Source organism: Deefgea rivuli DSM 18356, from assembly GCF_000620145.1.
Lineage (GTDB): Bacteria > Pseudomonadota > Gammaproteobacteria > Burkholderiales > Chitinibacteraceae > Deefgea > Deefgea rivuli.
In genome coordinates this window covers 1-57,671 of the sequence record NZ_JHVM01000014.1, presented here as the reverse complement: position 1 = coordinate 57,671, position 57,671 = coordinate 1, and the positions used below count along the sequence as shown (strand labels likewise).

Annotated in this window: 47 protein-coding genes, 3 tRNA genes and 2 pseudogenes (1 of these 52 running past the window's edge); 30 read left to right on the top strand and 22 right to left on the bottom strand. The window is 49.7% G+C overall.

What is annotated here, in order from left to right; all coding sequences use genetic code 11:
* Positions 1-977 carry the 5' portion of a sensor domain-containing diguanylate cyclase gene (locus Q320_RS0107410; protein WP_027468477.1) on the bottom strand. 550 nt of this gene lie to the left of the window's left edge, so the window shows 977 of its 1,527 coding nt (coding positions 1-977); the start codon lies at positions 975-977; its stop codon lies beyond the left edge, outside the window.
* A gap of 239 nt (positions 978-1,216) precedes the next feature.
* On the opposite strand from Q320_RS0107410, the gene Q320_RS0107405 reads away from it, so the two are divergent.
* The 4 genes from Q320_RS0107405 (at position 1,217) to Q320_RS18925 (ending at position 6,849) form a co-directional block, all read left to right on the top strand.
* Positions 1,217-1,864, top strand: coding sequence for a YiaD family glycine zipper/OmpA-like lipoprotein (locus Q320_RS0107405; protein ID WP_027468476.1), 648 nt, complete (start codon positions 1,217-1,219; stop codon positions 1,862-1,864).
* A gap of 110 nt (positions 1,865-1,974) precedes the next feature.
* Positions 1,975-3,288 (top strand): EAL and HDOD domain-containing protein, encoded by a 1,314-nt coding sequence (locus Q320_RS20705; protein WP_084282470.1) that lies wholly within the window; start codon positions 1,975-1,977, stop codon positions 3,286-3,288.
* 1 nt (position 3,289) lies between these two features.
* Positions 3,290-4,645 carry a GGDEF domain-containing protein gene (locus tag Q320_RS0107395; protein ID WP_084282468.1) on the top strand — a complete coding sequence of 452 codons (1,356 nt, stop codon included), beginning with the start codon at positions 3,290-3,292 and terminating at the stop codon, positions 4,643-4,645.
* Positions 4,646-4,998: 353 nt separating this feature from the next.
* Positions 4,999-6,849, top strand: coding sequence for a tetratricopeptide repeat protein (locus tag Q320_RS18925; protein WP_051534560.1), 1,851 nt, complete (start codon positions 4,999-5,001; stop codon positions 6,847-6,849).
* Positions 6,850-7,172: 323 nt separating this feature from the next.
* On the opposite strand, the gene Q320_RS0107385 is transcribed toward Q320_RS18925, so the two are convergent.
* Positions 7,173-8,792: a methyl-accepting chemotaxis protein gene (locus Q320_RS0107385; RefSeq protein ID WP_027468474.1), complete on the bottom strand. Its 1,620-nt coding sequence runs from the start codon at positions 8,790-8,792 to the stop codon at positions 7,173-7,175.
* 169 nt (positions 8,793-8,961) lie between these two features.
* Here Q320_RS0107385 and Q320_RS22230 point away from each other — a divergent pair, with 169 nt between their 5' ends.
* Positions 8,962-9,135, top strand: a complete 174-nt coding sequence (locus Q320_RS22230) for a DUF1289 domain-containing protein (protein ID WP_084282464.1) — start codon at positions 8,962-8,964, stop codon at positions 9,133-9,135.
* A 256-nt stretch (positions 9,136-9,391) separates the two neighbouring features.
* Here the strand turns inward: Q320_RS22230 and Q320_RS22225 are convergent.
* Positions 9,392-9,551 (bottom strand): annotated as a pseudogene (locus tag Q320_RS22225) (methyl-accepting chemotaxis protein); the annotation flags it as partial.
* Between the two features lie 93 nt (positions 9,552-9,644).
* A pseudogene (locus Q320_RS18920) lies at positions 9,645-11,090 on the bottom strand (PAS domain S-box protein); the annotation flags it as partial.
* 281 nt (positions 11,091-11,371) lie between these two features.
* Between Q320_RS18920 and blaOXA the strand changes: the two are divergent.
* Entirely contained in the window at positions 11,372-12,169 is a 798-nt protein-coding gene (gene blaOXA / locus Q320_RS0107370; protein ID WP_027468472.1) for a class D beta-lactamase, read from the top strand.
* A gap of 58 nt (positions 12,170-12,227) precedes the next feature.
* Here blaOXA and Q320_RS0107365 read toward each other — a convergent pair whose 3' ends face one another.
* Positions 12,228-13,541, bottom strand: a complete 1,314-nt coding sequence (locus Q320_RS0107365) for an anaerobic C4-dicarboxylate transporter family protein (RefSeq protein ID WP_035853000.1) — start codon at positions 13,539-13,541, stop codon at positions 12,228-12,230.
* A 252-nt stretch (positions 13,542-13,793) separates the two neighbouring features.
* On the opposite strand from Q320_RS0107365, the gene Q320_RS0107360 reads away from it, so the two are divergent.
* A complete protein-coding gene (locus Q320_RS0107360; RefSeq protein ID WP_156939018.1) occupies positions 13,794-14,102 on the top strand; it encodes a hypothetical protein in 309 nt (102 codons plus the stop codon).
* Positions 14,103-14,180: 78 nt separating this feature from the next.
* On the opposite strand, the gene Q320_RS0107355 is transcribed toward Q320_RS0107360, so the two are convergent.
* The gene (locus Q320_RS0107355; protein WP_156939017.1) at positions 14,181-14,534 is read right to left on the bottom strand and encodes a hypothetical protein; all 354 of its coding nucleotides are present in this window, start codon (positions 14,532-14,534) and stop codon (positions 14,181-14,183) included.
* A 95-nt stretch (positions 14,535-14,629) separates the two neighbouring features.
* Complete coding sequence (locus tag Q320_RS0107350) at positions 14,630-15,529, bottom strand: LysR substrate-binding domain-containing protein (RefSeq protein ID WP_035852997.1); 900 nt, start codon at positions 15,527-15,529, stop codon at positions 14,630-14,632.
* A 96-nt stretch (positions 15,530-15,625) separates the two neighbouring features.
* On the opposite strand from Q320_RS0107350, the gene Q320_RS0107345 reads away from it, so the two are divergent.
* From Q320_RS0107345 to Q320_RS0107325, 5 genes are all read left to right on the top strand, one after another.
* Entirely contained in the window at positions 15,626-16,228 is a 603-nt protein-coding gene (locus Q320_RS0107345; RefSeq protein WP_027468467.1) for an FMN-dependent NADH-azoreductase, read from the top strand.
* 97 nt (positions 16,229-16,325) lie between these two features.
* Positions 16,326-17,375: a 3-deoxy-7-phosphoheptulonate synthase gene (locus Q320_RS0107340; RefSeq protein ID WP_027468466.1), complete on the top strand. Its 1,050-nt coding sequence runs from the start codon at positions 16,326-16,328 to the stop codon at positions 17,373-17,375.
* Between the two features lie 172 nt (positions 17,376-17,547).
* Complete coding sequence (locus tag Q320_RS18915; protein WP_051534558.1) at positions 17,548-18,351, top strand: polysaccharide deacetylase family protein; 804 nt, start codon at positions 17,548-17,550, stop codon at positions 18,349-18,351.
* A 179-nt stretch (positions 18,352-18,530) separates the two neighbouring features.
* A complete protein-coding gene (locus Q320_RS0107330) occupies positions 18,531-20,120 on the top strand; it encodes a histidine kinase N-terminal 7TM domain-containing protein (RefSeq protein ID WP_027468465.1) in 1,590 nt (529 codons plus the stop codon).
* A 570-nt stretch (positions 20,121-20,690) separates the two neighbouring features.
* The gene (locus Q320_RS0107325) at positions 20,691-21,500 is read left to right on the top strand and encodes a transporter substrate-binding domain-containing protein (RefSeq protein WP_027468464.1); all 810 of its coding nucleotides are present in this window, start codon (positions 20,691-20,693) and stop codon (positions 21,498-21,500) included.
* Between the two features lie 126 nt (positions 21,501-21,626).
* Here the strand turns inward: Q320_RS0107325 and Q320_RS18910 are convergent, their stop codons facing one another.
* The 6 genes from Q320_RS18910 to metH all read right to left on the bottom strand — a co-directional run bounded on the left by Q320_RS18910 (position 21,627) and on the right by metH (position 30,200).
* Positions 21,627-22,613 (bottom strand): SPM autocatalytic domain-containing protein, encoded by a 987-nt coding sequence (locus tag Q320_RS18910; RefSeq protein WP_156939016.1) that lies wholly within the window; start codon positions 22,611-22,613, stop codon positions 21,627-21,629.
* Positions 22,614-23,037: 424 nt separating this feature from the next.
* Positions 23,038-23,439: a hypothetical protein gene (locus tag Q320_RS0107310; RefSeq protein WP_027468462.1), complete on the bottom strand. Its 402-nt coding sequence runs from the start codon at positions 23,437-23,439 to the stop codon at positions 23,038-23,040.
* A 613-nt stretch (positions 23,440-24,052) separates the two neighbouring features.
* A complete protein-coding gene (locus Q320_RS0107305; protein WP_027468461.1) occupies positions 24,053-24,592 on the bottom strand; it encodes a dCTP deaminase in 540 nt (179 codons plus the stop codon).
* Positions 24,589-25,308: a dCTP deaminase domain-containing protein gene (locus Q320_RS0107300; protein WP_027468460.1), complete on the bottom strand. Its 720-nt coding sequence runs from the start codon at positions 25,306-25,308 to the stop codon at positions 24,589-24,591. The genes Q320_RS0107305 and Q320_RS0107300 overlap by 4 nt, the downstream gene beginning before the upstream one ends.
* Positions 25,308-25,841 (bottom strand): dCTP deaminase, encoded by a 534-nt coding sequence (locus Q320_RS0107295; RefSeq protein ID WP_027468459.1) that lies wholly within the window; start codon positions 25,839-25,841, stop codon positions 25,308-25,310. Before Q320_RS0107295 ends, Q320_RS0107300 begins: the two co-directional genes overlap by 1 nt.
* A 639-nt stretch (positions 25,842-26,480) precedes the next feature.
* The gene (metH, locus tag Q320_RS0107290) at positions 26,481-30,200 is read right to left on the bottom strand and encodes a methionine synthase (RefSeq protein ID WP_027468458.1); all 3,720 of its coding nucleotides are present in this window, start codon (positions 30,198-30,200) and stop codon (positions 26,481-26,483) included.
* A 197-nt stretch (positions 30,201-30,397) separates the two neighbouring features.
* On the opposite strand from metH, the gene Q320_RS0107280 reads away from it, so the two are divergent.
* The 4 genes from Q320_RS0107280 (at position 30,398) to Q320_RS18905 (ending at position 33,688) form a co-directional block, all read left to right on the top strand.
* On the top strand, positions 30,398-30,748 hold the full coding sequence (locus Q320_RS0107280) for a hypothetical protein (RefSeq protein WP_027468457.1): 351 nt from the start codon (positions 30,398-30,400) through the stop codon (positions 30,746-30,748).
* Between the two features lie 87 nt (positions 30,749-30,835).
* Positions 30,836-31,246, top strand: coding sequence for a hypothetical protein (locus Q320_RS0107275; RefSeq protein WP_027468456.1), 411 nt, complete (start codon positions 30,836-30,838; stop codon positions 31,244-31,246).
* A 211-nt stretch (positions 31,247-31,457) separates the two neighbouring features.
* Positions 31,458-32,225: an enoyl-ACP reductase FabI gene (gene fabI, locus Q320_RS0107265; protein ID WP_035852975.1), complete on the top strand. Its 768-nt coding sequence runs from the start codon at positions 31,458-31,460 to the stop codon at positions 32,223-32,225.
* Between the two features lie 236 nt (positions 32,226-32,461).
* Positions 32,462-33,688 (top strand): Bcr/CflA family multidrug efflux MFS transporter, encoded by a 1,227-nt coding sequence (locus Q320_RS18905; RefSeq protein ID WP_051534556.1) that lies wholly within the window; start codon positions 32,462-32,464, stop codon positions 33,686-33,688.
* Here Q320_RS18905 and Q320_RS0107255 read toward each other — a convergent pair.
* A complete protein-coding gene (locus Q320_RS0107255) occupies positions 33,685-34,578 on the bottom strand; it encodes a LysR family transcriptional regulator (RefSeq protein WP_027468453.1) in 894 nt (297 codons plus the stop codon). The genes Q320_RS18905 and Q320_RS0107255 overlap by 4 nt on opposite strands.
* Positions 34,579-34,701: 123 nt before the next feature.
* On the opposite strand from Q320_RS0107255, the gene Q320_RS0107250 reads away from it, so the two are divergent.
* The gene (locus tag Q320_RS0107250; RefSeq protein ID WP_084282455.1) at positions 34,702-36,132 is read left to right on the top strand and encodes an MFS transporter; all 1,431 of its coding nucleotides are present in this window, start codon (positions 34,702-34,704) and stop codon (positions 36,130-36,132) included.
* Here Q320_RS0107250 and Q320_RS18900 read toward each other — a convergent pair whose 3' ends face one another.
* Positions 36,133-36,945, bottom strand: a complete 813-nt coding sequence (locus Q320_RS18900; protein WP_084282453.1) for a substrate-binding periplasmic protein — start codon at positions 36,943-36,945, stop codon at positions 36,133-36,135. It abuts the gene before it with no gap.
* Positions 36,946-37,137: 192 nt separating this feature from the next.
* Positions 37,138-39,192 carry a phosphate acetyltransferase gene (pta, locus tag Q320_RS0107240; RefSeq protein ID WP_027468451.1) on the bottom strand — a complete coding sequence of 685 codons (2,055 nt, stop codon included), beginning with the start codon at positions 39,190-39,192 and terminating at the stop codon, positions 37,138-37,140.
* Between the two features lie 237 nt (positions 39,193-39,429).
* Between pta and Q320_RS0107235 the strand changes: the two genes are divergently transcribed.
* From Q320_RS0107235 to Q320_RS0107225, 3 genes are read left to right on the top strand one after another with little or no spacing between them, the layout of a single operon-like run.
* On the top strand, positions 39,430-40,404 hold the full coding sequence (locus Q320_RS0107235) for a quinone oxidoreductase family protein (RefSeq protein ID WP_027468450.1): 975 nt from the start codon (positions 39,430-39,432) through the stop codon (positions 40,402-40,404).
* Positions 40,401-40,979 carry a YqiA/YcfP family alpha/beta fold hydrolase gene (locus tag Q320_RS0107230; protein WP_027468449.1) on the top strand — a complete coding sequence of 193 codons (579 nt, stop codon included), beginning with the start codon at positions 40,401-40,403 and terminating at the stop codon, positions 40,977-40,979. Before Q320_RS0107235 ends, Q320_RS0107230 begins: the two co-directional genes overlap by 4 nt.
* Before the next feature lie 19 nt (positions 40,980-40,998).
* Positions 40,999-41,925, top strand: coding sequence for a Dyp-type peroxidase (locus Q320_RS0107225; protein WP_027468448.1), 927 nt, complete (start codon positions 40,999-41,001; stop codon positions 41,923-41,925).
* A gap of 123 nt (positions 41,926-42,048) precedes the next feature.
* Here the strand turns inward: Q320_RS0107225 and Q320_RS18895 are convergent, their stop codons facing one another.
* A complete protein-coding gene (locus tag Q320_RS18895) occupies positions 42,049-43,716 on the bottom strand; it encodes an LTA synthase family protein (protein ID WP_156939015.1) in 1,668 nt (555 codons plus the stop codon).
* Positions 43,717-44,124: 408 nt separating this feature from the next.
* Between Q320_RS18895 and Q320_RS20700 the strand changes: the two genes are divergently transcribed.
* Genes Q320_RS20700 through Q320_RS0107200 form a run of 4 tightly spaced genes read left to right on the top strand, consistent with a single transcriptional unit; the run spans position 44,125 to position 47,339 of the window.
* A complete protein-coding gene (locus Q320_RS20700; protein ID WP_051534553.1) occupies positions 44,125-44,691 on the top strand; it encodes a GspH/FimT family pseudopilin in 567 nt (188 codons plus the stop codon).
* Entirely contained in the window at positions 44,682-45,446 is a 765-nt protein-coding gene (locus Q320_RS20695) for a prepilin-type N-terminal cleavage/methylation domain-containing protein (RefSeq protein WP_027468447.1), read from the top strand. Before Q320_RS20700 ends, Q320_RS20695 begins: the two co-directional genes overlap by 10 nt.
* Positions 45,447-45,454: 8 nt before the next feature.
* Positions 45,455-46,909, top strand: a complete 1,455-nt coding sequence (locus tag Q320_RS0107205) for a hypothetical protein (protein ID WP_156939014.1) — start codon at positions 45,455-45,457, stop codon at positions 46,907-46,909.
* On the top strand, positions 46,899-47,339 hold the full coding sequence (locus Q320_RS0107200) for a PilV family protein (RefSeq protein WP_027468445.1): 441 nt from the start codon (positions 46,899-46,901) through the stop codon (positions 47,337-47,339). The genes Q320_RS0107205 and Q320_RS0107200 overlap by 11 nt, the downstream gene beginning before the upstream one ends.
* An 80-nt stretch (positions 47,340-47,419) precedes the next feature.
* Here Q320_RS0107200 and Q320_RS0107195 read toward each other — a convergent pair whose 3' ends face one another.
* On the bottom strand, positions 47,420-48,403 hold the full coding sequence (locus Q320_RS0107195) for a glycosyltransferase family 2 protein (protein WP_027468444.1): 984 nt from the start codon (positions 48,401-48,403) through the stop codon (positions 47,420-47,422).
* Between the two features lie 261 nt (positions 48,404-48,664).
* Between Q320_RS0107195 and Q320_RS20690 the strand changes: the two genes are divergently transcribed.
* Together Q320_RS20690 and Q320_RS0107185 are read left to right on the top strand one after the other, a co-directional pair.
* Entirely contained in the window at positions 48,665-49,111 is a 447-nt protein-coding gene (locus Q320_RS20690; protein ID WP_051534552.1) for a hypothetical protein, read from the top strand.
* 61 nt (positions 49,112-49,172) lie between these two features.
* Positions 49,173-49,988, top strand: coding sequence for a DUF2145 domain-containing protein (locus Q320_RS0107185; protein WP_035852973.1), 816 nt, complete (start codon positions 49,173-49,175; stop codon positions 49,986-49,988).
* Between the two features lie 91 nt (positions 49,989-50,079).
* Here the strand turns inward: Q320_RS0107185 and Q320_RS0107180 are convergent.
* The 3 genes from Q320_RS0107180 to Q320_RS0107170 all read right to left on the bottom strand — a co-directional run bounded on the left by Q320_RS0107180 (position 50,080) and on the right by Q320_RS0107170 (position 50,339).
* Positions 50,080-50,152, bottom strand: a tRNA-Lys gene (locus Q320_RS0107180).
* A gap of 24 nt (positions 50,153-50,176) precedes the next feature.
* A tRNA-Lys gene (locus tag Q320_RS0107175) sits at positions 50,177-50,252 on the bottom strand.
* A gap of 11 nt (positions 50,253-50,263) precedes the next feature.
* Positions 50,264-50,339: transfer RNA gene (locus Q320_RS0107170), tRNA-Lys, on the bottom strand.
* A gap of 156 nt (positions 50,340-50,495) precedes the next feature.
* Between Q320_RS0107170 and gloA the strand changes: the two genes are divergently transcribed.
* The 4 genes from gloA (at position 50,496) to Q320_RS0107140 (ending at position 56,224) form a co-directional block, all read left to right on the top strand.
* Positions 50,496-50,876 carry a lactoylglutathione lyase gene (gene gloA, locus Q320_RS0107165; protein ID WP_027468442.1) on the top strand — a complete coding sequence of 127 codons (381 nt, stop codon included), beginning with the start codon at positions 50,496-50,498 and terminating at the stop codon, positions 50,874-50,876.
* A gap of 79 nt (positions 50,877-50,955) precedes the next feature.
* The gene (locus tag Q320_RS0107160; protein ID WP_027468441.1) at positions 50,956-52,347 is read left to right on the top strand and encodes a sodium:proton antiporter; all 1,392 of its coding nucleotides are present in this window, start codon (positions 50,956-50,958) and stop codon (positions 52,345-52,347) included.
* Positions 52,348-52,827: 480 nt separating this feature from the next.
* Positions 52,828-55,224, top strand: a complete 2,397-nt coding sequence (locus Q320_RS0107145; protein ID WP_027468440.1) for a phosphoketolase family protein — start codon at positions 52,828-52,830, stop codon at positions 55,222-55,224.
* 199 nt (positions 55,225-55,423) lie between these two features.
* Positions 55,424-56,224, top strand: coding sequence for an inositol monophosphatase family protein (locus Q320_RS0107140; RefSeq protein ID WP_281174232.1), 801 nt, complete (start codon positions 55,424-55,426; stop codon positions 56,222-56,224).
* A 75-nt stretch (positions 56,225-56,299) separates the two neighbouring features.
* Here the strand turns inward: Q320_RS0107140 and Q320_RS0107135 are convergent, their stop codons facing one another.
* A complete protein-coding gene (locus Q320_RS0107135) occupies positions 56,300-57,148 on the bottom strand; it encodes a 23S rRNA (adenine(2030)-N(6))-methyltransferase RlmJ (protein WP_027468438.1) in 849 nt (282 codons plus the stop codon).
* Positions 57,149-57,671: the final 523 nt, after the last annotated feature.

Below are 57,671 nucleotides of genomic sequence, written 5' to 3'. Positions count from 1 at the left end.
TGCTGCCAGCGCAGTGCCAATAGCAAAACCAGAATCAAAAAAGCCGCCATCATTAATGGCACCAAACCCAGCCAAGTCCGCCAGCTGAGCTGCTGGCGCGAGTTGAGCGAATAGGGCTGGGAGTCTGATGCAATTGCCGAATTCACTTCGATGATCGGCAAGAGTTGATCCAACCAATTGGGCTCTCCTGCTGATTGGATATCAAATAAGTGGCTTAGCTGCGTGATCGCCGATCCAGTGTAGTGCATGCTGAATTGCCAGCCCGGCGGGAAGTCATGCAAATTAGGCATCAAAGCATTCGCGGTAACGACTAGCCCGGCATACAGCGGCCAACTGCTATCGCTATTTTGCCCGCCCAATTGATAGACCGGAATGGTCATGCCGTAAGCAATATCGCCTTCGATCAATTTAAACGGCCCTGTGCTCCACGCTCTGACTTTGCTGCCGGCATCTTGGAGCTGCGGGCCTAAAAAATGCACGGCATTGATGTCTAGTCCGAGGACCGCTTCGGCTGCACGCGGCATGGGTTCCATAAAGACAATCGGAAAGTGCACTGGGCGAGTGTTTAATGGGATGGATTGACGGCGAAAATCGTAATCAAAATCGTGGACTTGAAATTGATGGTAGCCCGCTGCACGCATGGTGCGTTCGAGTTTTTTAATATCGGCATGCAATGTACGCTGTACGAGTTGTAAGCAATAAATATGTGGATTGCGTTCAAGCAGCAATTGGGCAAATGGGCGAATCGATTGATCGCGTGGAAATGATAGCCGAGATTGAAATGCAGCAAAACTTTCTAAAGTGGTATCGGCTTGGGCTTGTAATTGGGCAATTTGCTGTGCAATTGCATTATGTTTTTGATTATGCAAAATATGCTGGTGCTGCCACCAATACAGCGTATAAAGGCTAAAACTTAGTAGGCACAGAGACACCCATGACAAATAAATAAAACGCTTTGTTTTAAGTGGCTTAGGCATACGTTTCGATTTAAATAATGCAATATGAATCTAGTATATTACCAATAGAAAAAACTAACCGTAAGAAGTTTTAAGCATTTGCAATTTAGCAAATTGCATGCAAATTAAGCGGCTTTTTTAGCACTATCCGGCAACAAAATCTGTTAGATGACTCACTTTGGTTTTGGTATTTTGTGTATAGCGAAATGGCATAAATCATGGTCTGATGTTAGGGATTATTTCACCAATTAGGATGACACATGAAACGCGCACTTTTACCGACTTTATTAGCTTTGAGCTTGGCCATCACAGGCTGCGCCAATATGTCGACCACCGAAAATACATTGCTCGGTGCTTTGGGTGGCGCAGCACTGGGTGCTGGAGTGAGCAAAGCATCAAAAGGTAATCACACGGGCCGTGATGCTGCGATTGGTGCGGCGGCGGGCGCTTTAGGCGCTTATTTGTGGTCTTCAAATATGGAGAAGCAAAAACAAGCCATGGAGCAAGCCACACAAGGCACTGGTATTGAAGTCTCGCAAACGGCAAATAACGAATTAAAAATCGAAATTCCGGCCGATTTCTCGTTTGACATTGGCAAAGCGAATATCAAGCCGAATATGCAGCCCGTGCTGAATCGATTAGCGCAAACGCTGAATCAAAATCCGGTGACGCAAGTACGCATCGTGGGCCATACCGATAACACCGGTAGCGATGCGATTAATAATCCATTGTCGGTGAATCGTGCGGCAGCAACGCGTAATTACTTAACGGGTTTGGGCGTTGCCAGCCAGCGGATGAGTATTGATGGATTGGGTTCAAGCTCGCCTGTCGCTAGCAATGAATCCGTAGCCGGTCGCGCACAAAACCGCCGCGTAGAGATTTTTGTGGCTGAGCCCGCGCAAAAATAAACTTGCAGCTAAACGTCAATCGACCCCAGATCACGATCTGGGGCTGATGGCCAACTCAGAAATCGCGTAGATGAACTAAGCTAAGAATTCGATCAATCGCGATTGAATTTATGATGCTAACTTGGCTTAAAGATTGGTTTCACAAACCTACGCCCACTCTCGCGACTGCACCGCCATTGCGCTCGGCATCCAGCAGCGCGAAACCGACAGCACATCCAGGTTTAATGCGGCGGCAATTGGTACTCGATCACCATTTGCGCGCACATGCGTATGCGCTGTCTTTGCGGCATTTACCGCAAGCAACGCACGCTAACGCGCATTTGCTGCGCAATGACGAAATCTTACTCTGCGAAGTCAGCCTGCTGCTGGCGCAAGACCATGCGCCACAGCGGCCATTGTGGTTAGAGCTGGAATGGGAGAGCTTGGCTTCATCTCGCTTTGCGGGTATTCAAACCGATCACGCGCTCACCCTGTTGGCGCGCGGGCGCTTGCCAAGCGAAACGGGGCCGTTGATTCACGAATTTAAACAGCATTGGGCAACGCATACTTTGGGCTGCACCTATGATGCGCAACTTTTGAGCGTGCCGCATCTGGGTGAGCAAATTCAGCTGATTCATATCCAAATTGCCGATGCCGATATCAGCCAAATCAGCCAGCTTATCCAAAAATGCCATCAGTTCGCACCCAATGCCAAGCTTTGGGCCGATGGCGTCAATAGCCAAGAAACTGCCGAAGCCTGCATCGGGATGGGGATTAATTTCGTTTCGGGCGCGATTTTTAGCCATCCACCCCAACTGGGGGGGCATTTACCCGCATCATTTATGCGCTTGAATCAGGCTTTGCAACAAGCGCAAGCGGGGGCGCCATTTACCGATATTGCCGAAACGATTCGTGTTGATCCTGCTTTATCGACACGCTTATTGCGTTATGTGAACTCTGCCGCCTTGGGGCTCAATCACCCGATTAATTACTTAATTGATGCACTGAATGTGTTGGGGCAGCAGCGGCTGTATCGCTGGTTGGCTTTGCTGCTATTTAATCCGAGCGATGCCAGTCCACTCGATGATACTTTGCTAGAAGCGGCATTAACCCGTGCGCGCTTGATGGAATTGCTCGGCCTAGCACATTTGTCGCCAGCGCAATGTGAACTGCTGTTTTTAACAGGTTTGTTTTCTCTACTTGATTATTTGTTGCGCGTGCCGCGTAGCTTATTGCTCAGCGAATTGAAAATGCCTGAACTCGTTGCGCAAACGCTGGCGGGCAGTCCTACCGTATTAACACCGTATTTGAATTTGGCAATTCAAAGCGAGCAAGGCGAACTGCCCGACGCCACCTTATTGCAACAATGCCACTGCGATGCTTCGCATTTTAATCAATATCAACTGGATGCGACGATGTGGGTATTGACCACATTGTCGAGCTAGCATGAAGCCACATCGACTCATTCGCGCTATCAGTCAGCTCCCTGCTAAACGGCGGCGCATTATGCTGATCGGCGCTTTATCGTTGATCACAACGGCTTTACTACTTTGGCATCACTGGGGAATGAATCGGCATTTAAGAATCGAACCGCCGTATTTTAAAGCGGAGCCGACATCAGAATTAATCTCAGATGGTGCAGGCTTGAGCACTAGCCGTGTTACACCGCAAAGCGACGGCTGGCGCGTCGATTGCGAGCTGGTTTTATCAAAACGCGCGCCGTATTGCGGCTTCGATCTCTTTTTTAAGCCCGCTGGTGAAGGGATTAATTTATCCCAGTTTGATACGGTGCGAATTCGTTATCACTATGTCGAACCATCGCAGCATCTACGCGTTTCTTTATTTAATTTCTCGCCTAAATTTAGTAAGTCCAATGATTATCTGAGTAATAAAATTGAGGATGTGGTTTTGCTGGCGCAGCCAGAATGGCAAGAGCAGACGTTCTCCTTATGGGATTTTAATGTGCCTACATGGTGGATTTTGCAGCGAGGCGCATTACCCAAAGAAGCGGGGGTTGAGTTTGATCGCGTGGTGCAGATGCGGATTGTCACGGGCTACGATGTGCAAGCGGGAAAGCAGCAGTTTACGATTGCGTGGATTGAATTCACGGGAAAATGGATTAGCGCGGCTAACTTACGTTTATTACTGCTGTTTATGTGGTTGTTCGCGGGTTTTATTAGCTTGCTTTGGGAGTGGCGTAGCGATGTCAGTAAACTTCGCAGTAGTCGGCAAAGGCAGCAATGGTTAGAAAATACCAATCTGGTGTTAACGCAAGAAACGCAATTACTGGCTGATCGTGTGCGGGTTGATCCGCTCACGCAAATTTGTAATCGTGAAGGCTTGGCTAATTTCCTGTCACAGCACTGCCAAAGCCAAGATCAGCCGATTAGCCTGATTTTTTTGGATCTAGATCATTTTAAGAAAATTAACGATGCGCATGGACATGCCGTTGGTGATGCCGTTTTACAGCAGTTTGCCAGCTGGGTTTCGCAGCAAATTCGTACGACAGATTGCCTAGTGCGCTGGGGTGGTGAAGAGTTTTTATTAATTAGCATTAAAACCAATCTGGCTGGCGCTGCAGGCTTGGCCGAAAAAATTCGTGCAAGTCTTGCACAAACCCCATGGCCGAATCAGCTGGTAGTGACCTGCAGCGCAGGTGTCGCTGAAATGGCGGAAAATGAAGCCTTTGCCAGTGTGATGGAGCGCGCTGATGCTGCGCTGTATCAAGCCAAAGCAGCTGGACGAAACCGAATTGAAATTGCGGTATTTTCTCCAGAAAAAGCCGAGAAACCGAATACTTGATTGATGGGTATTTCATTGTAGACATGGTTAAATAAGCCCCACATTAATATACCTGTTGCCTTAATGTATTTGAACTGGGCGGCTTCAGTGCCAATGAAGATTGAACTAGCACTGCGAAATTTTGCTTGATGTATCGACCCAATGATTGATCTTGCCACTGATAGCTTGATGCTTGGCTGAGGCTGTTCGGTTAGACTGAGCGACAGGCCGATGTCGGCCAACAACAGACTCTGACACTCAACAATTTTGAGGTAAATGAACGTCGTCAATGACTCCAACTGCAGACGCTCAAACTGTGTCGCGAGCGCCAACTCCTCGTCCAAATCCGACCAAATCAGCCTTGGAGTTCAATTGTGAAAATAAATAAATTCATTTCTATTTCTATTTCTATTTTGTCCTTATCCATATTTTCGGCAAATGCCGCTCAGATGGCTGATGCCATCACTTTATATAACAACAAAAACTATGAACAGGCACTGGTTGAATTTAAGCCGTTCGCGAGCGACAACTCAGTAGCGCAACGTTATCTTGCGTTGATGTATGAAGAGGGCAAAGGAGTATTCGAAAATCCTGTGCTTGCAGCTAGTTGGTATCGAAAAGCGGCAGACAAAGAGGACTCTGAAGCGCAATTTAGGCTTGCTGAACTTTACAGACTCGGCCACGGCGTGCCACAAGATAAGCGCTATGCTGCAATTTGGTACCGTAAGGCTGCCGATAGAGGACATGCGCCAGCACTCACACAGCTACAAAAAATATCCTATGTTTTGGAAGGTAATTCGCAAGACAAAAAGCAAGTTGTAACATGGTATCGCCAACTTGCCGAGTTAGGCAGTATCCCCGCGCAATTAGAAATGGGTGAGTTATACATACTAGGTGATGGGCCCCGCCGGGCTGAAGGCATCCGAAGTGACGACGGGCTAGCTCTAGCTTGGTATCAGAAAGCGGCTGAGCAAGGTAATGCCACAGCACAAGTGAAACTAGGCCTGATTTATGAGAAAAACTCAGAGGTACCTAGTAATCAGGTTAAAGCCATGTTTTGGTATCGAAAGGCTGCTGAACAAGGAGATGCAGAGGGGCAATTTAAACTAGGTAGTAGCTACCACTCTAAGTGGGTAAACGCCATGTTATCCCCAGAAAAATCGAAGGAGCCAGACGATTTAGTGCAAGCCGTTAATTGGTATAAAAAAGCGGCCACGCAAAATTATATTGAAGCGCAGAATCAGCTAGGCATTATGTATACAAGAGGAGATTTGCCCGTTGATAATACGCAAGCAGAATATTGGTTTCGTAAGGCAGCAGAACAAGGTGATGATGAGGCTCAAGCAAAGATTGGAGCCATGTATACGCTTGGTCGCGGAGTGCCGAAAAATGATGCTCTAGCCGTATTTTGGCTTAAAAAATCAGCGATTCAAAATAACGAAGATGCTCAACGTATGCTTGCCGACAAATATATGAAGGGTAAAGGCATACCTAAAGACGAAGTTCAAGCGGCATACTGGTATCGGCAATTGGCTAACTCACACGGGATGAGTGCGAGCTCAGCCCAATTAACTTTGGCTGATATGTATATGAATGGGCGGGGAGTAGAAAAAAACCTTGAACAAGCTATTGCTTGGTACCGTAAAGCTGCTGGCACAAGTTGCGTTGCTGCTAGTTGTCTTGAAGCTCAATCTAAACTGGGTGACTTGTATAAAGAAGGGCACGGGGTGCCGCAGAATTTTACTCAAGCTAAGAGCTTGCATAGCAAAGCGGTTACTCAAGGAGGTAGTGAGGCTTCGCTCAAACTCAAAGAAACAGCGAACTCCGTAGCCAGCATATCATCCAAGCAGGAACTGGCATACATCAAAGAGGTTGAGCAAGGCAATCCAGTTGCACAATTCAATCTGGCTACTTTATATGATGCAGGCGAAGTGCTTGCTCAGAATGATGCTAAGGCAATGATATGGTATCGAAAAGCAGCTGAACAAGGTCATGCAAAAGCGCAATTTAAGCTTGCTACTATGTATATGAAAGGGCGTGGCGTATCAAAAAATGATACCAACGCTGCTAATTGGTTTATCAAATCAGCAGAGCAAGGTGACGTTGAAGCTCAAGTCATGCTCAGTATGCTCTATGTAATTGGGCTGGGCGTATCCATAGATAAAGAGCGAGCAGAGTTTTGGCATCGAAAAGCAAGCAATCATGATTCGACGGAAATAAAATAATCCATAAGTGGTTGCAAAAGTCACTGGTCAGCCTAAAAAATTTATGCGCATTCCGATGTGCTATCGCACACCTAAACCAACCTTGTTGGCTGCTACGTATCTACACAAACGATGGTTTTTGCAATAAGCAATAGTCCGCTTCTGATGGCGAACGACAGCTTGCCCATGTTACCTGCCACTCATTGCGCCTACGACAGAGTGTCTGTAGTGGGTCGAGAGCTGCCAGCATGGTAGTTTGAGCAGAATGTATAAAGCCCAACGTTTACCTGTTGGGCTAGTTCAGCGCTACTTAGAATCAAGCCAGCTTCGGCTCGTCAACAGCCCTAAGTGCCTTGGTATTTGAAGTGATTAATTTCTTCAAGTAGCTGATGCGTCAGGTGGCCTAAGTTTGCTGCCGATTGGCTCATGCTGCCGACGGCGGCGGTGTTTTGATCGGTCATTTGTGCGACGCGCTCAACTTGCTGCGCAATCAGTAGCGTGCTGGATTTTTGCTCGCCCAGCGAGTCAGCAATATTGCTAATCGCCACATCCGCTTTGCCCACATCATGATTAATGCCTTCGATACTTTCCCCTGCATCGCCTGCCATTTGCGCGCAGCCGTGCGCTAGATGCACGGTGCGGTTAATACTGGTGACTGCATCTTGGCTGGTTTGGCCGATTAGGCTGACCATTTTTTGAATGTCGACGGTGGCAGCGGCGGTGCGCTCAGCGAGTTTACGTACTTCATCGGCGACGACGGCAAAGCCGCGGCCTTGTTCACCCGCGCGTGCGGCTTCAATTGCGGCATTGAGGGCGAGCAAATTGGTTTGCTCGGCCACATCTTTAATTACACTCACCACCGAGCTGATTTTTTCCGCGTCATTACCCAGCATCGCTACTTTTTCTGCGGCCACCGCAACAGCTTGATCGATGCCTTGAATTTCGCGCACCGTATCTTGAATCGCACGGCTACTTTTTTCTGCGGCATGGCGTGTTTGCGTACCCAGTGTTTTTGCATCGTGTGCGCTATCGGCTACATGGGAAATGGCGACGGTGACTTCTTCGACTGCTGCCGCCATTGAGCTGGTCGCTTCGGCGCCCAGATGTGTGGCTTGCGCGACTTCTTCGCTACTACTGGCTAGATTATGGGTTTCTTGCGTTACCACCCGAATGGCTTGGGCGACATTGCTCACCAAGTGCTGAGTTTTGTTGGCGAGATCGTTATACGCTTGGGCAATACCGTCGATTTCATCATCACCTGGGGTCGGTGCGCGTAGCGTTAGGTTTTGTTGATCTCGCGCGGCATATAGGCATTGGCGCAGCGCCTGAATTTTGCGATTCATACCGATAATCACCCACGCCGAATAGGCGGCGCCAAAGCACAGTGCAATCAGGATGAGGCTGATCGTTAGCACTCGCATTTGGGTATATTCTTTTTGCGCCGTTTCAAAATTGTTTTTGGTTTCAGATAATTGCAATTCAACCAGTTTGGAAATAATCCCCGAAAGCGGATCAATTGCCGGGTAGAGCGTTTGGCGTGCAAAGGTGTCGAGCGCAGCAGCATCATTGCTGATTAGCAATTGCTCTAGCTGCGCCACCGCCGCATCGGCTTTTTGCCGTGCCGCCGTCGCATCGGCGACCAGCTGAGCTTCGCTATCGGTGAATTGAGTGGCGGTATAAGCCCGCCATTGCGTTTCAATTTGCAGCTTGGCTTCTTTGACCAGCGCCAACGCTTCGGCGGGTTTGATATTTTGGTGATTGGTTTTATGCGTGGTGTCGACAATATTCACCGCATACATATCGGCAATAATTTTGAGCTGATTGATCGGTAAGACGCGATCTTTATAAGTGGTTTCAAAGGCTAAGTTGGTTGCGGCCAAGCCTTTAATACCAAAGACACCCAGTGCAAGCATAAGAAACAGCAGCCCAGCACTGAGGCTAATTAATTTCCAGCGAATGCTCATGATAATCCCCATTAAAACAGCGGAGTGATGGTTTAGTTGTAGTGCTTACAGCTAAAAATAATGCTTGAGTGACAGCTTGGCTGACCAAAGGTCGTTTGTATTGAATGGCTTGCATCCTTGGCGCATATCCCGTTCAATACGCCCCTTCGCAGCTCAAATCCTAAAGATCATGACCGTCGCATCGCCCTGTATTAATTTGTGCAAATTGAATGAACGCCGTCAGCATTGCGTCGCGTGCCTGCGCACGCTGGATGAAATTCGCGCTTGGTCAAAAAACTCTGATCAAGAAAAACTCGCGGTGTGGGCAAGATTGCAGCGAGTCCCCACCCCCATTGAAGCTTGAGTTTTTCGCTATTCATCGTTCTAGAAATTCAGCGGAGAATTGCGAAGCGATGATCAATCGGCTGTCATCGCGCTAATTTATTTAATTGATGTATCTTGTTGTAGCCTTTATTTAAAAAGGACTACATGGCAATACCTATCAATAGAATGTCGGGTGAGGGTGAAAAGAAATCGTCATTATTCTTGGCTGCTGCTACTTAAACGTCGTAAAGAGGTTTCTAGACTTTCGATCCGGTGCACAGATTCCTCAACCAACTTTTGAATTTCTTGTGCAGAGCTGGCCGATTCAACGGCTAATTTACGTACTTCATCGGCCACGACGGCAAAGCCCCGTCCGGCTTCGCCAGCGCGAGCGGCTTCAATCGCCGCATTGAGTGCCAGCAAATTGGTTTGTGCTGCAATCGAATTGATGGTGTTGATAATGAGTCGGATTTGATTGCTTGATGCAATCACTTGCCCCATTTCTTCGTCGGTGACGCGGCTGGCTTCCATTTTGGAAGTGACATCCACGCCATAACTCACGATATATTTGAGCTTGCCTTCGGTATCTAATAAGGGCGATACCGTTGACGACAGCAGTACGATTTTTTCATTCACATCATATAATTCAAATTCACCCGACACTTGCTCGCCCCGCAGCACCCGTTCGAATTTTTCTTGGCCCATAATTTCTGGCAAAGTACGGCTGTGTGCGATTAAAGCTTTCTGATCGGAAAAACCCAAATGTTGCATGATATAGCTATTGGCTTCGAATAATTTACCGTCTTTATCCCATTCGCCCACCGCATTAGTGCGACCAATCGCTTCAAAACGCATACCGTATTCGACGGATTTTTCTTTGGTGGCGGAAATATCAGCTTGAATTGAAATGTAATTCGTCAATTTGCCGCTATCATTTGTGACAGGATTAATCGCTAAAGAAATCCAATGCGGATTACCGCGCTTATCGTAATTCAGAATTTCACCATAAAACGGCGTTTTACTCTGTAGGCTCTGGCGAATCGCCACTATCGTTGCTGGATCGGTTTGCTTGCCTTGCAATAATTGCCCTGGTTTTTTGCCTTTTGCTTCAGCTGCTGAATAGCCAGTCAAATTAGTAAATCCGTGATTTACAAAAATAATCAAACCATTCGCATCGGTAATAATGATTGAATTATCGGTTTCATTCACGACTAAAGACAGCAATCTGAATTCGGCACGCTGGCGGATTTGCTCGGTAATATCGCTGGCATATTTAACGACTTTAATTAAAGTGCCATCGGGAGTTTTAATCGGGTTATACGTGGCATGAATCCACACTTCCTTGCCGCCTTTACCAAAGCGGCGATATTCCGCAGTTTGGTATTCGCCTTTTCTCAGCTTATCCCAAAAAGCGCGATATTCCGGGCTATTGGCTTCTTGGCTATCGACAAAAATCTGGTGATGCTTGCCCACCACTTCGTTTTCGCTATAGCCCATCAATTGCAGGAAGTTTTGATTGGCGCGCAAAATCGTACCTTGCAAATCAAATTCAATCACCGCTTGCGCACGGCTAATCGCCTCAACTTGCGACGAATAATCCGAATTTTTAATCACTTGCTCGGTGATATTAGTCGCGAATTTGATAACTCTCGTTACTTTGCCATTGCGAAAAATCGGCGTGTAGGACGCTTGAATCCAGATTTCTTGGCCGCTTTTGGTAATGCGCTTAAACGACTGAGTTTGCGCTTGGCCGCTGCGTAGTTTTTCCCAGAATTCACGATATTCAGCACTATTAGCTTCGTCTTTCGCGACGAAAATCCGATGATGCTGGCCGACCACTTCATCGAGCCGATAACCGAGTAATTGCAAAAAAATAGGATTGGCATTTTCAATCGTGCCATCAAGTTTGAATTGGATCACGGCTTGCGTGGTGTTCAATGCATTGACAATATCTTGGGCATTTTGCCGATTAAATAAACGACTCAGTGAAAACATAAATGCTGTCCTGTGAAAATTAAGCGGCTAGTTACGAATAAATTTAAAAATTAGTATGGTTCATGAAGATAAAAAAATCGGCTTTTTTTTATCACCAAAGTGCAGTGCAGCATCGTTTCGTTTGGGTGGGAGTCAGATAGGCAATTGAAAATGATGTTTTACCTTGATGTATTTTCTCGTAGGCTTTGTTTAATAATGCCTTTGTGGCAATACCCATGCATTAATACCAAGCGACGCCGCGTAGATTTTGGCAAAATAGCTCGAATTTTTGGGAGATTGTGATGCGTCGTTTTTTGTTCTTATTTGCTTTTTTACTCAGCCCTGCCGCCTTGGCGCTGGAGATTCAAACGAGCCCGCAAATTGCAGCACACTTTCGTGATGCCAAGGTGAGCGGCACGTTTGTGATGCTGGATGTGGGCGCGCAGCGCTGGATAGGCCACAATACGGCGCGTGCGGCGACGCGGTATTCACCGGCATCGACGTTTAAAATTCCCAATAGCCTGATTGGTTTGGCGACCGGCTCGGTAAGCAGTGTGGACGAGGTGTTTTATCATTACGACGGCACGCCGCAATATCTGAAATCGTGGGAACACGATATGGGTTTGCGCGGCGCTTTGCCTGTGTCGAATGTATCGGCGTATCAAGAGCTGGCGCGGCGGATTGGTTTGACGCCTATGCAGCAAAATCTAAGCTTGTTGAATTATGGTAATAAAACGATAGAGGGCGGTGTCGATCAATTTTGGCTGAATGATTCGCTGAAAATCAGCGCGGTAGAGCAAGTGCAATTTTTGACTCGCCTTGCGCAAGGTGCATTACCTTATTCGGCAGAAATACAGGCGGCGGTACGTGAGATTACGTTGCTGGAAACCGGCAGAAATTGGAAGTTATATGGCAAAACAGGTTGGACTGGCCGCAAGCAGCCATCGATAGGCTGGTTTGTCGGTTGGGTGGAGCAAGACGGCAAATTGTATAGCTTTGCGCTGAATATGGACATTCCCGATGCCAGTGATTTACCCAAGCGGATTGATATCGCAAAGGCGAGTTTACGCACGCAAGGTTTGCTGCCTACAGTCAAATGAAATTGAAAAAGGCCATCAAAGGATGGCCTTTTTATTAGAAGCCTGAGGGTCGCAGAAGCTACAGCAGAATACTGCTCAGTAAAAATCCGCTCGCGACCGACGTAATCGAACACACCAAGCCGGGCAGCATAAAGCTGTGATTGAGTAAATATTTGCCGATGCGGGTTGTGCCAGTGCGGTCAAAATTAATCGCGGCAATCACGGTGGGGTAGTTGGGGATAAAAAAGTAGCCATTCACACTCGGGAACATTGCGATCAAAGCGGGTGCAGGCAGACCCAGCGCGATGCCCAGCGGCAGCATGGCGCGTATCGTTGCCGCTTGCGAATACAATAAAATCGACATGCCAAATAAAGCTACCGCAAACAGCCACGGCTGCGCGGTGACGATGCTTTGGATTGAGCCAGAAAAAAAGCTCAAATTGCTTTGAATAAAAGTGTCACCCATCCACGCCACGCCAAAAATCCCGATTACCGCTGCGGAACCCGCACGAAACACCGAGCTTTTTATCACTTCTTCGGGGTTCACTTTACACAGCAAGAGCATCAACGCCGCAGCCGATAACATGACGATTTCAATCGCTTGCGACATATCCAGCTGCACGATGGTGCCATCGACCAGCCACGTTGGGCGCAGCGTTGGGATAGAGCCCAGCAAAACGACGGTGACCACTGCCGCAAAAAAGATCGCCACTGAGCGGCGCGCACCGTGGGGCAAGGTAATCGATGCTTGCTGCTGGTTTTGCGCAAAATCGCCGCGCTCAAGTCGTTCGCGGTAGACGGGATCTAAATGCAGCTCGCAACCTTGGCGACTCGCCATTAACGCGCCCGCCATCGTGCCGATCAAGGTGGCTGGAATCGCAATTTGCAAAATATCGCCCAAATGAATGCCTGCTGGCGACAACAACGCCAACAAAGCCACCGTGGCAGCTGAAATCGGGCTGGCAGTAATCGCCGCTTGCGATGCAATCACGGCAATCGATAAAGGCCGCTCTGGGCGTACGCCTGATTCATGCGCCACTTCGGCAATGACAGGCAACACCGCGTAAGCAACATGGCCTGTTCCGGCAAACAGCGTGAAAAAGTAAGTCACCAAGGGCGCGAAAAAAGTGATGCGCTTGGGATTTCGGCGTAAGATTTTCTCGGCGATTTGCACCAAAAATGCCATCCCGCCTGCCGCCTGTAAACACGCCGCCGTCGTGATGACCGCGAGTATCATCAGCATCACATCAATCGGCGCAGAGGTTGGGCGTAAGCCGAACACAAACACCAAGATCGCCAAGCCCAAGCCACCCATCACGCCAAGGCCGACCCCTGATAAGCGTGCGCCCAATAAAATGGCGCCCAGCACCACCAATAACTCAATTGCAATCACAATAAAATCTCCACAATAGCCCTTATGCTGACATCAATTTCAATGCTGTGCAGTAAGCCATCAACATAGCACAGCGGTATTAATTACTCATATTTCGCGCCAAACCGATTAGCAGCGCGTGGCGGGTATAACTTACGCGTGAAGTAGCCCACAAAAATGTGCAGGTGCAGCATAATATGGTTACTTGTCATAGATTTGTAATCTAAGAGCAGGTAAAATGCACTTCATATAAACCATTTTAGGGGCAGCGCTATGTTGCGACTTCGGATATTAAGCTTAATGCTCGCTGCGCTGAGTTTGGCAGCACCTGCGCAGGCCGCCGTATTGTCGGCAGCGGGCGGATTGCAAGGGGCTGCAGTATTTGCTGCTGCGAATGGCAGCCTAGAGTCGGCCAATTTGCTGGCGGTGCCGGCTCCTCTGGGGGCGAATGTGTTGTCGGTGAAGCCTACGCCAAGCGTTAAAGCCGTTAAAGATGATGGTGATTCGCAAATCTACGCAATGATTGCCTTGGGTGTCATTGGCTTTACGGTGATCCGCCGCCGCCGTTACGGTCGCAACTAAATTGCTGTAAGTTGAAATCTTTAGATTAAAAAAAGCCGCTGCTGCGGCTTTTTTTAATGTCTTTAAATATCTTTGCAATTAGCGTTTTGGGTAGCCTTGGCCGCTCATGCAAGCATCATGATCGAGCGCGCTGTGTGCGCTAGCGCAAAATTGCTGTGCCTCTTTCTGCGATTTGGTTCTGTGCTGCTGATCTGGCCGGTACATTTTGTCATTTTTATCGCCATTGCCATAATAATTGCCGTCGTTGCGGCATTTCTCTTTCGTTTTATTGTTTTTTGAATCATAGCAATTGTGTTTTTTATCATCGTGATGCTCGCGGCAGTTTTGCCGAGCTTGCTCGTTTTTGAACTCCTTGCAATCATGATGTTTCGCCAAGCTGCTGACCGAGAGTAGGGCGAGGGTGATTGCAGTCAGTAGCTGATACATTCGCATGATGTTGGCCTGTGGATCAATTAAAAGTGGTTTTAGTATAGTGCAGCGCGGCTTAATTCTCCGCATCAATGAATTGGCAATTTAGGTATTTATTCTTAAGCCATCGTCTCCACCAATAAATCCAATAAGGCACGCACCGCAGGCGCTAGGCCGCGTTGGCTGGCGTAGACCGCTTGTAAATGGCTGAGCGGGAAACGCCATTCGGGTAGCACTTCGACCAATAATCCAGCCGCAATATCTGCACTAGCATCTTCTTGCGGCAACATCGTCACGCCAAGGCCATCAATCGCCGCTTGGCGACGCAAGCCAAAATGCTCGCTGACCAAGCGCGGTGGCAGTACAAATTCGCGAACCTCGCCTGCTGCATTCACCAGCCGCCAATGAATGCGTTGATCGGCGTTGACCGTGCCGAGCGCTGGCGCGAGCGTGAGTGCGCCGGGCGTGGTCAAGCCCCCCAGTTTTGCGACTAATTCAGGGCTGGCCACCAAAATACCGCGTGTGGCGCGCAGACGGCGTGTTGCCCATTGCGGGTCTTCATCATCGGTCGCCCGCACGCGCAGCGCGACGTCGATACCTTCTTCGAGCAAATCGACACGGCGTGTTGTCGCGATGGTTTCCAGCACGACTTTGGGATTTTCAACGATAAAACGCTGCAAAACCGGTGCTAAGCCATCGAGCAATGCCGGCGGCATGCTGAGCCGCACTCGCCCCGAAGGCTCGGCTTTCACGCTGGCAACGATGCACTCAGCAATTTCCGCTTCGCGTTGCAGCGCTTGGCAGTGGGTCAGAAATTTTTGCCCCACGTCGGTTAGCGTCAATTTTCGCGTACTGCGTTGCAGTAGCCGTACGCCCAAGCGTTCTTCTAATCCGGCAATTCGCCGTGATAAACGTGATTTAGGAATCCCCATTTGCCGCGCCGCCGCCGAAAAGCCGCCAAATTCAATCACGCGAGCAAAATAGACGTAATCGTTGTAATCAATATCGATTGGTAACATAGCTAGGACAATCCTTCCTGATTTTGCTGTCTAGTGCTTATTTTGCATCAAATGTACGATGTGTACATCTAATCATTTAACGCAAGAGGCAACAAAATGAACCTTCTTCATATCGATTCCAGCATTCTTGGCGACCATTCAGTATCACGCCAACTCACCGCCGAAGTGGTTGAAAGCATTCGCCTCGCCGAGCCAAGTGTGAACGTCACTTACCGCGATGTAACGCGCCAACTCAATTTGCAACTCGACGATGCATTTTTAGCCGCCAAAGGCACGCCAGCCGAATCACGTAGCGCCGAGCAAGCAGCGCAAGTGGCTTTGTCTGAAGCGGTAATGGCTGAATTTTTAGCCGCTGATGTGTTGGTGCTGGGCGCGCCGATGTATAACTTTTCGGTACCTAGCCAGCTTAAAGCATGGATCGATATGATTACCGTGGCCGGCGTGACGTTTAAATACGGCGCAAATGGCGCTGAAGGTTTGGCGACTGACAAACGCGCGGTGATTGTTGCGACGGCGGGCGGCCAGCATCAAGGCACGGCAACCGGCATTGCGCATATTGATTATCTGCGCGTGGTGCTGGGCTTTATCGGCATTAGCGATATCCGCGTGATTTCTGCCGAAGGGCTAGCTATGGGACCTGATGTTCGCGATCTAGCCATCGCCGCCGCACGTGAAAGCTTGAGTGGCGTCGCCAACTAAACGTATGCGTATTGCAGCTTGCTGTAATACGCAGTCTATGCAGCGCAGAGCAGGTGTTTATAATGCTTATATTGCCCACCTTGCTTGAGCTGCCAAAATGAATAAATTAGAAAATATTAACGTCCTTTCGTTTGACGCGATGCCAACGCCGGAAGACCTGCATGCGCGTTTGCCGATTTCTGAATATGCCGCTCAAGTTGTTGATGCGGGGCGTGAAGCGCTGAAAAATATTCTGGATCGCAAAGATAATCGTTTGATCGTCGTCGTTGGCCCCTGTTCGATTCATGATCCTGTTGCGGGTCTTGATTACGCGCGGCGCTTGAAAGCGCTGCAAGAAGAAGTCAAAGACACAATGCTATTGGTCATGCGGGTATATTTCGAGAAGCCACGTACTACAACAGGCTGGAAGGGATACATCAATGATCCAAGTATGGATGATTCTTTCCAGGTGGATTTGGGCATGGAAAAAGCGCGTCGTTTCTTGCTTGATGTGTGCGAGTTAGGCTTGCCGACGGCGACCGAAGCGCTCGATCCTATTTCACCGCAATACTTGGGCGATTTGATCGCATGGACGGCGATTGGCGCGCGCACCACTGAATCGCAAACGCATCGCGAAATGTCGTCGGGTTTGTCAACGCCAGTGGGCTTTAAAAACGGCACTGATGGCGATATCAGCATTGCGATTAATGCGATTTTATCCGCATCGCATCCGCATTCTTTCTTGGGCTTAAACGGCCAAGGTCGAGTATCCATTGTGCGTACGCGCGGTAATCAATACGGCCACGTGGTATTGCGTGGTGGTGATGGTCGGCCCAATTACGACACCGTGTCGGTGGCGATGGCCGAGCAAGCGCTGAAAAAAGCCAAACTCCCGACCAATATCATCGTCGATTGCTCGCACGCGAACAGCTACAAAAAAGCCGAATTGCAACCGCTGGTCATGGCTGATGTGATTAATCAAATCGTGAACGGCAGCCAAGCTTTGGTCGGCGTGATGATTGAATCGAATCTGGTCGCTGGCAATCAAAAAATCCCAGCCGATTTGGCCGAATTGATTTACGGCTGCTCGGTAACGGATGCTTGCGTGGATTGGACGAGCACCGAAACGATGCTGCTGGATGCGGCAAAGCGCTTGGCGCAACGTTAAGTGTTTAGCGCGATTCGGTGGAGTGGCTTGCATTCTTCTTTGCAATAAAACGAGGGCTGGAAACTTAATCCACATCGAGCAAGATTTGCAAAGTGTGCTTGATGTTGCGGCTCTACACTGCCGGTGTGCCGATATATGTCGGCGGCCTTGATTCTATCGCCTAGGGAGTGTCATGTTTAAACCATACTGTGGGCTTTTTCTCGCGGCCTTGTTGGCTGGTCAGTCTGTCATGGCGCAAACGCCGCCGCGTTTGCGTACGCCGTATATCGAGGCATGGAACCAATTGCCGCCCGCTGAAATGGAGCGCCAAGCGAAGGCTTTCCCTGAGACTTTCTTTATCGAAGGACCAGGTGATCGCAAAGAAATCGCGCTGACTTATGATGATGGCCCGAGTGAAGACACGCCCGCTTTGCTGGATTTATTAAAGCAGCAGCAAGTGAAAGCGACGTTTTTTTGGCAAGGTCAGAATGTGCTGAAGTATCCCGAGATTGTGAAACGCGCCTTAGCGGAAGGCCATGTGCTAGCCAATCACAGCTTTAACCATCCGAATCTGACTGAGCTTCCGGCGGATAATGCTTGGTGGGATCAGCAATTAGCCAAAACTCAGCAAGCGTATCAAAAAGTGGTCGGATTTCAGCCCAGTATGATGCGCCCACCGTATGGCTTTTTGGGTGATGCACAAATTAAAGCACTGAAAGATAAAAAAATGCAGGCCATTTTATGGTCGGTGGACAGTGCCGATTGGTTTCATACTTATCAAAACAGCGTCGATGAAGTCGCCAGCGGCAAAATCGTCAGCGTGGTGCTGCAATATATTCATCCTGAGGCGATTGTGCTTTTGCACGATGCAGGTGGACGCGGCCGTAAACCTACCATCATGGCCAGCGCCACATTGATTCCGCAGCTCAAGCAGCAAGGTTATCGTTTCACCACGGTGGATAAGCTGCTGAATATTCCAGCCAAGCTCAGCCCATAGCGGCAATGCTCGCAGCGCCACTTCAATTAGGCAAAACCGCGCGACATCATTGCCGCGCAGTTTTGTTGCAGGTTTGATTTGATCACGCCGCTGGTGAAGGCATTGCACTACAATGTTCGCATGACATTTTCATCGATTGCCGTTCCGGCAAAATCCCTCATTGATTCAAAGCGCTTGCGATGAATTGGGCGGCTTTTTTATTGCTGTTGTGCATGGTGCTGACCTTGACGTTGGCGCTCTATACGGCGCGGCGCAAAGTCTTTCCGGCCCGATATTATTATGTTGCCACTTTGTTAGCGGCGGCATGGTGGAGCGCGGCAGCGGGAATGGAAATGTGGCTACAAGCGCCAGCGGCAAAAGTGCTGTGCGCACAGTTCGCTTGGTTTGGGATTATGGCTGTGCCGAGCTTTTGGGCGATGTTTGTTTGGTCTTACGTCAAAGGTTATTATCAGCGCCCGACGTGGCAATGGCAGCTGGGCTTGTGGTTGATGCCCATCATCACCGTTGTGATCGCGCTGACTAATAGTGCGCATCATTGGATGTATAAAAGCACTTTGCCAGTCAGCGCCGCGCCGGGTGCTGCGATTGCGTATGAGCATGGTCCGTGGTTTTTTATCGCGGCGATGTTTATGTACGGCTATATGTCGCTGAGCATGTTGGTGATTTTGAATGCGCTGGCGCGCGCCAGCCAATTGCATCGGCGGCATTATGTCGGTTTGGCGATTGCAATGGCGGTGCCGTGGCTGGCTAATGCATCCTATGTGACAGGCTTAGTTACGCTGTTTGATTTTGATCCAACGCCGTTTAGCTTTTTGCTCATGGGCGGCGTGTTTTACTGGCTAATTTCGCATCGGCAACTATTTGATTTGCTACCGATTGCGCACGATGTTTTGCTCGATGCAATGCCCGACGCGGTCTTGGTGATTAACGAAGCCAAACAAATCGCGCAGCTTAATCGTGCCGCGCAAGCGCTGCCCGACATGCCCGCCAATGCCACCGGCCTACCATTGGCGCGGCTTGATTATCTCAGCAGCATTTTGCCCTCGCTGTGGGATAAGGAATTGCCAGTCGAGTTTGAGCTGAATCTAGGCGACGCCTATTACGATCTGCGCTCGGTCACGGTGTATTACCAGCATCAAGCCATCGGTTTGTTGCTGGTGCTGCGCAATATCACGCACCACAAACTGATACAGCTTGAGCTGCAACAAGCGCTGATTTTGCTCGAAGAACAACTCGAATCTAATGCCACGCTACAGCAGCAATTGCACGAAGCCGCGATTCACGATCCGCTCACCAGCCTGCACAATCGCCGTTTCCTCGACGAAATTATCCCTAGTCTGCTGGCCAGCGCCACGCGAAAACAGCAAACGCTGTCTTTGGTGATGATCGATTTGGATCATTTCAAAGCCATTAACGATCAGCACGGTCACGCCGCTGGCGACATCGTGCTGCGCCATGTGGCGCAGTTATTGCAAACGCATTTGCGGCAAAGTGACTTTTTATTTCGCATCGGCGGCGAAGAATTTCTCGTTCTGCTGCCCGATACCAGCGCCGAGCATGTCGTCCAGCAAGTTGCAGCATGGCGTGAGCTGCTGCACCTTCAGCCTCCTATCATCAACGGCCTGCCGCTCGCGATTACTTTCTCGGCAGGCATCGCCGAGCACCATTGGGCGCATCAAAGTCTCGATGTGGCCTTGCTGCATGCTGATCAGGCTTTGTATCAAGCCAAGGCCAATGGGCGCAATCGCAGTGAGTGCAAGGTGCTCTAAGCGCTGCGCTAGCATCAGTGGGGTTTCACCGCGAATTGCACCTAAACCAGCGCTGATTGCAATGTGTGAAATCGGCATCAAATTGGCGGCTTACACCTTCGGCTGGCTCGCCCAACAGTATCTATGTATTTGATTGTAGGCCTTTATTTATCTTGCCTATATGGCAATACATAGAATTAACAGAGCATGTTTAGATTACAAGTTGATAGTGGTTAAAGAATCACGGCATTCCCCCCCCTTGACGGGGGAGGGTTAGGGTGGGGGTGATACTACGGAGTGCAATTTAGGCTCAACACCCCCATCCCAGCCTTCCCCCGTCAAGGGGGAAGGAGCTACAGCAGCGCTAACCCAGCGTAAAAAATCACCACCGATGCAATTTAAGCAGAAGTTGAATACGAAATGCATGCAATGCGCATGCGCCATGCTGATGTATTAATCCCTTTCCCTAGCTAGCGAATGTCATCAATTCGCCTACACTGCCAGCTCTTTGCAAAGGGTGAGCGGCTGTTTGGCAGCCCCTCCCCCAGAGCCGCAAAAATCAACGAGATCACTCGCTCAAAAAGGCTAAAAATGTTACGTACTATTTTGTCTGCTGCTTTATTGTTTGCTGCCGCCCTAGCGCAAGCTAGCTCGCTGGAGTCGATTCAGCGCAATGGCACAATCGTGATTGGTGTACGTGATTCATCACCGCCTTTTTCTGTACTTGATCCTCAAACCCGCGCTTTAAAAGGCTACGACATTGAGTTTGCGCAGGGGATTGCCAAACGCCTGAATGTGAAGCCGGTGTTTAAAACCTTGGAGTCGAATGATCGCTTGCCATGGCTAAAGCAAAATAAGGTCGATATCGTCGTGGCCGTGTTATCGCGTACGCCAGAGCGGGAAAAAGAAATCGATTTTAGCGTGGGTTATTTCGTAACCGACACGCGGATTTTGGCCAAAAAAGGGCGCTTCAAGAGCGATAAGGATTTGGTGGGCGCTTATTTAGCCGCTGCGAATGCATCGACTGGCGCTAAATTGCTACGCCAAAGTTTTCCCAAAACCAAGCTGGCCGAATTTGATGATGTACCTGAAATGGTCAAAGCACTGCAGGCCGATATTGTCGAAGGTGTGGTTGACGATGCGCCGGTGCTGGCGATAGCGCTGAATAAAATACCCGAAGCACAGCGTAGCCGCTATGCGCTGAGTGATTTTGCGTTGGCGCTGGAAATCTATGGCGTAGGTATCCCGAAAGGCGAAAAAGCCTTACAAACTGCGATCAATAATGCACTGCTTGAGATGGAAAAAAGCGGTGAAGCGCTGGCGATTTTCAACCGTTGGTTTGGCCCAAATAGTAGCGCCCCAATTCAGCGGATTTTCACGATCAACCCGAGTCGAAACTAAGATTGCATGCGGTTTTGCGTTGCTTGCACCGTACTGTGCGTTGAGAACTGAGCACGCAGCTTCGCTAAACGGCGCGCATCTCATCTTGTACTGAAAATCGGCAAGGTTATTCACTGGCACTGATGCTTAAACGCTGAGGTCGAGTTGCTGCACCGTGCCGACTTGGCCGTTTTCGTGCAAATAGACGCCAGAGCTGCGAATTTGCCCGTAATTTTGGTTTTGGCTGTTATTCAAATCGAAGTCGCCACGGGCATAGCCCAAATAAATCGCACCGATGCGTAGCTGATTTAAGCTGTGCAGCTGATCCTGCCCGCTTGCGTCTTTGAGCCAGAGTTTGAGGTTGGCATACACGGCGTCGGCGTCGTCGATCCAGCCATTTTGGTCGCCATCATACTGCGCTAAATCGGTAAAGCCATTGCCACTTTGGGCGCCAAATAACTCTTTGCCATCATTAATTTTGCCATCGCCATTGCGATCCAGTGCCAAATAGGCGCTGCCGCGATTGAGCATGTGCAGCGTTTCTTTGCTGTCATCGGCATCGATATCAAATTGGAAGGTTTTGTCCGATAGCGTCACGACCGGGGCGTCGTAATTGAGCACCAGCGGGTCTTTTTTCGGTCGCGCCGCGCTGCCCGTTGCGATGTTGATGTCGATGGTTTGGCTAAAACTGCGGCTTAAATTCAGCTCGGCCGTAAAGCTGATTTCGCGACCATCAGCAGTTTTGATCACGCCACTGGCATTAAATTGCGTTTCTTCGCTTTCGTTTTCGCTGGCATGGTATTCGATGCTAAGGCCGTCTTCTAACTGAGTAGGGCTTGGGGTATTGCGCTGTGGCGCTTCTTGAGTGGTGTCTAGCGCCTCATGCCCTAGTTTAATTTCCCGACCTAGCATGGCTTCAAGTAGGCTTTTAATCATTCTGAGCCGTGGATCATTATTGACGGCTTCTTCCTGCTCTTCAATCATGCGCGCAGCGCTAGAAATACTCACCGAATCGTCGACGCTACTCGGCGCGGGGCGTGGCGCTTCATAACGGATCGACACGCGTTCGACGTGTTCACGTTGAAAACTACGCTGCGCCGACAGCGCCAAATCCGATTCGACAATCCGCATCATGCACCTCGAATGGTGAACGCATGCGTTTGAGAGCCCGCTCGCATGCAAAGCATACTGAATTTATCGGCCATTTTTGCGGTAAGCAGAGGGGGCGTTGCTGAGCTAATTGGAGTAACTGATGGGCGGCAGCGCGAGTTGATAAACCGTTGCCGTTCATGCTTATTCTCTTCGTCATACCGGCGCAGGCCGGTATCCAGAGCGATGGTCAAATCATCAGCATCATTGTGGATCAATCGCTGGCAGTGATTCTTCATGCATGGTCGCGCTCATGCCGCGCGGCACTGACTTTTCTTGAACGGCCAAGAAAAGTAAGCAAAAGAAGGCCGCCCTAGTATCTGCGTCCGACTTCGTCGGATTCCCTCCCTGCTTGTTCCTCGCTCGGCTTGACACAAGGGATCCCGCGCAGCTCAACGAGGTTTACAATTTAGTCGATGTATTGCCAGCTAGGCATTGTAAGTAAAGGGCTGCAATAAAATACATCGATACGTAGGGTGCCAATGAGCGAAGCGAATTGCACCGGATTTTGAATTTTTCTTTGATTCAATCTGGAGTGGTTGTTCACGCTGAGTCGCGCTAATGCCGCGCGGCACTGACTTTTCTTGAACGGCCAAGAAAAGTAAGCAAAAGAAGGCCGCCCTAGTATCTGCGTCCGACTTCGTCGGATGCCCTCGCTGCGGACAATCGAGGCGGTTGCTCTCAAAACTCGTTCGGCCTCAAAAACAAAAGCATCGGCCTCGCTCAAACATTGATCGCAAAAACCCCGCCCCGCTTGTTCCTCGCTCGGCTTGACACAAGGGATCTCGCGCAGCTCAACGAGGTTTGCCATTAGGTTGATGTATTGCCTTCTAGGCATTGTATATAAAAGGCTGCAATCAAATACATCAATGCCGTAGGGTGTCAATGAGCGAAGCGAATTGCACCGTTTTGATTCGCGATTTACGGTTTGCGTAGGTCGGATGAGCCGAAGGCGTTATCCGACTTAGCATTTTCTAAATCTGCGACTGCTATGTTTTTTTAACCTTGAGTCGCGCTAATGCCGCGCGGCACTGACTTTTCTTGAACGGCCAAGAAAAGTAAGCAAAAGAAGGCCGCCCTGTATCTGCGTCCGACTTCGTCGGATTCCCTCGCTGCGGACAATCGGCAAGGCGGCGGGTTTTAACAAAACAGAACCCGCCGAAACCCCCTTGCCGCTTGTTCCTCGCTCGGCGCGACACAAGGGATCTCGCGCAGCTCAATGAGGTTTGATATTGAGTCGATGTATTGCCAGCTAGGCTTGGTAGATAAAGGGCTACAATCAAATACATCAATTCCGTAGGGCGGGTTAGCCGAGGGCGTAACCCGCCAATCTGATTCCAAAATCACAAATCGCGATCAGCGCGGGTTGATAAACCTAACCCGCCCTACGTACTATCAGATTATCTGTTCAGTCAAATTGGAAATCACTCTCTAAATATAGCTAGTGTAGGGCCATTTTTGCATTCTTCCGAATATCTACCGCTATACGCTCTGTCTGCAGGGCTGCTACATTTTACTAAATATAATTGAGCAACATCACTGCCAATTGGTATTTGTATTTTCCATTTTGATAAATTAACTATTTCAAGTGTTATGTAGCCATCAAATCCGGGTTCAATCTGCCCATCATTGCATGTTGCTTGCACAAATAACCTTGCAAGAGTCCCTTTGGTTTGGACAAGCCCGAAATAATCGTGAGGTATTTTATATTTGTGTTGGCTGCTGGCAATTAAGCACTCTCCTGGTTCAAGTGATAAATTCTGCTCGGCATTTGCTCTTTCCATAAACAATGTCTTGGGTTCTGGGCCTACGTTATACGTAATCACTTTACCGAATTTTTCTGGGTCGGGTTTATAATAACTTTTCCCTAGCCGGATTTTCAATGAGTATTCGTCGATTAATTGCTTGTCGCAGATTTCGTATTGATTTACTAAGTGCTCAAGATTTTTTTCTATTGGAATCATGGTGTTTTGATTTGAGTATTTTGATTTTTACTTTGTGCTGGCGGTGTTTGATTGTGCTGAGCAGGGGGAGATGTTTTATTATCAAGCATATGTTTGTAATATAGTGTGTAGGTTAAAGCAAAAGTTAGTCCTGAGCTGAAAATTCCTGATGCAATCCATCCAATCCATGAAGTTTTATTGTTAGAAAGCCATTTCCTTATTTCTTTTATTTTTGATTTCTGTAGTGCAGAAATATCGCTGGAACGATAAGTACGTGCATGTACCTTTGTTGATTCAGTAGAAAAGAAAATAGCTGACGCAATCTTCACACCTTTTTCTATTTTTTGGCTTCGGTTTGTTGTATTGTATATTCTCAGTTGTAACTTTCCGTGGAATGCAGGTTCGATTTTTGCTGAAGCAACTAGTATTCCCTTCGATAAAAATAAACTACCAGTTGGCAGTACAATTCCATACCTATTATGAGGAATGGATATCCGTTCTTTTGTTTCAACAACAATTGAATCTTGCCCGCGAATGGTAATAGACTCTTCGATCTGAAATAAATTCCTATTATGTTCAGAGTAATTTTCATTCCAGCCTTCGCCTAAGGTTAGCTCAATTGAAAACTCCTCAATTTTCTCTGCATCTGTATAAATGAAGCTGTTACTTGATAGCGCATAATTATTGAATTCTTCCTCTGAGGTACTAGTTCTTCCTTTGATCTGAACAATACTCATTAAACTTGCCCTTCATCAAAAGGTTGAGAAATCCGACCACCTTGCCATTGACCACGATAAAGGCCAACATTACCTTCTACTGAATGAAAAACAACATGAGCAAATCTTGCTCCTTTTTCTATTTCGAAAGCTTGACTGTTCAGATTTATTAGCGAAAACGTCATTGGGCCTTTGTAGCCAGCGGGTAAAATACTTGACGTGAATTGTATTCCGCTACGAAATAACGTGCTTCTAGGAAAGAAAGTTGCTGCTAAGTCTGATGGCAAATCAAATTCTTCTGTTGTAGTGGCTAAATATATTTTTTCCTTTTCAAGAAAATAACAGCCGTCTGGATTGGGTGTAATTATTGTTGTGGCTGGAGTACGCCTTGTCTGGACTCTTAAACTACCACTCCCATCACTTAAAATTGAAAGTGTATTGAGCTGTAAATCAAATCCAACCCCTTCTGCGTTGGTTAGTTCTCGCTCAGATAGGTTCTTTATTATTTTACCGTTCTTTATTTGCTCAATAAGAGCATTTGGAGTGAAAATCATCTTTTTTTATCCAAAAATCTCAGTAGTAACGTGCCGGTGTTTATCGTCAGTGCTAATCTATCTGTCGATATGGCTGAATCATTTCTTTATCAATTAGCCCTATAACTACCAGTTAGCTTACCACACCTAAATCACAGCACGGTAGGCTGGTGCTAAGCCTGCACAGCCCAGCGTTTACCGCGTATGCCCGATGAATTAGCTACGAATTTGTTGGGCTTCGCTTCGCTCAACGCCAACCTACGGTGTTGATGTATTTGCTTGGAGGCTTTTATTTTAAAAGCTTAGCGGGCAATACATCGTATTAAAATCAAATCTCGTTGAGCTGCGCGAGATCCCTTGTGTCAAGCCGAGCGAGGAACAAGCGGGGCGGGGTTTTTGGGGTCAATGTTTGAGGCCGAAGGCCGAGTTTTGACCACAACCGCCTCGATTGTCCGCAGCGAGGGCACCGACGAAGTCGGCGCAGATACTAGGGCGGATTTCTTTTGCTTACTTTTCTTGGCCGCTTAAGAAAAGTAAGTGCCGCGCGGCATTAGCGCGACTCACTACGAAATATCACCACTCATTCAGATGAAACAAAAAGCCTCGCATCTGCGAGGCTTTTTAATGGGTATTGGTCGCCAAAAAATACTTAACAAGGGCTTATGCTACATACCCCAAGTTTGGTGCTAAGTCTCTTTCGGCTTGAGCCAGTGAAACACCACGGCGCGCTGCGTAATCTTCCACCTGATCCAAGGTCACTTTCCCCACGCCAAAATAGCGCGATTCTGGATGGCTGAAGTAGAACCCACTGACGGCTGCAGTTGGCAGCATGGCGTAGCCTTCGGTCAATTCCATGCCGATATTCGGTGCGTTCAGCACTTTGAATAGGTCAACTTTCGGCGTGTGGTCTGGGCAGGCTGGGTAGCCGGGGGCTGGGCGTACGCCGACGTATTTCTCGTCGACTAGCTCGTCGTTGCTCAGGCGTTCATCCGCCGCGTAGCCCCACAATTCGGTGCGTACGCGGTGGTGCATGTGTTCGGCGAAGGCCTCCGCAAATCGGTCGGCGAGCGATTTGAGCAAGATCGCGCTGTAGTCGTCATTCGCGTCTTCAAAGGCTTTCACTGGTTCATCAATGCCGATGCCGCCGGTGACGGCAAATGCGCCAATGTAGTCTTTAATGCCGGATTCTTTCGGCGCGATAAAGTCGGCCAAGCACCAGTTCGGTTTCACTTCGCCAGTTTTTGGTTTCGGCAATTGTTGGCGCAGATTGTGCCAAACCATTGCGACTTCGCCAGTGACAGGATCGTATAGCTCGATGTCGTCGTGATTCACACTATTAGCGGGGAAGAAACCAATCACGCCCGCAGCGGCGATCCATTTTTCGTCGATGATTTTTTGCAGCATGGCTTTCGCATCAGCATACAAGCTGCGTGCTGCTTCGCCGACGACTTCGTCGGTCAGAATCGCTGGATAACGGCCATGCAATTCCCAGCTTTGGAAGAACGGCGTCCAATCAATAAACGGTTCGATTTCCTCAAGGCTATAGTTGGTATATTCACGCACGCCAAGGAAGGATGGCTTTGGCGGTGTATACATCGTCCAATCGGGGGCGAACTTGTGTGAGCGAGCTTCTGCTAGGCTAATGAGTTTGGTGCGATCTTTATTCTCAAAAATCTGCCGCGCTTTGGCGTATTCGGCTTTTACTTCGGCAGCGAAAGCGGGTTTTAGTTCGTCGCTCAATAAGCTTGAGCACACGCCCACCGCACGGCTGGCGTCGGCCACGTAGATCACTTGGTCGTTCTGATAATGCGGCTCGATTTTCACCGCCGTGTGTACCTTGGATGTCGTCGCGCCGCCGATCAGCAGCGGAATCGTAAAGCCTTGGCGCTGCATTTCTTTGGCAACGTGGCTCATTTCTTCCAAACTCGGCGTGATCAAACCAGAGAGACCAATAATATCCGCCTTGATTTCGCGCGCGGTATCGAGGATTTTTTGCGCGGGCACCATCACGCCCAAGTCGGTGACTTGATAATTATTACAACGCAGTACGACACCGACGATGTTTTTACCAATATCGTGCACGTCGCCTTTGACCGTCGCCATCACAATCACGCCTTTGGCTGGCTCATCTTGTAGGCCGAGCGCGATTTTTTCAGCGTCGATAAACGGCTCTAAATGCGCGACGGCGGCTTTCATCACGCGCGCGGCTTTCACCACTTGCGGCAGGAACATTTTACCCGCGCCAAATAGATCGCCAACGACGTTCATGCCATTCATCAAATGGCCTTCGATGACGTGAATCGGCCGCTCGACCGAACAGCGCGCTTCTTCGGTGTCTTCAACGATAAAGGTCGTAATGCCTTTGACGAGCGAATGCGTCATGCGGTCTTGCAGCGGCAATTCGCGCCAGCTCAGGTCTTCGCCTTTGGCCACGTTGGCGTCGCCTTTAAACGCTTCGGCCAGCACAATCAGCGCTTCGGTGGCCGCGAGCGCGTCGTCCGTCGTCATCAGAACGACCGATTCAATCGCGTCGCGCAGCGTTTTCGGCACTTCGTCGTAGGTTTCCAGCGCGCCCGCGTTGACGATCCCCATCGTCATACCTTGCTGAATCGCGTGATACAGGAACACCGCGTGAATCGCTTCGCGCACCTTGTTATTGCCACGGAAACTAAACGACACGTTGGATACGCCGCCGCTGATTTTGGCGTGCGGTAGGTTTTGCTTAATCCAGCCGGTCGCTTCGATAAAATCGAGGCCGTAACGCGCGTGCTCGTCGATACCAGTGGCAATCGCGAAAATATTTGGGTCGAAAATAATATCGGCTGGGTTGTAGCCAATTTCGTCGACCAAGATGCGGTAGGATTTTTCGCAAATCTCGATTTTACGGGCGTAAGTGTCGGCCTGACCCACTTCATCAAAAGCCATCACAATCACCGCTGCGCCGTACATTTTCAGCAAGCGCGCGTGATGTTTGAACTGCTCAACGCCTTCTTTCATCGAAATCGAGTTAACAATACATTTGCCCTGCACGCATTTCAGGCCGGCTTCGATAACATCCCATTTCGAGCTGTCGATCATGATCGGCACGCGTGAAATATCTGGCTCGGCGGCGATTAGGTTCAGGAAGGTGACCATCGCCTTATGCGCGTCGAGCATGCCCTCGTCCATATTAATGTCGATGACTTGCGCGCCGTTCACCACTTGCTGCCGCGCCACATCCAGCGCGGTGGTGTAGTCGCCATTCAAAATCAAACGCGCAAAGGCTTTCGAGCCGGTGACGTTAGTGCGCTCGCCGACGTTGACGAATAGATCTTTATCGCCGATGTTGAACGGCTCTAGGCCAGAAAGACGACATTTAGGCTCGATTTCGGGGATTTTACGCGGTGGTAGATCTTTTACCGCTTGATAAATTGCCGCGATATGCGCTGGCGTCGTGCCGCAGCAACCGCCGATGATATTCACCAGACCTGATTGCGCCCATTCAGCCACTTGCGGCGCCATATCTTCAGGCGACAAATCGTAGCCGGTTTCAGCCAATGGATTTGGCAAACCGGCATTGGCATGCACTGATACAAAAGTATCGGAAATGCGGCTCATTTCTTCGACGTAAGGGCGCAGCAGATCAGGCCCGAGCGCGCAGTTTAAGCCGAAGGAAATCGCATCGGCATGGTGCAATGAATTGTAGAAAGCTTCAGTGGTCTGGCCGGTGAGCGTACGGCCAGATTGGTCGGTAATCGTGCCGGAAACCATAATCGGCAATTCTTCGATATCGGGGCGGTCGGCGAAGTATTTCTTAATTGCGAATACCGCGGCTTTGGCATTCAACGTATCAAAAATCGTTTCGACCATCAGAATATCAGCACCACCTTGCACGAGGCCGTCGATGGATTCGAGGTAGGCGGTGACCAGCTCGTCAAACGTCACATTACGGAAACCGGGATCATTCACATCAGGTGAAATCGAGCAGGTACGGCTGGTTGGGCCAAGTACGCCAGCACAAAAGCGCGGTTTTTCTGGCGTTTTAGCCGTTTGCGCAACGCACAGCTCTTTGACCAGCTTGGCGGCAGCGAAATTAAGCTCCCACACTAAGCTTTCCATATCGTAATCGGCCATCGCGGGCGCAGTGCCGTTAAAGCTATTGGTCTCGATAATATCGGCGCCCGCATCGAGATAGGCTTGGTGAATTTCGGCAATGATATGCGGTTGGCTCAGCACCAACAGATCGTTATTGCCTTTGACATCGGTATGCCAATCGGCAAAGCGCTCGCCACGGTATTGTTCTTCGTTGAGCTTGTATTGCTGGATCATCGTGCCCATGCCGCCATCCAAAATCAGGATGCGTTGTTCAAGTAAAGCTTGGAGCTGTTTGAGGCGGGTCATGAATAATCCAGAAATTAAATCGGTCAACCTGACATTTTACCATGGCAGCAGCCAATTGCCTTACTGCCGATGGTCTGATGCGCAGGCTGGTAGCGGCGGCTTTGGTATTAATTAGCATTTCGAAGCGGACTTTGTGCCTATTTCTTCGTGGTGTTTGCCTTTAGGCTAAGGGTATGAATTTATAGGAGTTGTTTCGTATGTCGCCGCTGGTCGTTCAATCTATACGCCCGATTAAGCCGATTTCTTTCGCTAGCTCAATGCAGCGGGCGAAAGAGGGTGATCGTCCGCAAGATCGAATGGATAGCCTGCCATTACCGACTCGTGGCGCGAATACTGCGCAAATGGGCGTGTTGACGACGCAGCGGTCTGATGATCTGGCGGTCAAAGCACCTGCAGATTTGCCCCTCTTTTCGACTTTGGCGCTGGTGCAAATGCTGCCGCCACGTAGCGCGTCGCCAGCTCGTCTGCAGGATTATGTGGCGATGGCCTCATCGAACGAAGATGAGGCGGATGTGGGCGTCGGCCAGCTCTTCGATATGCACGCATGAATTTGATTCCATTGGTCTTTTTACACTGCAGTTTTGTCAATTGCGGCGTATGCTAGAGTCATTAGTTCAAAGTAAGGAGCCGCTATCATGTCACCGATCAGTTCTTCCAGTGTTAGTAGTGCGATAGTCACGCCACCCAGTGGTGCAACGGGCAGTAACGTTGCTGATTTGCAAAAACAGCAGCAGCAACAACAGCAAGAAGTGCGTGAAAAAGCCAAGCCCGTTGTTGAGCAAGTGTATATTTCAAACCAAGCGCAGAAGCAGTTGGAAACGTATGCCGCGAGTGCCGCCAATGCCGCAGATCGTTATGATGAAGATCCATCAACTAGCAGCGGCGTGAGCACTGAGCAAGTATTGAATGCGACACAAAAAATACAAAATCGCCAAACGGCAGCCGCAGTGGCCGAATACAATAAACAGCAAGCTGAGGCCAGCCCGCCTAAGCCAGAACCTCGTGAAGAGGCTAAGCCAAGCGCATCCATTAAAGCCATTGCTTAGGGTAATTTTGGACGATGCAATGAGCATCAGTTTAGTCATTTTGCCACGCACAAAAAAACCAGCCACAGCGCTGGTTTTTTTGCGCCAAGTGAATACTCTTGCTGCGATTGATCTCCTAATAAGGACATATCGGGCAAATCATCTTGGGAGTATGATTGGTGCAATGCAACAGGCGCAAGCCTCAATCTTGAAATCGTAGGGAGAGATCATTATGGCCGGTTCACTCGAAGGAAAAGTCGCATTGATTATGGGTCTAGCCAATGAGCATTCAATTGCTTATGGCGTTGCCAAGTCGCTCAAAGCACGTGGCGCGACAGTGGTGTTGACGTACCAGACTGAGAAAACGCTGAAATTTATCCAGCCCTTATTTGATGAATTACAACCTGGCCTTACGCAGCTCTGCGATGTGCAAGACGAGGCATCGGTGAGCGCGCTGTTTGCGGCGATCACGCAAAAATACGGCCAGCTTGATATTGGCGTGCATTCGATTGCGTTCGCGCAAAAAGAAGACTTGCATGGTCGCGTGGTGGATAGCTCGGCGGCGGGTTTTGCCTTGGCGATGGATGTGTCGTGTCATTCTTTCATCCGCATGGCGCATCACGCCGAGCCATTGATGAAGCAAGGCGGCACTTTGTTGGCGATGAGTTATTACGGCGCGGAGAAAGTCGTTCCTAATTACGGCATGATGGGGCCCGTTAAAGCGGCGCTAGAATCTGCGGTGCGCTATATGGCCGCTGAGCTAGGCCCGAAAAAAATCCGCGTGCATGCGGTGTCGCCCGGCCCAGTCAAAACGCGCGCCGCGAGTGGGATTCGTGAATTTGATCTGCTGATTAGCAACGCGACTGGCAGCGCGCCATTGCGTGAATTACCGGATATCGACGATGTCGGCGAAGCCGCAGCCTTCTTATGCGAAGCGGGCGCAGCCCGGTTAACAGGCAGTACGTTTTATGTTGATGGCGGCATGAATATTATGGCGTGATGGGTATGTTGATCTAGGCTTTTTATATTAAGGCTTGGATTAATATACCTATGCGGCCTGAGTGTTTTTGATCGTGTTTGATAGGGTTTTATCTGGCGTGAGTTTGTACTTTTACACTTGAAGCATCCTTAGATTGAGCATCTAATGGAATGTTACCTTCTGAAAAGCCAGTCTGTTATATCTGCTTAGGTATATCGATAGAGAATTTATTCTATAAGCGCTGGCATCATATACCCATGAAGACACTTCACGCCTCTGCTATCCCCGCACCTGAAAGCCGCTTTGCCGGTTGGATTTTACTGCTCGCTGCGCTAACTGCACTTGGGCCGCTATCAATTGATATGTATTTGCCGGGTCTGCCTGCCATTGCCAGTAGTTTGCACACTGACGATGGCACGGTTCAGCTGACGTTGGCGAGCTATTTTATTGGTCTGGCGCTGGGGCAGATTTTGTATGGGCCTTTGTCGGATCACTTTGGGCGCAAGCCGCCGCTATTGATTGGTTTGGGCGTGTTTTTGCTGGCGTCGATAGGCTGCGCGCTGGCAACGAGCATTGAAGCGCTGATTGCGCTGCGCTTTGTTCAGGCGCTGGGCGGTTGCGCGGGCATGGTGATTTCGCGTGCTGTTGTGCGGGATCGTTGCGAGCCACGAATGGCGGCGCAGGTGTTTTCGTCCTTGGTGTTGGTAATGGGCATCGCGCCGATTTTGGCGCCGCTATTGGGCAGTTGGGTCGTCTCAGTGCTGAGCTGGCGCGCTATTTTTGCTTTACTGGCGTTGGCGGCGCTGATCAGTTTGATTGCGATGCATTATCTACTGCCCGAATCGCGCCCGGCGAAAGTGGGCGAGCCATTTCATATTGGCGACACGCTGCGTGCCTATCGTGCGCTGCTCGCTGATCGGCATTTTATGGGTTATGCAATGACGGGTGGCTTGGCGACGGCGGGCTTATTTGCCTATATCACCGGCTCGCCGATTGTAATGATGCAAGTCTATGGCCTCACGCCAACGCAATACAGTCTGACATTCGGCAGTATCGCCGCGTGTTATATCGTTGCAAGTCAATTTAACGCGCGTGCCTTGAAAACCTATTCGATTGATCAATTGCTGCAACGCTCAACGACGATGCTGGCGCTGACAACGAGCATCTTATTGATTGCCAGCTTGCTGGGGCAGCCTCCGTTTTGGCTGGTGGTTGGCTGCATTTATTTGTATCTGATTGCGCTTGGTTTTGCGGCATCGAATGCGGCGGCGGGCGCGCTTGCGCATCACGGCCAGCAAGCTGGGCTGGCCTCGGCGCTGATGGGCACGATGCAATTTAGTATTGCGACGGTCGCGGGGGTGTTGATGGGCGTTTGGCATGATGGCAGCAGCTTGCCCTTGGCCGCGACTTTGGCATTTTGCGGCATTGGTTCATGCTTATGCTATCGCTATGTGACCATTCCATTGGATGCGCGCAAGGCTTAGTTGGCGCTGCAAACGTCGAAAACCAAATTGCGTAACCAACGATGCGCGGGGTCGGCATCCATTCTGGGATGCCATAGCATCGAAATTGTGATTTCGGGCGTAGAAAAAGGTAGTGCAAACGTATGCATACCAGCGCGCAGCGCGCGTGTATGCCGCTCGGGAACGGTGGTAATCAAATCACTTCCCCGCGCGAGCGCCAGCGCGGCTGAAAATCCACTGACGAAAGTATTGATTTCGCGTTCTAGCCCGAGTGATTTTAAAGCTTCATCGATTGGCCCTTTATTCAAACCGCGCCGCGATACCAAAATATGCTGGCCTGATGCATAGCGGGATGGGCTTATTTCCCCTTCGCTGAGCGCATGTCCTATTCGGACGACACCCACCGCATGATCACGAAACAGCGCTCGCGTTCGCACTTCGGGGCCTGTCGTATTGCCGATCACACCCGTTTCTAAATCAACGCTACCTTCACGCAGTGCGCTGCTGTCTTTATCTAGTTTTTGCACAAAGCGCAGCCGCACTTGAGGCGCTTGCGCGCTGATGCGACTAATCAGCTCTGCGCCAAAGTTTTCAACAAAGCCATCACTGCTACGCAGCGTGAATGTTCGCTGTAGCTGCGTCAGCTCCAACTGTTCAGCAGGGCGCAGCACGGCCTCTACGTCTTGCACTAGATGATTCACTAATTCACGAAGTTCAAGTGCTCTGGGCGTCGGCACGAGACCGCGTCCGGCTCGCACCAAAAGTGGATCGCCAGTGGTTTCGCGTAATCGTGTTAATGCGCGGCTCATTGCCGATGGGCTCAGCCGCAAGCGTTTGGCCGCACGTGCTACGCTGCCTTCAGTGAGCACAGCATCAAGCGTGAGTAGTAAATTGAAATCAGGATTGGGCATAAAGATGATTCTAGCTCAGTTTTAATATGGCGTTGTATGCATTAATAAAGTGCAAATGCTGCGTCTTGTGCATGATTGGGCTGAAGAATACGCTGTGTAGATCAATGTTTCGGACAGATTCAAATGCCACACACATCTCTCACAGCAACGCCGACTGCTATCGGTTCAGAAGTCACGGGAAGTGAAGCTTTGACTCCCACTGCTCGCTGGGCACTGGCCAGCTTATCGCTTGCAATGCTACTGGCCTCACTGGGCAGCAGTATTGCCAATGTGAGCCTTCCGACTTTAGCCCATGCATTCAGTGCTTCATTTCAACAATTGCAGTGGGTGGTGCTCGCTTACCTGTTGGCGATCACGACGCTGATTGTCAGTGCTGGGCGGCTCGGTGACATGTTAGGTCGCCGCCGATTACTATTGTCTGGCCTTGCGGTGTTCACGCTGGCTACGATTTTGTGCGCGATTGCGCCAACTTTGGGCTTATTGATCGCAGCGAGAGCCATACAGGGTTTTGGCGCGGCAATGATGATGGCGCTGAGCGTGGCTTTGATCGGTGAAACTGTCGCTAAAGAAAAAACAGGTAGCGCGATGGGCTTACTGGGAACGATGTCGGCGGTGGGCACGGCACTTGGTCCATCTTTGGGCGGCATTTTGATTGCTGGCTGGGGCTGGCCCGCTATTTTTTTGGTGAATGTGCCTCTGGGTTTGTTGGCATTTTTGCTGGCGTATCGTTTTTTACCGCAGGATCAGCTCAAAAAACAGATCGACTTTGATTGGCTGGGAACGCTGCTTTTGGCATTGACACTGGGCGCGTATGCGCTGGCGATGACTTTGGGGCGCGGTTATTTTGGTTCGCTTAATTTGGTTTTGTTACTGCTTGCAGGTATCGGTATCGGGCTGTTTGTTTTTGTTGAGAGAAAAGTCGCTTCACCTTTAATTCGCTTAAGTCTGTTCCGTGATGTGGCGCTCAGCGCTAGCCTGCTGATGAGCGCTTTGGTTGCGACGGTGATGATGACGACTTTAGTTGTTGGTCCGTTTTATTTGTCACGCGCTTTTGGCTTGGATGCTTTGCAGGCTGGGCTTGTTTTATCTATCGGCCCACTAGTAGCGGCTATTGCGGGTGTGCCTGCAGGCCGCTTGGTGGATCGTTTGGGCGCGCAGCGAATGACGATGCTTGGCTTGATTGGGATCGCGCTGGGTTGCGTGGCTTTAGCGCTGATGCCAGTGGCGTTTGGCGTGTTGGGCTATCTGCTGCCGATAACGCTGATCACCAGTAGTTATGCACTGTTTATGGTCGCTAATAATACTGCCGTGATGCGTGATATTCGTGCAGAGCAGCGCGGCGTGATCTCTGGCATGTTGAGTCTTTCGCGTAATTTGGGCTTGATGACTGGCGCATCGTTGATGGGCGCAGTGTTTGCATCGACGAGTAAAGACATCAACACCGCGTCTCCCGCTGCGGTAGCGAGCGGGATGCATCTGACGTTTGCTGTCGCAGCGGCTTTAATTTTGATTGCGCTGGCTGCTGCGCTGATTGTGTATCGTAAAAAGCCTTAATTACTGCGGCGTAGCACTTGGGGCTGGCGCTGTGACGAGCGTGAGCGCGATACCATAAGGGCTGCGGATTTTTTTGAGCACGCCGCGTTTTTCTAATCGCGCAATCGCGTCATCCAGCGCTTGGCGGTCAGCCTCGGTAGTGCTTTTCTTGCTGAGCATCATGCGCACATGATCGTTTACGATGAGTTTGGGCAGCGCCACAATCGGTACATTGCGCAATTTGGACTCGTAAATCATTGCGCCAGTATCGCCCATCAATAGTTCGGTACGTTTGGCTGCGGTCATTTTGATGGCTTGGGTAAAGGTTTCAAATGGCGAAATTAAATTCGCTTCATTGAGCCAGAAATAATGCTTTTTGTAATCTTCACCATACCAGCCTGCATTGGGCGCCAGTAGTGTGATTTTTTGCTGCAGAATCGGTGCAAAGCCGTCGATATTGCGGTATTTGGCGATTTTATCGGGAGTCGTAAATAAGCTAATCGATTCATTGCGATAGGGCGCGGTAAAGCGGCTAAATGCTTCGCGTTCGGGGGTAATTGAGGCGGCCAGCATCAGGTCAATTTCGCCGCGCATAAACATCTCTTGTCGCCGTTTTCTAGGTAGCTCCTCTCCAATTTGGAGTTTACATCCCGCTTCGGCAAAAATCGCTTTCGCCAATTCAATATCTAAACCTGCGGGCTGACCCTTGGCATCGGTGTAAATATACGGTGGCCATTGTTCGATGGCCATTTTCATGACTTTGCTACACGCTTGTACGGGTAGGCTGAGTGTTACGCTCGATGCAAAACAACAGATTAAAAATCGTTTGAGCATCTTGTTCACCTTACGGTTTTTGGGGTGGTTATTGTGTTTTAGTTGTATATAGCGGGAAATACCAAGGAATAAAGACAGGCTGTCGCGATGGCTTTGATCTGTATCCGCAATAAAAAATACCCCCAGTTTGATGTGGGGGTATTTGTTTGTAAAGCATTATAGGTAATGGCTAGATGCTAATACCCATTGTCATTATTGTGCTGTCATTTGCTCGGCTTGAATGGCCGTTAATGCAATCGTGAACACAATATCGTCGACCAAAGCGCCACGCGATAAATCATTCACGGGTTTGCGTAAGCCTTGCAACATCGGCCCCACGCTAACCACATCAGCGCTGCGTTGCACCGCTTTATAGGTGGTGTTGCCGGTATTCAGATCGGGAAATACGAACACCGTGGCGCGACCAGCTACCAAACTGCCCGGTGCTTTTTGTTGGCCGACTTCTAGTACCGACGCGGCATCGTATTGCAGCGGGCCATCAATCAACAATTGCGGATGACGTGCTTTGGCAATTTCAGTCGCGCTACGTACTTTATCGACATCAACGCCCGTACCCGATTGGCCTGTTGAATAACTAATCATCGCTACTTTTGGCTCGATACCAAACGCTTTGGCTGAATACGCGCTTTGTGCGGCGATTTCGGCGAGTTGCTCGGCATCTGGATTGGGATTCACCGCGCAATCGCCGTAAACCAACACTTGCTCAGGCATCAACATAAAGAACACTGACGATACAATCGACGAGCCGGGTGCGGTTTTAATGAGCTGGAGTGCAGGGCGTATCGTATTGGCGGTGGTGTGAATCGCACCTGAAACTAAGCCATCGACTTCATCAATCGCCAACATCATCGTGCCGAGCACGACATTGTCTTCGAGTTGGCGCAGTGCTTGGATTTCGGTGAGGCCTTTGGATTTTCTCAGTTCAACCATAGGCGCAACGTATTGAGCACGGATTTCTTCTGGATCAAGGATCTCAAGTGAGGCAGGCAGCGTGAGCCCTTGAGTGGCCGCGATGCCTTCAATCACTGAGCGTTTGCCGAGTAATACACAGCGGGCGATGCCTTTTTCTTCGCAGACAATCGCCGCGTTGATCGTGCGTGGTTCTTCGCCTTCGGGCAGCACAATCCGTTTATTGGCATTGCGCGCTTTTTGAATCAGCTGATAGCGGAAAGCGGGCGGGCTGAGATGATGCGCCGCTTTGGTATTCACTCCGACATTCAGCGCTTCGCTATCGAGTTGCTCGGCAACGGCATTCATCACGCGCGTCATACGGTCGCGGTCATCGGCAGGTACGGCAGTCGGTACGGTGCTGATCGCCAGCGCGGTGCCAAAGCTATCGCCATCGGTACGTAGCACTGGAATCCCAGTGCGGAACGCCATTTCGGTAAACGCACGCACGGTTTCGTTCAGTTCGGTATTGTGGGTCAGGATCAGACCGGCGAGTTGCACGCCATTGCTGGCGGCCAGTGCGGTTGCCAAAATCACGTCGTCTCTATCGCCCGAACTGACAATCAAAGCGCCGGCTTTCAGGCGGCGAATCACTTCCGGTACGGCGCGCGCAGCGACCACAGTTTCGCTAACGCGGCGGCGGGTTAGCTCGCCTTTGACGATAATTTCGGCATTCAAATGCAATGCGACATCCAGCGTGCGTGGTGCGAGCAATTTAGGATCAAATTGCACCACGCCCCAGATTTTGAGTTCGCCGATTTCGGCCTGCGTCGCGGCCAGATTAAATTCTGCAGCCGCTTTATTGAAAATCACACCACCAACGCGCACGCCTTCATTGCGAAATTGGCGCTCGGCGACTTTGATTTCTTCAACGGCATTTTTCGCGCTGGCATCGGTAATCAAAATCACCGTGGCCTGTAGACCCAGCGCCATTTGCGTATTAAGTTGCGTCGTGAATGGGTTACTAGCATCAGGATGCAGGCCTTCAACGACGAGCACATCGGCGTCTTTGCCAGCAGCCATACTCATCGTGATGATTTCTTCAAGCAAATCATCAGTTTCATCGTTGGAAACTTGCTCAATCGCATAATTGGCGGGCAGTGCATCGGGCACGTCGAGCTGGCAAATTTGTCGCGCAAAATGCGTTGAGCGTTCAATCTCGCACGCCGATTGATCTTGTGCGACGGGTTTAACAAAGCCGACTTTCAAACCCTGATTTTGCAGGCAACGCACCACGCCGAGTGTGACTGAAGTTAGGCCGACATTCAGCCGCGTTGGCGCAATAAAAAATGTTTGCATATTTATAAACCTAATTCTAGCGGCCCAGACTGTGGGCAATGGCGTGACTATAGCGCGAGCGAGCTTTTCTTTATATGACAAAGCTCTATTTTTGCTGGATTAATTCTTGGTAATTTTGCCTATATTTGGCGAAGGATTTGCGGCCTAATACTCGACTGCTGATGTTTGCGCTTGTAAATTTAACTGAGCATTGGGCAAGATGCTGGAATAAGATAAATATTCCTGAGGAGACGGCAAATGCAGACAACGCGAATTGAAATCCAGCAGCACGGCGGTGTGGAAGTGATGGCACTGGTGCCGGCCGATTTGCCGCCCTTGGGCGCGGGCGAAGTGCTCTTGCAGCATTTGGCCATAGGCGTAAATTTTATTGATACCTATCATCGCAGCGGCCTTTATCCGCTGCCTATGCCGTCGGGCTTGGGTTTAGAAGCTTGTGGCGAGATTATCGCGCTAGGGCATGGTATTCATGATTTGCAAGTTGGCGACCGCGTCGCCTATGTGGGGGCGGGTGTTGGCGCGTATGCAAGACACCGTATTGTCTCTGCGGATAAGCTGGTGCTGGTTCCTGAGGCAATACCTAATGAAGTTGCCGCTGGAACCTTGCTACGCGGAATGACGGCGCAGTATTTATTGAAACGCACTTTTGCGGTGCAAGCCGGGCAAACGATTCTATTTCATGCAGCAGCAGGCGGCGTTGGGCAAATTGCCTGCCAATGGGCGCAAGCTTTGGGTGTGAGAGTGATCGGCACGGTTGGCTCTGCAGAGAAAGCAGAGCAAGCCAGCGCGTGGTGCGATCACGTTATTGATTACAGCGATGACGATTGGGTGGCGCAAGTGCGCGATTTGACAGATGGTCAAGGCGTGCCGGTGGTGTACGACGGCGTAGGCGTCGCGACCTTTGCCGGATCGCTCGATTGCTTGGCGATGCGCGGCATGATGGTGAGCTTTGGTAATTCATCGGGCGCAGTGCCTAGCTTTAATCCGGGCTTATTGGCACAAAAAGGTTCGCTGTTTTTTACTCGACCGACTTTAGGACATTACACCGCCAATCGCGCTGAACTGGTCGAAACCGCGCAAGATTATTTCGCCGCGCTGGCCAAATCGTGGATCACGCCGCAAATTGGCCAAAGTTACGCCTTGGCGGATGTACAGCAGGCGCACTTGGATTTGGCCGCGCGCCGTACTCAGGGTTCGACGATCTTATTGCCATGACAACATTGATCTATTTGCACGGATTTTTATCCAGCCCACTGTCGCAAAAAGCACAAGACACGGCGGCATGGATGGCGCAGCAAGGTTTGGCGGCGCATTATCTCTGCCCAAGCATTCCGATGGAGCCGCAAGCGGCTGAGCAAATGCTCACAGAGCTGCTCGCGCCTTTGCAGGGTGATTTTTGTTTGATCGGTAGCTCATTGGGTGGATTTTTCGCCACATGGGCGGTTGAGAAATTTGGAGGTAGAGCGGTGCTGATTAATCCGGCCGTTCGTCCGTATACTTTAATCAATCAGTATTTGGGCGAGCAAACCAATTACCAAACCGGTGAAATCCATTTTATCGACGCCAGTTTTGCTGATAAACTTTGTCAGCTTGAGCGTGCGCCGAGCGCTTTTGATCGCTACTGGCTACTCGTACAAACGGGCGATGAAGTGCTGGATTTTAAGGATGCAGTGCAATGGTATGCCGCCAGCCAGCAAACAATTATTCCTGGCGGTGACCATAGTTTTATTGACTACCCAGCGTATTTGCCCGAAATCTGGGCATTTGCTTGTCAAAGAACGACGAATTAATTGATTACAAAGGAAAGGCATGTTTACACCGCAAAGTGGCATTTTGCCCGCTGCTTCGAGTAATGGTTTGTTTTTATTATTTCGCCGCCGCCTCGGTCGTCGAGCCGATGCCGAACTGAAAGCGTTCTTTGCCACTTTGCCGAGCAAGGCCGACGAGCTGGCTGCAGCCCATCCAGAAGCGCAGTTCTGTGTGGTGCTAGGATTTGGTGCTGAAGTTTGGCCGGAATTTTATTTGGGCGAAAAGCCTGAATTGCTGCGAAGTTTTCCGCGTATTCCCGGTGCGATTCATCCCGCACCCTCTACTTCGGCCGATGTCGTGTTGCATTTACGCGCTGAGCGTTACGATTTGCTGCATGAATTTGCCACGATGGTGGTGCAAGCCAGCAGTCATTGCCTTGATGTGATTGAAACCACGCATGGTTTTCGCTACCGCGATTGCCGCGATCTCACCGGCTTTGTTGATGGCACAGAAAATCCGCAAGATGAAGCCCGCGCGCAAGTGGCGCTGGTTGGATCTGAGGATGCGGCATGGGCGGGCGGCAGCTATTTGCATATTCAGCGCTATGTACACCGCATGGAAACGTGGAATAAATTGCCGGTGAAGCAGCAAGAAGCCGTGATAGGGCGCACCAAAGAAAGCAATGAAGAATTAGCCGATGACGACAAGCCACTTACCGCGCACATTAGCCGCGTGGTGATTGAAGAAAATGGGGAAGAACTCGAAATCCTGCGCCATTCTTTGCCGTATGGCACCCCAGGTGGCGATCAAGGCCTGTATTTCGCGTCGTATTGCAAAACGCCCGCGAATTTCGAAAAAATGCTCGCCAAAATGATCGCACCAACGTCCGATGGCCGTGTCGACCATCTACTCAATTTCAGCCGCGCCGTCAGCGGCGCAGCGTTCTTTGCCCCAAGCCGCGAGGCGCTGGCGCGATTAGCAAAGTAAATGATTCAGCCATTTTAAAGCCGTTCAGTTTGATGGCTGAACGGCTTTTTTATGGGTATTTGTTCCTAAGCTTTTTAGCTAATGGCTTGTGGCTATATACCTATAGATTTTTCTGGTGCTGCTTTAGTTCGTTTCCGCAAACAAGCGCTCTGCATACACCGCCTCAGGAAACACACTTCGCCACCATAGATCTTTGGTGTAGAAGCTGTCATTGCTGGCGCAACGTTGGGCGACGGCGTCGAAGAATGGGTCGGTGTTATTCGTCAATCTTGCTAGTTCTGCGGGCAGGCAAAATAGCGGGCGGTTTTGTAATTTTTCGGCGATGGCTTGTGCTTGTTCGGGGTGGCGGCTGTATTTGATGAATAGTGGTACATCGCCGCGAATTCGCGTTTGTTCATTGCTTAAAATGTTTTTGAACTGCAAATTGTTTGGGTTACGGTTGCTAAAAAAGCTGGCGTCCAAAATGCCGCGTTCAAAAAACTCCTGATTCAATCCCGGTTTATGGTCGCCAAAAATCACGATCACCACATCGCGTTTGCGTTTTTTTGCGCTGGCTTCGAGTTGCTGTGTGAACGCGGAAAAATCATCTATCGCTTGGTCTAGGCGTTCTTGATATTGGCCGACGCCGCTGTCGTTTTGCTTGATAAACGGCCCGTGCGTGTTCACGGTGACCAAAAACATAAACTGTTTTTTCCCCGCTGGCGCGACGTGATAGTGCGCTAAAGCTTGCTTGTAGAGCGATTGATCTTTTGGCCAGCCGTCTTTACGTTTCCAATGCATTTGGTCGACAAAGGCAATTTGCTCAAAGCCCAATTTCGGGTAGACCGTTTTTCGTTTCCAGAAAGTGCCAAAGTAATTGTGCATGCCAATCGTGGTGTAACCGACATCATTCAGTGCATGCGGTAGCGCGCTGATTTTGTCGCTAAATTGGCCCGCGAAGTTTTGAAAATCGATGCCCGGTAGCGTGTAGGCCGATAGGCCGGTGAGTGCTTCAAATTCCGCTTCGGCGGTGCCGCCGCCGTACACCGGACTAATCACGCGGGCTTCGGTAAACCCAGCCTGCGTGAGTTCGGCCATTTTGGTCGCAAAGCGCGGCTCGGTATAGCAAGACTCACACATCACAACGACGATATCGGGGCTGCTGGGATTGGCTTCGGGCGGCAAAGTTTGCGCGTAAAACTGGTGCTGGCCGGCTTTGGGTTTATGCGCGGTTTCGGCGGTGAGTAGCAAATGTCCCAAAATGCCATTGTCTTTGGCATTCACGCGGAAGTTGTAATTGGAATAATTGCTACCCAGATATTGCGCCATCAAAGGCTGGGCATAGGCCGACATTCTACCGGTGCGATCAAGCTGCATGCCGACCAAAATACACAGCAGCAGTGCCATGCCAAGGCGTAACGCGCGCAGTGGCGGGCGACGCCATAGGCCGTAGCCCAGCGCTGCGAACAGGATGAGCGCATACGCCCAGATATGCCAATCCATATAGCCAGTGAGCGCCATGCCTTGGCCGACTTCAAACAAATCCACGCCGAGCAAAGGCTCGCTGGTTGCAGCTTCTTTCACATACGAAATATTTAGCAGCAACCCTTCCAGCGCCAAAGTGGCGACCACGGCAGCCCAACGCTGCAAAAATGCCGCGAAGAAAAAATACAGCAGCAAGGAAAAGCCCATTCTGGGCATATTCCATTGTGTATCCACCCAGATTCTGCCGCCAATTAGCGCCAGAATGGGCAAAAGAGGAAGAGCGAGGCGCAGCAAAAGCGCGGGCGAGAAAGAGCTTGGTAACTTCACTATCAGGCTACGATTAAAATTTAAAGACACAATTATAAAGCTTGGATGAAGTTTTGTTATTAGGTAATAAGTTGGCCTGATTAAAGGTGCGGGATTTTCGCCGCACCAGTGTGAATTTGCAGTGATTGGATGGGGATGTACTTATTTACATTAGCGTTTTATGATGTTTATACTGCATTGGGGTATTATAATGCAAGCTATGTATCGCATGGCTTAGCGTTGATTACCCTAGCTAATTCCTTGCGTTTTCTGATGAGATCCTTGCTGTATTGTTAGCTTGGTTTCAGCAAGTGTTGGCTGTACTTTTCCTTTTATCCGTTCAAGTGTGCCACTCGCTTGAGTGGCGCAGATCATTCGGCCGAAGTCGGCCTATGCTGAAGTGCACTTTGATTGCATTACGGAGTTGCCATGCGGGCTCGGTCGAAAATTCATTTTTCTCAAGGTTTTACGCTGATCGAGGCGATGGTGGTCGTGGTGATTTTAGGCATCCTGCTGTCGATTGCCTTGCCATCATTTACTCAAATGATGGCGAAGAAAAACACAGTGAGCGGCGCAGAGGCGGTGTTGTCGGCGATTAATTTGGCGCGCAGCGAAGCCATTCGCTCGAATCGAAACTCGTATCTGGTGGTCGAAAGTGGTACGGTTTGGTGCGTGGGTGTCGCGCGCGCCAGTGGCACACCCAGCAGCCCGTGCAGCTGTCAGCCGGGAGCGAGCACGGTTTGTGATTTGCTCAATTACACCGTGGCGGAAGGCAAAAACACCAGCTTGACTAAAACCGGTTTTGACGCGATTCAGTTTGATGCGGTGCGCGGTTTTCCCTTGAGTAAAACTTCAACCGTATTGACTAGTAATCAGGTGATGACGCTCACGAGCCAGCGCGATAGCCAAATGGCTATCACGATTACGCTTAATCCGGTTGGGCGCTTAAAATCCTGCGCCAAAACAGCAATGGCGGGGTATCCGGCATGCCCATAATCCATCGCTCACTAGGCCGTGCACGCGGCTTTAATCTCATCGAGCTGATGATCGCAATGACGATTGGCTTATTTTTATTGCTGGGCGCGAGCACGTTTTTTATCAATATGCTGCAAAGCAGTGGCAATAATCTAACGCGCAATAAACTCGATGCCGAGCTGCGTCTGGCGCTGCAATTTATTAGTAATGATGTGAAGCGCGCCGGTTATTACCAAGGCCTACCGTCTTTGGCAAGTGCCGATCTAGCTGAGCTAAGCACTGCGGGGATCACCGGAAATAATATCAATCCGATTAATGCCACAGTGAATCCAGATACGTTTTTACGCATGTATCGCCCTGTTGTTACGCCAGCGGGCAGTTGCCTCTTGTATGGCTACAACCGTAACGGCAATTTAACAGCCGATCGCAGAGTAGATTTGTATGACGATGGCGAGTTAACCGGAGTGCGCTTGAGTAATGGCGTGTTGCAGGTGCGAACTTCGTGTGTGGTGTGTTCGTATACCAGCTGCTCGGCGGGAACGTGGAGCGATCTCACGGATAGCACCTTGATTGAAATTACCGCCCTCAGTTTTAGCAATGGTGATCTGGCCTGCAGCGGCTCGTCGCCACCTGCATCGCAATGCCCGTGGCCCAGCGGCGCGCCGGTGTTGTCTTTAAAAGTCACCATCAGTGGTCGTTTAACGACTCGGCCGACTGAAGTGCGTCAGTTGACGACGACCGTCTGGCTAGAAAACCGAGTGACGGCATTTCAGTGAGGTGAGTGATGAAGATACGGCAAGCAGAAAATGGAATGGCCACGCTGTTTACTAGCATTATGATTTTATTGCTGTCGACCGGGATTTTGGCTTACCTCAATCGTGGTTTGTTTATTGAGCAAAAATCGATTTCCAATCAAATGTGGAATGTACAGGCACGCCATGCGGCGGAAGCTGGAATTGATTTTTTTATTGCCGATATTCAGCGTAATAGCAGTCTGTATTTAGATACCAATAATGTGATGTTGACGGCGAGCAATGCGGCGCTGGATAACAATGGAAATGTGATCTTTGCCGAGAATCGAGTGATTGGTAGTCTGAATGCATTGGGTCGTGCGAGTGCCTTCTTTTTTCAAGTTAATCAAATCAATAACAATACGCTGCGTATCGCGAGCACTGGCTTTGCCGATTGCCCAGCGCTGACAGGGACTTTTTCCAATTGGTCGAATTTATGTTCGGCCAAGACCGTCATCACGCAAGATTTGAATCTGGCGGCGGTGGGCTTGGCGAATTCATTGACTGTGAGAGGCAGTGTCAATGTATGGGGCGCGGTGGATGTCAGTATGCAGCCTGATTCACCACTGACTGGCGTATCGTTAAATTCAGGCAGCACGGCCACTGGCGCACCAGCGCAGTTTCGCAATGGGAAAAAAGGCTGGGCTGATGACAGTAAAAAAAGCGACAGCACTTTAGCCGGTACCAGTGCCAACGATTTGTTTTATAGCGTGTTTGGTCAGCAGCCGAGTCAATATCTGGATGTGAGTAAATTTACGCGTTATCAGACTTCGGGTGGGCAAACTACGGCCGCCTACGACAACAGCATGTATCGCCGCCTGAGCGTGGCGGAATTTAATGCCGAATGCCAAAACAAAAATAGCGAATTAAGGCGGCCCTATAAGCCTGCATCGTATACGCCGACGTATGTGGCGGGGCCCGATGCCAGTTTTACCAAAACCCCACGCGGTGCCGTGTACTGGATAGATCCATCGCTGGATGCGGGCGCAGCAGGAACGATTAATCTGATCGCAGGGAAAAACTGCATTGCGGGATATAGCCAAACGCTAACTACCGATAATGGCGCGGGTGCGATTTCCGGCCCACCCGATGTGCCTGCGCTGAGCAGTGCCGACTTTATTCCTCTGGCCGCTGGCGACCCAGCGATTGGTAATGCCGCACTGGCGGCAGGTTATTCGTATAACCGTGGTGTGACCTTGATTTTTGATGGCAATTTAACTTTGCCGTCTAAATCACGGCTACTCACTTATGGCGCGAGCTATGTGCGTGGCAATCTCAATTTCACTGGCGTAATGCAAATCAATGGTGCGGGGATTGTTGATGGCGACATTGTGGGAACGGGTTCATTTGCGACTAAAACCGAGCTGCGCCACTTGCAAGGTTTGAATATTTTGGCGAATTTTTCGGTTTCTCGGCAAGCGGGGCGCTGGCGTGATTATGTTCAATAAGCCTTTTTCTACACGCCAAGCCGGTGTGGGTTTGATTGAAGTGCTGATTTCATTATTGATTTTGGCGGGCGGCTTTTTAACGCTTACGCGATTTCAAACGCAGATCACGCAAAATCAGGCGATTGCGATGCAACGCGCCGAAGCGACCTTGCTCGCGAATCAGCAAATGAATCAGTTGATTCAGCAATCCAGCGTCGCAAGGCTAACTCCGCAATCGAAGACGGCGGGCAGCATCGCTGGCGTCAATGCCACTTATGAAATTAACTGGCTCACCGTGAATAAAAGTAGCGCCAGCCCGAGTAGCTTTAATAACAATACCAACTGCGCGACTGGATGTGACGTGCAGCGGATTGATGTGCTGGTGTACTGGAATGATGTCACTAATGCGCGGAACAATGTTAGTTTGAGCCGTTTGATTAGTTTGCGATAAACATGGGTATATGAATGTAGGCATTTTTTCACCATGGCTGCATTTATATACCCATTATCTTTGATCCCGATTTGCTTAGTTTAAGTAAATAGCTGTGTGACCTGAGCGCTGGCTTGGCCGCTGGCTTGCCAGGCGCGCCATTGGCGTTGAATGTGGCGGATGCGTTGTTGTAGCAAGGTGGGGTCGACATAGCTGCTGCTGTGATTGTGTTCAATCAGCGCCTCGCCCCAGTATTGAACGGCGGATTCAGTCAGTGCCCATGCACCGTCCAGATCGGTGATTTGCCACAGCCAATACGGCGACAATAAACCATGCGCGTGCAGTAATTCGGGCGTGACGGCGATGCCAAGGCGCTGGAGTTGATCTTGCCAGATTTGCCGTACATGTCGATTCGCATGTTCGCGCTGGATGCCGCTGCTGCGCTGCTGCTGATGCTGTCGGTAACGCACCAGCGGAACCCCCAAATTCGCCAATTGCCCGTGCAAACCCAATCGGATTAAAAAATCCCAATCCTGCGCCATATCCATTTTCGGCGTGTAATACACGCCACTGGCGAGCCAGCGCTGGCGATTAATCATCAATGCAGGCTGCGCCATCGCGCAATAAAATAGATTATCGACTGTAATCTCGGTGTGGCTTAATGGAAATAAGCGCACCGATGCCAACGGATTGGCCTCGTCAAACACGTGCATATCACCCGCCACGGCAATCACATCTGGATTCTGCTGCAAAAACTGCGCGGATTGAATAAAGCGCTGCGGCAAGCTGATGTCATCGGCATCGTGAAACGCAATCCAATCGCCCGTTGCCGCCGCCATGCCGGCATTTCTGGCGCAAGATACGCCTTGATTGCTCGCCAGCTCAATCATTTGTACGCTCATCAACGGCGCTTGCTGAATAAAGTCAGCAATTTGCCCCTGCCCTGAGAACGAGCCGCCATCGTTAATCAAAATCACTTCGACTTGCTGAAATTCCCGCCAATCGGCCTGCAAGAGCCCTTGCAGCATCTCGCTAAAATGCGTGGGATTCGGATTGAAAAAGGGAATAACAAGGCTGATTTTCATTGGTCGTCGGTCATCAATGGGGTTGCCATTTATACACTGAGTGATTGCCCTTTGCTTGATTTTTGCTGGGTTGATGGCGTATTGACTACTGCACATCAGCGCAGCAGTGATGCTGGGGCAGTACCTATTGCTCCCGAAAGAAAATAAGGCGTTTGTTTGATATTTCAAAAAAGTTACGGCATAGTGAGCTGCAAATTATGCTGACATCAAGTTTTCATATTCACAGTTTAGCGATGGGTTTAATTCAAAGGAGTTGTAAAAATGAGGTCGATTCGTTTTGGCTTAAGCGCATTTGTCGCAACGGCAACTTTACTTTGCAGCCCTGTGCAAGCGCGTAATGAAGGCAGTGAAATTTTCCAAAGTGGTCTTGCATCGGTGGTGATGTCGCCGCTCTTATCATTGAGTGGCAAGCCAATCGAAGCATCGGCTGCGTTGGGAATGGGTGTGGGCTTGACCGTGGTCGGCATGAGTCAGATGGGCGGCGAAGTGAGCGCAGTGACGTTAGAAAAAGCCAGTGATGGCAGCCGCTATATGATTAAGGTCAGCGAAGTGATGTTAAAAGAAGTGGGCTTAACAGTGGGCACTTCGGTCAAGGCCGTCGCGGAGAGCACGGGCTACGCTTTAGTGGCTTCGGGTAAATTATTGGCATTTATCCCGAATGAAATCGGTATGGCGTTACTGCACCAATCTCGTGTGACCGCCAAATAGTTTTTTAGCAGACGGTGTCTGAGCTGTGTAGCGCATGTAGGTACTTAAATAAGGGGCAACAATGCGATTGATTCATCTGACTTTGGCGACAATCTTAAGCTGTACGATGCTCCCGACTTGGGCAGGGCGCCCGTGTAAAGACGAAGCGCCGAAAACGGAAGTGTTCCGCCAAGCGATGTCGGCGGCGTATGCCAATCAATTAGAGCTGGATAAACTCAAGCCGCAGGTGGCTTTGATCGCACGGGTGGGGCAAGACTTATCCGAGTATCGCCTTAAATTTTCTCACATTGGTTTTGTTTGGCGTGATCCATCGCAAGCGGAGCAATGGCGTGTTAAACATTTGCTCAATCAATGTGGCACGGCGCAATCGGATTTATGGACTGAAGGTTTGGGCAATTTCTTTATGGACGATCCGTTTTCTTATGATGCGTTGATCATTGTGCCGCCGCCTGAAGTGCAGGCCAAACTGTACGCATGGCTGTCTGATCCTGCCAAAATGCAAAAAATGCGGGGTGAACGCTACAATATGTTGGCCTATCCATTTTCAACTGAATATCAAAATTCAAATCAGTGGGTGCTTGAAGGTTTGGCTTCGGCGATGAGCCGCGATCTGGAAATCAAAAATCGCGAACAAGCGCAGCAATGGTTGAAGTTGATGAATTATCAGCCGACGGAATTAAAAATCAATACGCTCAAACGCCTTGGCGGGCGCATGTTCCGCGCGAATATTGCGTTTGATGATCATCCCACTGATAGGCGCATGAGCGGGAAGATAGATACGATTACCGTCGATTCGATTGTGAGTTTTCTGCAATTACAAACCAAAGGTAGTCGAGCGTATGTGGTGCCAGCGCAAGCGGTGCCAGCTTTGCAATGAGATGGTGTCGCTGATTGACAGTCAGCGATGAAGTTGCCGCAATGCAAAAAGCCCAACTTTTCAGCTGGGCTTTTTGATTTGGTATTGGGTGTGGGTCGTGCGGGATTCGAACCTGCGACAAATGGATTAAAAGTCCACTGCTCTACCAACTGAGCTAACGACCCAACGAGTGGGGTACTACTTATTACTGGTGGGCTGTGGCGGGTTCGAACCGCCGACCTACGGATTAAGAGTCCGCTGCTCTACCAGCTGAGCTAACAGCCCTCGCAAGGGAGTGGTGGGTCGTGCGGGATTCGAACCTGCGACAAATGGATTAAAAGTCCACTGCTCTACCAACTGAGCTAACGACCCGAACTGCTTCGTTCAGAGACAGCGATTATAGTGGGTTTGAAATAATCGTCAACCCTTTTTCGTAAAAAAGTTCAAAATAGTGACCGTAATATGACACTGCATTGCGAAACGGCCATCGCGTACAATGTGTTTATCTTTTAATTTAGGGAGAGCGAAGTGCGTTTATTACATACGATGTTGCGCGTAGTGGATTTAGAACGATCACTGGCTTTTTATTGTGATGTGTTGAGAATGCGCTTATTGCGTCAGCAGGATTACCCTGCCGGTCGCTTCACTTTGGCATTTGTGGGTTATGGCGAAGAGGCCAATCAGACCGTGATCGAGTTAACGCATAACTGGGATACCAAGGCGTACGAAATCGGTACCGCGTTTGGGCATTTGGCGATAGAGACGGATGATATTGTCGCAACGTGCGAGGCAGTGCGCGCTAAAGGCGGTAAAGTAGTGCGTGAACCAGGGCCGATGCAGCATGGCACGACCGTGATTGCTTTTGTGGAAGATCCAGACGGTTATAAAATTGAATTTATCCAGCCTTAAGGGTATGTGATCGCAGGCATTATTTAATAATGTTTACGGGCATATACATCGTATAAACCGAGTTTAATTGAGTGCTCTGATGATTAAAAAATTACTCTGGCTGCTCGCTGCGGTGCCGGGATTGGCGATGGCGGCAGATTTTGATGGCGCGCAGCTCTCTTTGCTATGGGCTGCGCCGTTTGCGGGTTTGTTGTTGTCGATTGCGCTATTTCCTATTTTTGCGCCGGGATTTTGGCATCATCATTTCGGCAAAATTTCGGCGTTTTGGGCGGCGGCATTTTTGCTGCCGTTTATTGCTGTGTATGGCGTCGCACCAGCGAGTGGAATTGTGGCGCACGCAATTTTGGATGAATATGTCCCGTTTATTTTGATTTTATTCGCGCTGTATACGGTGTCGGGTGGGATTTTGGTGCGCGGTAATTTGCACGGTTCGCCTGCACTGAATACCGGTATTTTGGCATTCGGTACGGTGATTGCATCGCTGATGGGGACGACGGGCGCGGCGATGTTGCTGATCCGCCCGCTGCTGAGAGCCAACGACAATCGTCAACATAATGTGCATGTGGTGGTGTTTTTTATTTTCTTGGTTGCCAATATCGGCGGCGGTTTAACGCCATTGGGTGATCCACCACTGTTCTTGGGCTTTTTGAAAGGCATCGATTTCTTGTGGACGGTCGAGCATATGCTGGCACCGGTGGCGTTTGCCGCGAGTATTTTGCTGGTGATGTTTTACGCGATTGATAGTTACTTCTATAAGAAAGAAGGCATATTGCCGGTGGATAAAACCCCTGACAGCAAATTGCAATTTTTTGGTCTGTGGAATTTTGCATTGATCGCGGCGATTGTCGGCTGCGTGGTGATGTCGGGCGTGTGGAAGCCGGGGATTGCTTGGCATGTGCTAGGTACAGAATTGGCGCTGCAAGATTTAATGCGTGATGTGTTGTTGGTGGTGATTGCGCTGATTTCTTTGAAACTCACGCCAAAACAAGTGCGCGCTGGTAATGATTTCAATTGGGGGCCGATTTTAGAAGTCGCCAAGCTGTTTGCCGCGATCTTTATTGCGATGGCGCCAGCGATTGCGATTCTGCGCGCGGGCTCAGCGGGTGAAATGGCCGATTTAGTCAAAATGGTGAGCACGGCCGATGGCGCGCCAATTAACTATATGTATTTCTGGATGACCGGGATTTTGTCGGCCTTCTTGGATAATGCACCAACGTATCTGGTGTTCTTCAATCTGGCGCACGGCGATGCTGAAATGATGATGGGGCCGATGGCATCGACCTTATTGGCGATTTCAGTCGGTGCGGTCTTTATGGGGGCGCTGAGCTATATCGGGAATGCACCGAACTTTATGGTGAAAGCGGTGGCTGAAGATCGGGGTGTGAAAATGCCAAGCTTCTTCGGTTATATGGCGTGGTCGTGCGTTTGCCTGTTGCCGGTGTTTATCTTGATGACATTCGTGTTCTTTTGATTGTTGAATTGCTTGATGGAAAGGCCAGCATTGCTGGCCTTTTTTTTCGCCCACAGTTTGCATCGTAAAATCGCTGATGAGTATTTCGGAGGCGTTGTGGATGAGCTGGCTTCTTGGCGTTGCAGTGGCGTGGTGCTGCGTTGAAAGAGTGGCTTGAAAATGACGTGATTTGATTATTTCAATCTACATAAAGTCAATGTAATTTATAAAGTGTTTTGCTCTGTATTTGTCACTGGCATGTTTTACTTCTAATGTTATTATTTCCTGTGTTGGCTTTGCTTCACTGGTTGATCGGCGGTGATGTTGGGCTGTTTTTGTTTTGCATCAAATAGCAATAGCCGAAATATTCATGTCTTGCCGCAACTTTGATTTGTATCAGTAGGCAACTGTAGGGTCTCCGTATACTGCATCACATAAGGTGATTTCCTCAGTAGCAATCACCGAGCAATTACACTATCACAACCCCGAAGAGGTTTAACCGTGGCTCAACTATCAAAAGAACAAATTGGTAAAATGCATCGTTACTTCCAGGCAGCGAATTACCTGTCTGTAGGTCAGATTTATTTGCTTGACAACCCAATGTTGAAACAACCATTGAAACGTGAGCACATCAAGCCACGTCTGTTGGGTCACTGGGGCACGACTCCGGGTTTGAACTTCATTTTTGTTCACGCCAACCGTGTGATTGTTGAGCGCGATGTATCGATGATTTACATCACTGGCCCTGGTCATGGCGGCCCTGGTTTCGTTGCAAACACTTGGCTCGAAGGTTCGTATGAAGAATTCTTCCCAGCGATTGACCGTACTGAAGCCGGTATGCAACGCTTGTTTAAACAATTCTCTTTCCCACGCGGCATACCATCGCACGTAGCACCAGAAACCCCAGGTTCTATGCACGAAGGTGGCGAATTGGGTTATAGCGTTTCACACGCTTACGGCGCAGCGCTGGATAATCCAGATCAAGTTGTGATCGCAGTGGTGGGTGATGGTGAAGCTGAAACTGGCCCGTTGGCAGCGTCTTGGCACTCAACTAAATATGCACATCCGATCAATGACGGTTTCGTATTACCGATCTTGCATTTGAACGGCTACAAAATTGCCAATCCAACACTTCTTGCCCGTATGGATAAAGAAGAAGTGACTAACCTATTTAAAGGTTACGGCTACGAGCCAATTTTCGTTGAATTGAAACAAGAAACCTTCAACGACAAGCTCGAAACATTCGACCAAATTCACCAAGACATGGCTGCGGCGATGGACTTGTGTATGGATAAATTTGCTGCGATTCGTGCAAAAGCTGAAGCTGAAGTGGCTGCAGGCCAACCGATTGTTCGCCCACGCTGGCCAATGATTGTGATGCGCACGCCAAAAGGCTGGACTGGCCCGAAAGAAATTAAAGGCAAAAAAGTAGAAGACTACTGGCGCAGCCACCAAGTTCCATTCTCTGATATCGATGCAGAAAATGTGATCAACTTGGAAAACTGGATGCGCTCGTACCAAGTTGAAACCTTGTTCAACGACGATGGTTCAGTAAAACAAGATATCGTTGATTTGGCACCAAAAGGCATTAAACGCTTTGGTTCTAACCCAGTCGTGCATGGTCAGATGAGTAAAGACCTGAAAATGCCTGACTTCCGTAAATATGAAGTTAAATTTGCGAAACCAGGTACTGAAAATGCAGAAATGACGCGCGTCATGGGTAAATTCCTACGCGACGTGATGAAAGAAAACGAAGCTGAGAAAAACTTCCGTATCTTTGGCCCAGATGAAACTGCATCGAATCGTTGGAACGATGTGTTTGAAGTATCAGGCAAAGCATGGATGGCGAACTTCTTCGAAGAAGACAAAACCAATGACTTCTTGCAACAAGATGGCCGTGTTATGGAAATCTTGTCGGAGCACACTTGCCAAGGTTGGCTCGAAGCGTACAACTTGACCGGTCGTCACGGCTTCTTTAGCTGCTACGAAGCGTTTATCCACGTGATCGATTCGATGTTTAACCAACACGCAAAATGGTTGAAAACAACGAAACACATCAACTGGCGCAAACCAATTCCGTCATTGAACTACTTGTTGACTTCACACGTTTGGCGTCAAGACCACAACGGTTTCTCGCATCAAGATCCAGGTTTCTTGGATCACGTGATCAACAAGAAAGCTGAAGTGATTCGTGTGTACTTGCCAGCAGATGCGAACACCTTGTTGTCAGTGACTGATCATGTATTGCGCTCACGCCACTATGTGAACGTGATCGTTGCGGGTAAACAACCTGCATTGCAATATCTAACGATGGAACAAGCGATTAAACACGCTACAACGGGTTTGGGTATCTGGGACTGGGCATCGAACGACCAAGGCGGCGAGCCAGATGTAGTGATGGCGTGTGCGGGTGAAATTCCAACGATGGAAGCCTTGGCGGCAACTGATTTGCTACGCCAGCACTTCCCAGACTTGAAAATCCGTTTCGTTAACGTCTGCGATTTGATGACCTTGCAACCAGAAGAAGAGCATCCACACGGCTTGTCGGATCGTGAATTTGATTCAGTCTTCACGACAGACAAACCAGTGATGTTTGCCTTCCACGGTTACCCATGGTTGATCCATCGCTTAACTTACCGTCGTAACGGCCACGCCAACATCCATGCTCGTGGTTACATCGAAGAAGGTTCTACTTCGACTCCGTTCGATATGGTTGTGGTGAATCAGTTGGATCGTTTCAACTTGGCCATCGATGTGATTGATCGTGTACCTAAATTGCAAAAAATTGGTGCTCATGTTCGTCAAAAACTGGTTGGTAAATTGGTTGAGCATGCTGAATACATCGCAGAATTCGGCGATGATATGGATGAAGTGAAAAACTGGAAATGGACATACTAAGCGCGATTGCCCAGTAATGGGCGAGTGCTGAATGATAAAAGCCCGTACCTTTTTGGTGCGGGCTTTTTTTGATATTGCAGCTAATGAATTGATTTAATAAGATAAATCCCTTGCAGCAGAGATGGACTCAGTCCGATACAATGTTGCTATGCAGTACAGCCCAGTAAAGTCGTTTGTAATCATCAAAAGAGATTTGATCGTGTCCCAACCCAGCGAAACCCTACAAGCTTTATGCGCTATCGCCCGCAATGTGGCCGCGACCGAGATCATGCCGCGCTATAAAAAAGTCGTGGCGGAAGTGAAGCATGATGGCAGCCTGTTCACCGAAGCCGATTTAGCCGCACAAGTCGCCTTGCAGCGCTTGTTGCCGACCTTGGTTGACTGCCCAGTTTTGGGCGAGGAAATGACGCAGGCCGAGCAAGAGGCATTGTGGGAACAGCACGCCGATGGTTTGTGGGTGGTCGATCCGATCGATGGCACGAGTAATTTCGCGCATGGCTTGCCCTACTTTGCCGTATCGATTGCCTTATTTCGTGCGCATCGCCCGGTGCTGGGCGTGGTCTATATTCCGGTATTGGACGAATGTTTTGCGGCGGAAGCGGGGCAGGGCGCGTGGTTGAATCATGAGCGGCTGCCGTTTTTGGGTGATGATAAAGTCTTGAAACATGCGATGGCATCGGTCGAAACCAAATGGTTATCCGGCCATTTGGCGACGCGGATTGTGACGGTGAATCCGTATCATAGCCACCGTAACTTTGGCGCATCGACGATTGATTGGTGCTGGCTGGCGGCAGGGCGCACTGATGTGATGCTGCACGGCGCGCAAAAACTCTGGGATTACGCTGCGGGGGTGTTGATTTTGCTGGAGTCGGGTGGGGAAGTCGGTTCGATTTTCCACAAGGACTATTGGCAAGAAAACCCATGGCATCGCAGCGCCGTCGCCGCACGCACGCCATCACTCTATACGGCGTGGCAAGCGTGGGTACAAGCGAATAAGTAGGTATTACTTTGTAGACTTTAATCAATAATGGCTAGGTGTCTATACCTAGCCATTATGTTGTCTATCCTCTGGCGCTTAAGCCGCCAATTGTTCCAGTATATATTTAGCGCCTTTATCGATGCCTAAGTGTTGCACCAAGTAGGGCATCATTTCTTTGAGTTCTTTGGCCAAAGTCCACGGCGGATTTAAAATAAACATCCCGCTGCCATGCATGCCAAAACCATCAACACGCGGCGCATGAATGGTGAGCGCCACATGTACCCAGCTCTTTGCACCAAGCTTTTTCAATTTCTCTGGCAGTTGCTTCGTTTCTTCACGCGACAATTGCGGATACCACACGGCATACGTGCCCGTCGGGAAGCGCTCTAATGCTTCTTTCAGCGTTTCAACGACGCGCACATAATCATGCTTCTCTTCATACGGCGGATCAATCAGCATCAAAGCGCGGCGTGGCGGCGGCGGTAACACGCTTTTGATGCTAGCAAAACCATCGGCTTGCACCACTTTGGCTGCGCGGCCTGCATCGAGGAAATTCTCGGTGAGTAATTTACTGTCGCTCGGATGCAATTCAAATAAACGCAATTTATCGTCGCGACGTTGCAAAGCTTGCGCCACATACGGCGAGCCGGGATACAGCTGCAAATGTGCGCTCCCCGCGTTCAGCTCTTTAACGACATCAATATAGCGTTGCAGCGGCGCAGGTAAATCAGTGCGCTGCCATAGTCGCGCGATGCCAGTTTCGAACTCGGCATTCTTGGTTGCATAGCCTTGCGTTAGCGAATACACACCCGCTCCCGCATGCGTATCGATATACCACCAAGGTTTATCTTTCTGATTCATATAATCGAGCAACATCACTTCGATGCAATGCTTGAGTACGTCGGCATGATTGCCGGCGTGAAAGGCGTGGCGATAACTGAGCATATATATACATATAAAAAGGGCTTGAATGGCGCAATTGTACGCGTTCGAGCGTTTTGCTTAAGTTTTGATTAGATATAAGGTGATTTATCGCGGCGATGTTGATTGGGCTTGCTTCGGTTTTAGCAGTCGCGTTGCTTTAGTGCTAATTTTATATTCTATGTAAATCAAACGCTTATCTACCTAGCCCCATTTTATTTGCACGCAGGTGTTGACGCACCTGCGGGGCTGCCGTATATTTCGGCCTCTCTGCTGCTGACACAGCAAACGAAACAAGCAGTTTTCCAGCGAGTTTCGGTGTCTAAGCCACTGATCTTTAACAAAATACAGCCGATGAGTGTGAGTGCTTGGTTTGCCAGTCAAACAAGTGCTTACACTCTCAAAATGATCTGTTGAATGTAAATTCTTCAGGTTTGAAGTGATGTAGGAATGGCGTTAAAACCATTTCAAAAGTAAGCCAAGTTGTACAAATTAGCACAGAGATTAAACGAAAGAGTTTGATCCTGGCTCAGATTGAACGCTGGCG

What these genes read in the sequence shown, in the direction of transcription:
- Q320_RS0107405 (WP_027468476.1), top strand. Translation starts at nt 1,217, where the DNA reads ATGAAACGCGCACTTTTACCGACTTTATTAGCTTTGAGCTTGGCCATC.
- Q320_RS20705 (WP_084282470.1), top strand. Translation starts at nt 1,975, where the DNA reads ATGATGCTAACTTGGCTTAAAGATTGGTTTCACAAACCTACGCCCACT.
- Q320_RS0107395 (WP_084282468.1), top strand. Translation starts at nt 3,290, where the DNA reads ATGAAGCCACATCGACTCATTCGCGCTATCAGTCAGCTCCCTGCTAAA.
- Q320_RS0107385 (WP_027468474.1), bottom strand. Translation starts at nt 8,792, where the DNA reads ATGAGCATTCGCTGGAAATTAATTAGCCTCAGTGCTGGGCTGCTGTTT.
- Q320_RS22230 (WP_084282464.1), top strand. Translation starts at nt 8,962, where the DNA reads ATGACCGTCGCATCGCCCTGTATTAATTTGTGCAAATTGAATGAACGC.
- blaOXA (WP_027468472.1), top strand. Translation starts at nt 11,372, where the DNA reads ATGCGTCGTTTTTTGTTCTTATTTGCTTTTTTACTCAGCCCTGCCGCC.
- Q320_RS0107360 (WP_156939018.1), top strand. Translation starts at nt 13,794, where the DNA reads ATGTTGCGACTTCGGATATTAAGCTTAATGCTCGCTGCGCTGAGTTTG.
- Q320_RS0107355 (WP_156939017.1), bottom strand. Translation starts at nt 14,534, where the DNA reads ATGCGAATGTATCAGCTACTGACTGCAATCACCCTCGCCCTACTCTCG.
- Q320_RS0107350 (WP_035852997.1), bottom strand. Translation starts at nt 15,529, where the DNA reads ATGTTACCAATCGATATTGATTACAACGATTACGTCTATTTTGCTCGC.
- Q320_RS0107345 (WP_027468467.1), top strand. Translation starts at nt 15,626, where the DNA reads ATGAACCTTCTTCATATCGATTCCAGCATTCTTGGCGACCATTCAGTA.
- Q320_RS0107340 (WP_027468466.1), top strand. Translation starts at nt 16,326, where the DNA reads ATGAATAAATTAGAAAATATTAACGTCCTTTCGTTTGACGCGATGCCA.
- Q320_RS18915 (WP_051534558.1), top strand. Translation starts at nt 17,548, where the DNA reads ATGTTTAAACCATACTGTGGGCTTTTTCTCGCGGCCTTGTTGGCTGGT.
- Q320_RS0107330 (WP_027468465.1), top strand. Translation starts at nt 18,531, where the DNA reads ATGAATTGGGCGGCTTTTTTATTGCTGTTGTGCATGGTGCTGACCTTG.
- Q320_RS0107325 (WP_027468464.1), top strand. Translation starts at nt 20,691, where the DNA reads ATGTTACGTACTATTTTGTCTGCTGCTTTATTGTTTGCTGCCGCCCTA.
- Q320_RS18910 (WP_156939016.1), bottom strand. Translation starts at nt 22,613, where the DNA reads ATGATGCGGATTGTCGAATCGGATTTGGCGCTGTCGGCGCAGCGTAGT.
- Q320_RS0107310 (WP_027468462.1), bottom strand. Translation starts at nt 23,439, where the DNA reads ATGGCAAACCTCGTTGAGCTGCGCGAGATCCCTTGTGTCAAGCCGAGC.
- Q320_RS0107305 (WP_027468461.1), bottom strand. Translation starts at nt 24,592, where the DNA reads ATGATTCCAATAGAAAAAAATCTTGAGCACTTAGTAAATCAATACGAA.
- Q320_RS0107300 (WP_027468460.1), bottom strand. Translation starts at nt 25,308, where the DNA reads ATGAGTATTGTTCAGATCAAAGGAAGAACTAGTACCTCAGAGGAAGAA.
- Q320_RS0107295 (WP_027468459.1), bottom strand. Translation starts at nt 25,841, where the DNA reads ATGATTTTCACTCCAAATGCTCTTATTGAGCAAATAAAGAACGGTAAA.
- metH (WP_027468458.1), bottom strand. Translation starts at nt 30,200, where the DNA reads ATGACCCGCCTCAAACAGCTCCAAGCTTTACTTGAACAACGCATCCTG.
- Q320_RS0107280 (WP_027468457.1), top strand. Translation starts at nt 30,398, where the DNA reads ATGTCGCCGCTGGTCGTTCAATCTATACGCCCGATTAAGCCGATTTCT.
- Q320_RS0107275 (WP_027468456.1), top strand. Translation starts at nt 30,836, where the DNA reads ATGTCACCGATCAGTTCTTCCAGTGTTAGTAGTGCGATAGTCACGCCA.
- fabI (WP_035852975.1), top strand. Translation starts at nt 31,458, where the DNA reads ATGGCCGGTTCACTCGAAGGAAAAGTCGCATTGATTATGGGTCTAGCC.
- Q320_RS18905 (WP_051534556.1), top strand. Translation starts at nt 32,462, where the DNA reads ATGAAGACACTTCACGCCTCTGCTATCCCCGCACCTGAAAGCCGCTTT.
- Q320_RS0107255 (WP_027468453.1), bottom strand. Translation starts at nt 34,578, where the DNA reads ATGCCCAATCCTGATTTCAATTTACTACTCACGCTTGATGCTGTGCTC.
- Q320_RS0107250 (WP_084282455.1), top strand. Translation starts at nt 34,702, where the DNA reads ATGCCACACACATCTCTCACAGCAACGCCGACTGCTATCGGTTCAGAA.
- Q320_RS18900 (WP_084282453.1), bottom strand. Translation starts at nt 36,945, where the DNA reads ATGCTCAAACGATTTTTAATCTGTTGTTTTGCATCGAGCGTAACACTC.
- pta (WP_027468451.1), bottom strand. Translation starts at nt 39,192, where the DNA reads ATGCAAACATTTTTTATTGCGCCAACGCGGCTGAATGTCGGCCTAACT.
- Q320_RS0107235 (WP_027468450.1), top strand. Translation starts at nt 39,430, where the DNA reads ATGCAGACAACGCGAATTGAAATCCAGCAGCACGGCGGTGTGGAAGTG.
- Q320_RS0107230 (WP_027468449.1), top strand. Translation starts at nt 40,401, where the DNA reads ATGACAACATTGATCTATTTGCACGGATTTTTATCCAGCCCACTGTCG.
- Q320_RS0107225 (WP_027468448.1), top strand. Translation starts at nt 40,999, where the DNA reads ATGTTTACACCGCAAAGTGGCATTTTGCCCGCTGCTTCGAGTAATGGT.
- Q320_RS20700 (WP_051534553.1), top strand. Translation starts at nt 44,125, where the DNA reads ATGCGGGCTCGGTCGAAAATTCATTTTTCTCAAGGTTTTACGCTGATC.
- Q320_RS20695 (WP_027468447.1), top strand. Translation starts at nt 44,682, where the DNA reads ATGCCCATAATCCATCGCTCACTAGGCCGTGCACGCGGCTTTAATCTC.
- Q320_RS0107205 (WP_156939014.1), top strand. Translation starts at nt 45,455, where the DNA reads ATGAAGATACGGCAAGCAGAAAATGGAATGGCCACGCTGTTTACTAGC.
- Q320_RS0107200 (WP_027468445.1), top strand. Translation starts at nt 46,899, where the DNA reads ATGTTCAATAAGCCTTTTTCTACACGCCAAGCCGGTGTGGGTTTGATT.
- Q320_RS0107195 (WP_027468444.1), bottom strand. Translation starts at nt 48,403, where the DNA reads ATGAAAATCAGCCTTGTTATTCCCTTTTTCAATCCGAATCCCACGCAT.
- Q320_RS20690 (WP_051534552.1), top strand. Translation starts at nt 48,665, where the DNA reads ATGAGGTCGATTCGTTTTGGCTTAAGCGCATTTGTCGCAACGGCAACT.
- Q320_RS0107185 (WP_035852973.1), top strand. Translation starts at nt 49,173, where the DNA reads ATGCGATTGATTCATCTGACTTTGGCGACAATCTTAAGCTGTACGATG.
- Q320_RS0107160 (WP_027468441.1), top strand. Translation starts at nt 50,956, where the DNA reads ATGATTAAAAAATTACTCTGGCTGCTCGCTGCGGTGCCGGGATTGGCG.
- Q320_RS0107135 (WP_027468438.1), bottom strand. Translation starts at nt 57,148, where the DNA reads ATGCTCAGTTATCGCCACGCCTTTCACGCCGGCAATCATGCCGACGTA.